Annotated in this window: 34 protein-coding genes and 1 pseudogene (1 of these 35 only partly in view); 14 read left to right on the top strand and 21 right to left on the bottom strand. The window is 58.9% G+C overall.

The genetic code is table 11. The features are described 5' to 3' along the window. The 8 genes from AC3WP4_RS05830 to psrA all read right to left on the bottom strand — a co-directional run. Positions 1 to 758 (bottom strand): aldehyde dehydrogenase family protein (locus AC3WP4_RS05830; RefSeq protein WP_146011917.1); only part of this gene is annotated, 758 nt, incomplete at its 3' end. Positions 759 to 834: 76 nt separating this feature from the next. Then, complete coding sequence (phnX, locus tag AC3WP4_RS05825; protein WP_076030882.1) at positions 835 to 1,662, bottom strand: phosphonoacetaldehyde hydrolase; 828 nt, start codon at positions 1,660 to 1,662, stop codon at positions 835 to 837. Positions 1,663 to 1,701: 39 nt separating this feature from the next. Beyond that, positions 1,702 to 3,045, bottom strand: a complete 1,344-nt coding sequence (locus AC3WP4_RS05820) for an MFS transporter (RefSeq protein ID WP_076031596.1) — start codon at positions 3,043 to 3,045, stop codon at positions 1,702 to 1,704. A gap of 280 nt (positions 3,046 to 3,325) precedes the next feature. Beyond that, positions 3,326 to 4,492 (bottom strand): 2-aminoethylphosphonate--pyruvate transaminase, encoded by a 1,167-nt coding sequence (locus AC3WP4_RS05815; RefSeq protein WP_102614475.1) that lies wholly within the window; start codon positions 4,490 to 4,492, stop codon positions 3,326 to 3,328. A gap of 372 nt (positions 4,493 to 4,864) precedes the next feature. Continuing rightward, complete coding sequence (gene phnX, locus AC3WP4_RS05810) at positions 4,865 to 5,692, bottom strand: phosphonoacetaldehyde hydrolase (RefSeq protein ID WP_102614474.1); 828 nt, start codon at positions 5,690 to 5,692, stop codon at positions 4,865 to 4,867. A gap of 86 nt (positions 5,693 to 5,778) precedes the next feature. Next, a complete protein-coding gene (locus AC3WP4_RS05805) occupies positions 5,779 to 6,651 on the bottom strand; it encodes a LysR substrate-binding domain-containing protein (RefSeq protein WP_102614473.1) in 873 nt (290 codons plus the stop codon). 54 nt (positions 6,652 to 6,705) lie between these two features. Beyond that, a complete protein-coding gene (locus AC3WP4_RS05800; protein ID WP_076030884.1) occupies positions 6,706 to 8,001 on the bottom strand; it encodes an MFS transporter in 1,296 nt (431 codons plus the stop codon). 125 nt (positions 8,002 to 8,126) lie between these two features. Continuing rightward, on the bottom strand, positions 8,127 to 9,218 hold the full coding sequence (gene psrA, locus AC3WP4_RS05795) for an iron-containing alcohol dehydrogenase PsrA (RefSeq protein WP_076030885.1): 1,092 nt from the start codon (positions 9,216 to 9,218) through the stop codon (positions 8,127 to 8,129). 221 nt (positions 9,219 to 9,439) lie between these two features. Here psrA and AC3WP4_RS05790 point away from each other — a divergent pair, with 221 nt between their 5' ends. Beyond that, on the top strand, positions 9,440 to 9,982 hold the full coding sequence (locus AC3WP4_RS05790; RefSeq protein WP_256581158.1) for a DNA/RNA non-specific endonuclease: 543 nt from the start codon (positions 9,440 to 9,442) through the stop codon (positions 9,980 to 9,982). A gap of 71 nt (positions 9,983 to 10,053) precedes the next feature. Here AC3WP4_RS05790 and AC3WP4_RS05785 read toward each other — a convergent pair whose 3' ends face one another. From AC3WP4_RS05785 to AC3WP4_RS05765, 5 genes are all read right to left on the bottom strand, one after another. Further along, on the bottom strand, positions 10,054 to 13,149 hold the full coding sequence (locus AC3WP4_RS05785) for an efflux RND transporter permease subunit (protein ID WP_102614472.1): 3,096 nt from the start codon (positions 13,147 to 13,149) through the stop codon (positions 10,054 to 10,056). Beyond that, positions 13,146 to 14,258: an efflux RND transporter periplasmic adaptor subunit gene (locus AC3WP4_RS05780; protein WP_102614471.1), complete on the bottom strand. Its 1,113-nt coding sequence runs from the start codon at positions 14,256 to 14,258 to the stop codon at positions 13,146 to 13,148. The genes AC3WP4_RS05785 and AC3WP4_RS05780 overlap by 4 nt, the downstream gene beginning before the upstream one ends. A 29-nt stretch (positions 14,259 to 14,287) precedes the next feature. After that, positions 14,288 to 15,805 (bottom strand): efflux transporter outer membrane subunit, encoded by a 1,518-nt coding sequence (locus tag AC3WP4_RS05775; protein ID WP_102614480.1) that lies wholly within the window; start codon positions 15,803 to 15,805, stop codon positions 14,288 to 14,290. Between the two features lie 117 nt (positions 15,806 to 15,922). Then, on the bottom strand, positions 15,923 to 16,138 hold the full coding sequence (locus AC3WP4_RS05770) for a hypothetical protein (RefSeq protein ID WP_076030888.1): 216 nt from the start codon (positions 16,136 to 16,138) through the stop codon (positions 15,923 to 15,925). 120 nt (positions 16,139 to 16,258) lie between these two features. After that, positions 16,259 to 19,156: an AAA family ATPase gene (locus tag AC3WP4_RS05765; RefSeq protein WP_102614470.1), complete on the bottom strand. Its 2,898-nt coding sequence runs from the start codon at positions 19,154 to 19,156 to the stop codon at positions 16,259 to 16,261. 304 nt (positions 19,157 to 19,460) lie between these two features. On the opposite strand from AC3WP4_RS05765, the gene mhpA reads away from it, so the two are divergent. Both mhpA and AC3WP4_RS05755 read left to right on the top strand, forming a co-directional pair. Further along, on the top strand, positions 19,461 to 21,119 hold the full coding sequence (gene mhpA / locus AC3WP4_RS05760; protein ID WP_102614469.1) for a bifunctional 3-(3-hydroxy-phenyl)propionate/3-hydroxycinnamic acid hydroxylase MhpA: 1,659 nt from the start codon (positions 19,461 to 19,463) through the stop codon (positions 21,117 to 21,119). A 2-nt stretch (positions 21,120 to 21,121) separates the two neighbouring features. Further along, positions 21,122 to 21,766, top strand: coding sequence for a TetR/AcrR family transcriptional regulator (locus AC3WP4_RS05755; RefSeq protein ID WP_102614468.1), 645 nt, complete (start codon positions 21,122 to 21,124; stop codon positions 21,764 to 21,766). Here AC3WP4_RS05755 and AC3WP4_RS05750 read toward each other — a convergent pair. After that, positions 21,755 to 23,023, bottom strand: a complete 1,269-nt coding sequence (locus tag AC3WP4_RS05750; RefSeq protein WP_076030892.1) for an NADH:flavin oxidoreductase/NADH oxidase family protein — start codon at positions 23,021 to 23,023, stop codon at positions 21,755 to 21,757. The genes AC3WP4_RS05755 and AC3WP4_RS05750 overlap by 12 nt on opposite strands. Before the next feature lie 229 nt (positions 23,024 to 23,252). On the opposite strand from AC3WP4_RS05750, the gene AC3WP4_RS05745 reads away from it, so the two are divergent. The 6 genes from AC3WP4_RS05745 (at position 23,253) to AC3WP4_RS05720 (ending at position 30,471) form a co-directional block, all read left to right on the top strand. Next, positions 23,253 to 23,867, top strand: a complete 615-nt coding sequence (locus AC3WP4_RS05745) for a TetR/AcrR family transcriptional regulator (RefSeq protein ID WP_076030893.1) — start codon at positions 23,253 to 23,255, stop codon at positions 23,865 to 23,867. Between the two features lie 85 nt (positions 23,868 to 23,952). After that, positions 23,953 to 25,044: a VOC family protein gene (locus AC3WP4_RS05740; protein ID WP_076030894.1), complete on the top strand. Its 1,092-nt coding sequence runs from the start codon at positions 23,953 to 23,955 to the stop codon at positions 25,042 to 25,044. 175 nt (positions 25,045 to 25,219) lie between these two features. Beyond that, on the top strand, positions 25,220 to 26,176 hold the full coding sequence (locus tag AC3WP4_RS05735) for a fumarylacetoacetate hydrolase family protein (RefSeq protein WP_102614467.1): 957 nt from the start codon (positions 25,220 to 25,222) through the stop codon (positions 26,174 to 26,176). Further along, positions 26,176 to 28,077 (top strand): acyl-CoA synthetase, encoded by a 1,902-nt coding sequence (locus AC3WP4_RS05730; protein ID WP_102614466.1) that lies wholly within the window; start codon positions 26,176 to 26,178, stop codon positions 28,075 to 28,077. Before AC3WP4_RS05735 ends, AC3WP4_RS05730 begins: the two co-directional genes overlap by 1 nt. A gap of 157 nt (positions 28,078 to 28,234) precedes the next feature. Next, complete coding sequence (locus tag AC3WP4_RS05725) at positions 28,235 to 29,554, top strand: outer membrane protein transport protein (RefSeq protein WP_102614465.1); 1,320 nt, start codon at positions 28,235 to 28,237, stop codon at positions 29,552 to 29,554. A gap of 320 nt (positions 29,555 to 29,874) precedes the next feature. Further along, a complete protein-coding gene (locus AC3WP4_RS05720; protein WP_102614464.1) occupies positions 29,875 to 30,471 on the top strand; it encodes a DJ-1/PfpI family protein in 597 nt (198 codons plus the stop codon). 171 nt (positions 30,472 to 30,642) lie between these two features. On the opposite strand, the gene AC3WP4_RS05715 is transcribed toward AC3WP4_RS05720, so the two are convergent. The 4 genes from AC3WP4_RS05715 to AC3WP4_RS05700 all read right to left on the bottom strand — a co-directional run bounded on the left by AC3WP4_RS05715 (position 30,643) and on the right by AC3WP4_RS05700 (position 33,367). Beyond that, positions 30,643 to 31,371, bottom strand: a complete 729-nt coding sequence (locus AC3WP4_RS05715) for a class I SAM-dependent methyltransferase (RefSeq protein ID WP_076030899.1) — start codon at positions 31,369 to 31,371, stop codon at positions 30,643 to 30,645. 173 nt (positions 31,372 to 31,544) lie between these two features. Next, positions 31,545 to 31,808 carry an Atu4866 domain-containing protein gene (locus AC3WP4_RS05710; protein ID WP_076030900.1) on the bottom strand — a complete coding sequence of 88 codons (264 nt, stop codon included), beginning with the start codon at positions 31,806 to 31,808 and terminating at the stop codon, positions 31,545 to 31,547. A 122-nt stretch (positions 31,809 to 31,930) separates the two neighbouring features. Then, positions 31,931 to 32,668 (bottom strand): SDR family oxidoreductase, encoded by a 738-nt coding sequence (locus AC3WP4_RS05705; RefSeq protein WP_102614463.1) that lies wholly within the window; start codon positions 32,666 to 32,668, stop codon positions 31,931 to 31,933. Positions 32,669 to 32,797: 129 nt separating this feature from the next. Then, entirely contained in the window at positions 32,798 to 33,367 is a 570-nt protein-coding gene (locus AC3WP4_RS05700; protein ID WP_102614462.1) for an NADPH-dependent FMN reductase, read from the bottom strand. 144 nt (positions 33,368 to 33,511) lie between these two features. On the opposite strand from AC3WP4_RS05700, the gene AC3WP4_RS05695 reads away from it, so the two are divergent. Beyond that, a complete protein-coding gene (locus tag AC3WP4_RS05695; RefSeq protein WP_074877249.1) occupies positions 33,512 to 34,420 on the top strand; it encodes a LysR family transcriptional regulator in 909 nt (302 codons plus the stop codon). Positions 34,421 to 34,509: 89 nt separating this feature from the next. Here the strand turns inward: AC3WP4_RS05695 and AC3WP4_RS05690 are convergent, their stop codons facing one another. Then, a complete protein-coding gene (locus AC3WP4_RS05690) occupies positions 34,510 to 35,379 on the bottom strand; it encodes a helix-turn-helix domain-containing protein (RefSeq protein ID WP_488655972.1) in 870 nt (289 codons plus the stop codon). A gap of 291 nt (positions 35,380 to 35,670) precedes the next feature. Between AC3WP4_RS05690 and AC3WP4_RS05685 the strand changes: the two genes are divergently transcribed. Further along, entirely contained in the window at positions 35,671 to 36,435 is a 765-nt protein-coding gene (locus tag AC3WP4_RS05685) for an SDR family NAD(P)-dependent oxidoreductase (protein ID WP_076030905.1), read from the top strand. Positions 36,436 to 36,529: 94 nt separating this feature from the next. Here the strand turns inward: AC3WP4_RS05685 and AC3WP4_RS05680 are convergent, their stop codons facing one another. Together AC3WP4_RS05680 and AC3WP4_RS05675 are read right to left on the bottom strand one after the other, a co-directional pair. Then, on the bottom strand, positions 36,530 to 37,594 hold the full coding sequence (locus AC3WP4_RS05680) for a methyl-accepting chemotaxis protein (RefSeq protein WP_418329261.1): 1,065 nt from the start codon (positions 37,592 to 37,594) through the stop codon (positions 36,530 to 36,532). A 234-nt stretch (positions 37,595 to 37,828) separates the two neighbouring features. Next, positions 37,829 to 38,095 (bottom strand): annotated as a pseudogene (locus AC3WP4_RS05675) (PAS domain-containing protein); the annotation flags it as partial. A gap of 280 nt (positions 38,096 to 38,375) precedes the next feature. On the opposite strand from AC3WP4_RS05675, the gene AC3WP4_RS05670 reads away from it, so the two are divergent. From AC3WP4_RS05670 to gbdR, 3 genes are all read left to right on the top strand, one after another. Then, positions 38,376 to 39,512, top strand: a complete 1,137-nt coding sequence (locus tag AC3WP4_RS05670; protein ID WP_102614459.1) for a GGDEF domain-containing protein — start codon at positions 38,376 to 38,378, stop codon at positions 39,510 to 39,512. 282 nt (positions 39,513 to 39,794) lie between these two features. Continuing rightward, positions 39,795 to 41,201, top strand: coding sequence for a GABA permease (gabP, locus tag AC3WP4_RS05665; protein ID WP_102614458.1), 1,407 nt, complete (start codon positions 39,795 to 39,797; stop codon positions 41,199 to 41,201). Between the two features lie 97 nt (positions 41,202 to 41,298). Next, a protein-coding gene (gene gbdR, locus AC3WP4_RS05660; protein ID WP_102614457.1) for a choline metabolism transcriptional regulator GbdR crosses the window boundary here: on the top strand, positions 41,299 to 42,253 show its 5' portion. It continues 137 nt past the right edge of the window; 955 of the gene's 1,092 nt are visible here — the first part of the coding sequence; its start codon is at positions 41,299 to 41,301; its stop codon lies off the right edge, out of view.

Raw genomic sequence — 42,253 nt, 5'->3', positions numbered from 1 at the left:
GCGGCGCATTTCATGATGTGCGAGCCGACCGGGGTCGAGCCGGTGAAGGCGATCTTGGCGATGCGTTTGCTGGTGGCCAGCGCTTCGCCGGCCTCTTTACCGAAGCCTTGCACCACGTTCAGCACGCCCGGCGGCAGCAGGTCGCCGATCAGCTCCATCAGCACGGTAATGCCCAGTGGCGTTTGCTCAGCAGGCTTGAGCACCACGCAGTTACCGGCCGCGAGCGCCGGGGCGAGTTTCCAGGCGGCCATCAGGATCGGGAAGTTCCACGGAATGATCTGCCCGACCACGCCCAGCGGTTCATGGAAGTGATAGGCCGCGGTGTGTTCGTTGATTTCGGCCGAGCTGCCTTCCTGCGCACGGATGCAACCGGCGTAGTAGCGGAAGTGGTCCACGGCCAAGGGGATGTCGGCGTTGAGGGTTTCACGCACGGCTTTGCCGTTGTCCCAGGTTTCGGTGACGGCCAGCAGTTCCAGGTTCTGTTCGATGCGGTCGGCGATTTTCAACAGCGCTAAAGAGCGGTCCTGTACCGAGGTTTTACCCCAAGCATCGGCGGCCGCATGGGCAGCGTCCAGGGCCTTTTCGATGTCTTCGGCCGTGGAGCGCGGGAATTCGGCAATCGGTTGGCCATTCACTGGCGAGGTAGTGGTGAAGTACTGACCGTTGACCGGTGCGACAAACTCACCGCCGATGTAGTTACCGTAACGGGACTTGAAGGAAACGATGGCACCGGGAGTGCCTGGGTGGGCGTAGTTCATGGTGAGGTTCTCTTGTTGTTTTTTGGTTGTGACCGCCTGTGAGACGGCCACTGTCAGTTACACAAGCCGTGCGGAATCAGGAACCCTGGGGCGTTTCTCCGCGTGCCAGGCGGGCATTGATGTCTTCAATGACGGCAGGTAGATCGACGATGGTGTCGATCAGGTAGTGCGGACGAGAGCCTTCGAACATTTTGACGATGCGCGCGCGTTCCTCGGCCAATTCCTCCAGGGACAAATCCTTGAATTCTTCATAGGTCAGCCCCAGTGCGTTGCCGGAACAGGTCAGCGCGACCGTCCACATTCCGGCGCTACGACCTTCGAGAATGCCGGGCCAGGTGTCATCGACTTTCACGCAGGCGGCGACATCGCTGATCCCCAAAGCAATCACGTTGGCCAGCGCCTGAGCCGGGTGCGGACGGCCATTGGGCACTTCGTCAGTCGCCACGACGTAGTCGGCGACGTAGCCGTTTTTGCGCGCCAGCTCGACGACTTTTTCCATGACCACCGCTGGGTAACCGGAGCACGAACCGATTTTCAGACCCTTGTCGCGCAAGGCATCAATCGTATCCAGCGCACCAGGAATCAGCGCCGAGTGCAGGGCGATCTTTTCGATTTGCAAGGGCATGAAGCGCTCGTAAAGCGCGGTGACATCGTCATCGGTCGGCAGGCGATCGAAGGCCGCACGGTAGCGTTCGGCGATCTGTGGCTGGTTGCAAAGCGTGCGGATGTGATCCCACTTGCCCATGCCCATCGGTCCACGGGCTTCGGCCAGGGAAACTGCAACGCCAAACTCGGCGAAGGCTTCGACGAAAATTTGCGTAGGGGCAAAGGAACCGAAATCAACGACGGTGCCTGCCCAGTCCAGGACCACGGCTTGCAGTTGGGAAGGTTGTTTGTAGTTCATGATGATCGCTCCAGCGTAGGGTAAGTGGGTACTGCGAGTTCAGGAGTTGGTGCCGACGATGACCGGTTGTACCGGGATCGAGACAGACAGTTGGCTTTCCACAGTTTTCGGCCGGCTGTTCCAAAACGGCAGCAACATCAAGATGGCCAGGAGTGCAGCGCCGGTGAACACCATGAACACGGTGATGGTGTCGAAGTAACCCGGCAGCAGGCCGCCGAGGACCGCACCGACCGAACCACAACCGTTGACGAAACCTGCGGCGGACGCCGCTCCGTCCTTGCTGCCGAAGTCGATGGCCGCCGAGCCACTGATCATCGAGTCCGGCCCGTAGAGCGTCAGGCCCATCATGAACAGCAGGCCGACCACCAGGTACAGACTTCCGCTTTGCATGGCGGGAACGAACAGAGCCAGGCAAACGGTGAGGACCACCAGGCTGAGGACACACGCCGGTATACGACGGGCGCCGAAGTATTTATCTGATGCGATACCGATGAGGATGGGACCGATCAGTCCCGCCAGTTCAAAGGAGGTCGGGACGATGGCGGAGGCGACCTTGCCAATCTCGGGCATGCGTTCGTAGATGATTACCGGGCCCCACAAGAGGATGGCGTAGCGCGCGGGTTTGAGCATGAAATAGGCAAGGCCGAGAACCAGCACGGTTCGATTTTTCATCACGGTGCGCAAGCCAGCCCACATGCTTTCACGCGGAACTACGACATTGCTGACGGGTTCGATCTCGATCTCGACAGGAGGCAGACCTACGTCTTCCGGTTGGTTGCGTTGCAGGAAAAAGAACAACACCGCCACCACCAGCACCACGACGGCGCTGCTGATGAACGCTATGCGCCAGTCGTGGTAGGCGTTGTAGGCCCACCAACCAGCAAACGGAGTAGCCACCATCCCGCCAAAGGCATAAGAGGTGCTCCAGTACCCCAGTACGCGGCCACGCACCCCGGTACTGAAGAAACTGCCAACGTTCTTGCATAGACCTGACCAGCCGGTGGACTGGGCAAGTCCCTGTACCAGCATGCAGGAGACGAAAATCGGCAAGGTGGCGTAGGTACCCATGAGTAGCGCCGCCAGGGCCGAGATGACGAGGCCGCTCAGCACCACGACTCTTGGCCCAAAGCGGTCAGAGAAGTTGCCCCAAAGAAACTGGCCCACGGCATAGGCCGTCAGGTAGAGGGCGTCGAGATTGGCCATCATGGCTTTTTCGAGCATGAAGTTCGGGTCTTCGCCAATACCAAGCTTGGCGACGGAGAACGCTTTGCGGGTGAAATAGAAACCGGCGTATGCCACCCAAGTGATGAGGAAAATCTGCACGCGCCAACGCTGGAGTGATTTCCAGCCGGTTGCGAGAGGACTTGTGGTGTTCTTGTTCATGGTGTTCTGATCCCGTATGTGGTGCCAGACAGCGCAAATTAATTGGTTTTTGTTTTTGTTTTTGTTTTCGGTGCAGAAGGTCTGTCCACGCACACGGCATCGATTCGATGGCGGTGAGGATGGCATCAGGCTTCACGTATTAAATTGCCGCGGTCGCTGACTCCTGCCCGGCGCTGCCGAGCGATACGTCACCGAATCCATGGTTCAAAAAAAGATCCCCGCCCAGCGGCGCTACCCATTGCACCTATGCTCGAATCGGCAGGGATCTTGAAAGGGGTCGTCAGGCTGCCGGTTTTGGCATGTCCACGCCCATCGCCACGAGGCTGTCAGCAATGGCACGCAGCAGTTGGTGAACGATGTATTCGTCGATCTGACCGATGCATCCGATGCGGAAGCTTTCGGCCTGGGTCAGCTTGCCCGGGTAGATGATGAATTGACGGGTCTTGAGCTCATCGTAGAAACGCATGAACTCAAAGTTCGGATGCTCGGGGCAAAAGAACGTGGTGATGATCGGCGACAGCCAGCAGTCTTCCAGCAGGGTCCGGAATCCCAGTTCACGCATGCCGCTCACCAGCACGTCGCGGTTGCGTGTATAGCGCGCCTGACGACCTTGCACTCCGCCTTCGATCGCGTGCTGTTCGAGCGCTTTGTGAAACGCCACCACACTGTGGGTCGGTGGAGTGAAGCGCCACTGACCGGTGCGCTCCATGTAGACCCATTGCTCGTAGAGGTCGAGGGACAGCGAGTTGGCGCGACCCTTGGCGGACTCCAGTACGCTGCGACGGATGATCACGAATCCGAAGCCCGGGATGCCCTCGATGCACTTGTTGGCCGAAGACACCAGCACATCGAAAGGGATTTCTTTGACGGTCACCGGCACAGCGCCGAAGGTGCTCATGGCGTCGATGATCAAGCTCTTGCCGTGGGCCTTCACCACGTCGGCGATCTCGCGCAGCGGGTTGAGGATGCCGGAGCTGGTTTCGCAATGAACCAAAAACACATGGGTCACGTCCGGATTGGCCGTGAGCAGGGCATCAACTTCATCGGGCTGCGGTGGCAGGTAGTCGCCCTTGTCCAGAGAGATGAAGGCGCGGCCGAGATATTCCAGGGTTTTGGTGGCGCGCTGGCCGTAGGCGCCATTCATCAGCACCAGGGCTTTGCCATCTCGCGGGATGGCGGTGGCCAGGGCGGCTTCAACCGAATAACTGCCGCTACCTTGCAGAGGCACGCAGGCGAAGCTGTCGTCCTCTACGCCGGCCATGCTCAGCAATTTCTGGCGAACCTCAGCGGTGACCTGATTGAAGGCACCGTCCCATGATCCCCAGTCGCGAAGCATGGCTTCCTTGGTGGCTTTGGAGGTGGTGAGCGGGCCAGGGGTCAGCAGGTAGGGTTCACCCAGCGCTGGGGTTGCCAGCGGTTGAGTGGTCGGGAATTCGGCTTTGGTCATGATCTTCTCCGGCAGTATTGTTTTTGTGGTGAGGAGTGATGCATGGGTGGATATAAACAATGATTTAGAAATAAGAAAAATCGTTTTATTGTATTTCATAAATAAGCTGAGCTTATTAGTGGCGCCTATCGATTTGGCCGATACAGATCTCGAATCAACCGATTTGAACAATGCTTCCAGAGCGGTAACTCTTCGTATATTTCAGACATCTACGGTTGAGGCGAACGAAGAGGGTGGACGATCATCAACGCCGCCGAACGCGGCGTGGTACAGGGGGTAGCAGTGGGTCCACACACATGACCCATGCGATACGCGCGATTGATTCAGTTGTGGCCATCCATGGACGGCCACTGTCAGTTTCAGCAGGTGGCGTCAGGAACCTTGAGGGGTTTCACCGCGCGCCAGGCGGGCATTGATGTCTTCGATGACGGCCGGCAACTCGACGATGGTGTCGATCAGATAGTGCGGGCGAGAACCTTCGAACATCTTGGTGATGCGGGCACGTTCTGCGGCCAGCTTGTCGGAGGGCAGGGCCTTGAACTGATCGTAGGTCAAGCCCAGTGCGTTGCCGGAACAGGTCAATGCGACGGTCCACATGCCGGCGCTACGACCTTCGAGAATGCCGGGCCAGGTGTCGTCGACCTTCACGCATGCGGCGACATCGCTGATCCCCAAAGCAATCACATTAGCCAATGCCTGCGCCGGGTGCGGACGACCATTGGGCACTTCGTCGGTTGCTACTACGTGGTCGGTGACGTAGCCGTTTTTCCGCGCCAGCTCTACTACTTTCTCCATCACGACTGCGGGATAACCGGAACACGAACCGATTTTCAGGCCCTTGTCGCGCAACGCATCGATGGCGTCCAGAGCCCCGGGAATCAGCGCCGAGTGCAGGGCGATTTTCTCGATCTGCAGCGGCATGAATCGCTCGTAAAGTGCCGTGACATCGTCATCGGTCGGCAGGCGATCGAAGACCGCACGGTAGCGTTCGGCGATCTGTGGCTGGTTGCAAAGCGTGCGGATGTGATCCCACTTGCCCATGCCCATCGGGCCGCGAGCCTCTTCCAGTGAGACAGCAACGCCAAACTCGCCGAACGCCTCGACGAAGATCTGAGTCGGTGCGAAGGAACCGAAATCAACGACGGTGCCTGCCCAGTCCAGGACCACGGCTTGCAGTTGGGAAGGTTGTTTGTAGTGCATGGTGAATCTCCAATTTCGGGTAGGGGAAGGCCGTCCCTCTTGTCACCAGGAGGTAAGCCAATTGATTGTTGAAACGCGTTACGGAATCAGGTGGTCGGTATGGAACTGGAGTCGAACAACTCCGCGATCATCGGCCGGTTTCTGCGAATACCCAGGCAGCACAGGTGGTAGTCGATTGAAAACGGGTGATCGACAAAGGTGATCGGCTTGGTGCCTGGCGTTTCGGCGTACTCGACGGCAGACACGAAACCGATACCGATGCCCTTGGCGATGGCGTGGACGATCGCCTCGCGACTGTTCAATTGCATGACACAGTTCAGATCGACGCCAAGACGCTTGCAGCTTTCTTCCACCAGTTGCCGGGTGCGTGAGCTTTTTTCCCTCAAGACCCACTTTTCGTCGCTGATCTGCTCGACGTACACCTCTTTCTGCCGGGCCCAGGGATGGTCGTCGCGAACCACCGCAATAATCGGATAGCGTCGATAAAGCTGCGTATCAAAGCGCTGGTCGAATTCGGAGAGCGCAAGAATCGCCACATCGATATCGAAGTTGAACAGGCGATCCAGCGTTTCTTTTTCGGGAGAAAACGACGTTTCCAGTTCAATGTCCGGATGCCGCTGCATCAATTCGTAAGTCAGGTTCATCGCAATGGGCGGGGAGACCGCGCCCAAGCGCAGCATCCCGGTTTTGCGTTGCTTGAAACTTTGCAGAAGTTGCACGGCTTCATCCTCTTGGCCGAATAGCCCTTGGGTGATCGCATAGAGCTTGTGCCCCGCCGAACTCATTTCGATAAAACGGCCTCGACGATGAAAGAGTTCCACGGAGAACTTCTTCTCCAGCGCGTTGACCTGTTCACTGACAGTCGGCTGACCAACGCTCAGGTACTCGGCGGCGAGGGTGAAACTGCCAGTCTTCGCCACCGCATGAAAGGAACGTAGCCACTTGTGGTACTGGTACATAGAAGATCCTGTTCCCGAGCCGCCGCTGTTGATACAAGCCTCTGTGCCGGGCCATCAACGTCTGATGAACAGCGCGACCACCGCGCTGCACAGGCATGCAGCCGTAACCACGATGAAGATCAAAGACGTGTTGCCGGTACTGTCGAGCATACTGCCGATCAGCGGTTCCGCCAGGCCGGCGAACAGATAGGACGAGAAGTTCATCACGCCGGTTGCCGTGCCCGCGCGCTTTGCGCCGACCAGGTCCGGGCAGAGTGCCCAGAAACTCGACGCCGGGCCGTAGACGAAGAAACCGCAAAGGAACAACGCTACAAGACCGGTCGCGCTATGAGGTGCAAGGGTCCACATCCACAGGCTCGTACCTGCCCCCAGGAACATGTAGAGCATGATCGCCAGGTAGCGTTTGGAGCCGAACAGCTTGTCCGATATCCAGCCATTACTGAGCGCACCGATGGCCATGCCCACTGGCAGGGCAACCGTGATCCACTTCGGATCGATCATGCTGTCGCCGGTTTTCCAGTTGGCCCCCAGAAAGTGCACCGGTACCCAGACGATCAAGCCATAGCGAGCGGCGTTCTGAAAACCCAGGGACACTGCAGCGATGATCAGACGAAAGTTCTTCAGCACGGCTTTGTAGCGTTGCACGGAGGTTTCGACTTCGCCGTGTGCCACTTCATGATTTTTGTCATCGGCATTGGCGACGCCGGTGTCGGAGAGCGGTTCGAAACCCATGTCCTGCGGACGTTCACGCGCCACCAGGTAGAAAATGATGCCACCCGCCAGCATCAGCAGCACGGGCAACCGGAAGATCCAGCGCCACTCCAGTTGCAGCACCTCGAGCACCACGATGGAGGTCACATAAGAAAGGACCGAGGCGCAACCGGCGGCGAACACGTAAAGGCCATAGACCTTGCCGCGCTCACCGGTGCTCCACCAATTGGAGATCAATCGACTGCCTGGCGCCCAGCCCAATGCCTGGAAGTATCCATTGATGCCCCAGGGCAGGATCAACGCGGAAAAACTACTGGCGAAGCTGGTCACCCAGTTGGCGCCGCAGGACAGTACGGCGCCAAGGGTCATGATGCGTCGGCCGCCGAACTTGTCGGCGAGGTTGCCGTTGATGGCCTGGCCAATGGCATAGGCCCAGAGCATTGCAGCCGATGCCCACCCAAGGTGTTCCTTGGTAAAGCCGAACTCGGCCTGAATGCCTGGAATGGCAAAACCGAAGGTTTGTCGGCCGGTGTAGAAAAACAGATAACAGAACATGGCAGCCAGCAGCATGCGCCACTGAGCGACTCGAAACGACGAGGTGGATGCTGCGATACCTGGCATGGTTTGGGCACGATACATGATCTTTTCCTTATTATTGTTCGGTCCCTCCGAATGTCGTCGGAGGGTGCACTCTTTTGTGGGTGCAGCAGGAAATCGTCGCGGTTCGTTACGCCGCTGGCGGTGCTTGGTTGGGCTGGCAGATGCTAGGCGGCTTGTGAACCGATGAAGTTCTTGCCGCGTGCGCCTTGCATGGCGAAATTGATCATCTCTTCAGCCTCCTTTGCCGTTACGCCGTAGTCGGCAAATTCGGTTTTCACGTCAAGACTGTGCAAGAACTCGCGCAACTGGCTTTGAGCCTTGTGCAAGTCATTGCCGAAAATTCGTTGAAGGGTTCGGTCGCGTGCTTCGTCATGGCCCCAGGCAAGGCCCAGAACCAGCGGGAGGGTGAAGGAGCAGGCGATGCCATGGGGCAACCCGTGATGCAAGGTCATCTCGTAGGAAATGGAGTGAGCCAGTGCAGTTTTGGTATTGGAAAATGCCAGCCCGGCCTTGAGTGCCGCGAGCGCCATCCTGGAGCGCAGATCCTTGTTGGACAAATCACGGCGCAGCAATGGCAAGCAGTGCAGGATGTCCTCAATGGCAGAGATAGCGTAGGTGTCCGAAATCGGATTGGCATTGATGTTCCAGATCGACTCCAGCGCATGCGACAGGGCATCGAGGCCCGTAGAAACGGTGACGCCAGCCGGAACCGTCAGCATCAACTGCGGATCGACAATGGCCACTTTCGGCCAGGTGCATTCCAGGTGCAGGGAGTATTTCTTGTGGCTGGCCGAGTCCCAGATAGTGGCCCATGGGGTGACTTCGCTTCCGGTACCCGCCGTAGTCGGGGCTGCAATCAGTAACTTGCTGCGCGCCGGGACGAAGGGTTTACCGGTTGCCAGCAACGCGAGCAACTCATCGAAGCAACCCGATTCGGTACCCACGATCAATGCCTTGGCGGTATCGATGGCGCTGCCACCGCCTACGGCAACGACCATATGGCAGTCGCCGGCTTCTTGCCAAAAACGCTCATAAGTATCGCGTAACTGAGCCACATCCGGATTGGGCTGGACATCCTCGATGATGTACACCAGCCGGTCGCCCAGCAGGTCCTGAATGCGATCCACTAATCCCAGCCCACGAGCTTCGGGAAAGGTCACAAGAGCGACTTTCTGGTTTTCGGTGATTTCGGCAAGTTCGAGAAGGCTGCTCCAGCCGAAGCGGGTATCAACTGGATTGTGGAAGCGGGCAATCATGGCGGGGCCTTTATTTTTGTTGTTGAAGGTGGCCCATGATCGAGGACCCTCAACAACAGCTCAAATCGATAAATCGCAGGCTTTCATCGGCTGAGCCGATACCAGATGCAGGGGGGCGTTGATTGCAGGTGACGTATTGAGTAGGTGGGTCTTGTTCCGGGGCACACGGAATCGTGACGCTTGTGGCGTTACGATCCGCGCACTAATGGAGTCAGCGCTTAATCAATAATGACAGTACGGCGCTCGCCGCACAGAGCCCCGCAGAGCGCACCAACCAGTTCTACCCGGACCCACGTATCCCCAAGAGTGGACGGGCAGAGTTGAGCGACTACCGTAGCCAGCATCCGGCGGTGGACCGCGGCCATCAATCCCCGGCAGCCGATGCACCGAGCCCCAATGCAATGGCCCAATCCTTTGCGCTGTCGAACATGGTGCCGCAATACCCCACCAACAACCGGAAGATCTGGAGCAAGGTCGAGGCGGATGTCAGGAAATTTGCCAAGCGCGCCGATGGCAATGTTTTTGTCTTTACCGGCCCGCTCTTTGACTCAGGCCACACCACCGTCGGCAACAACAAGGTCTGGGTGCCGACCCGCCTGTTCAAGCTGGTTTACGACGCATCGTCCAAGCGTGCTTGGGCCTATGTTCTGCCCAACACTGAAACCCGTATCGAGAGACCGATGGACTATGACGCTTTCGTGAAGAGTACCGGGCTCAATTTGCTGGGGAATCTACCGGTCACAGGTTCCGTAGGGCGCTCTTGATGGTTTGATGAATTGCACCCCAAAGGCTGGATGCAACCGATGGGGTGTTTCATTCACGGATAAATAGCGGCTCACTCAGATGCGAGCGCGGCGTTCCCCCGGACCTGTTGGGTGTCAGCGGCCGTCTGGCGACCCACCTTGAACCATGCAGCGTACAATGCCGGGACGAAGAAAATCGTCAGCAGTGTTGCCACGGTAAGGCCGCCCATGATCGCGATTGCCATGGGGCCCCAGAACACACTGCGCGTTAACGGGATCATTGCAAGCACGGTGGCCAGCGCCGTCAGCATCACTGGCCGGGCTCGGTGGACGGCGGCATCCAGCACAGCATTCCACGGGTCGCGCCCTTCAGTGATCTCGATTTGCACTTGATCGATCAGGATCACAGCGTTGCGCATGATCATGCCACCCAGTGCGATGATCCCCAGTATCGCAACAAAGCCCAGCGGCGACTGGAATACCAGCAGCGCTGGCACCACTCCGATCAAGCCCAGCGGTGCGGTCAGCACCACCATCCACATGCGGGAGAAGTTCTGCAGTTGCAGCATGAGTAATAGCAGGATGGTGATCAGCATCAGTGGGGCCACCGCGATCAGCGCCTTGTTGGCCTTGTCACTTTCCTCAACGGCTCCACCCGTGTCGATGCGGTAGCCCGACGGCAGCTTCGCTTCGATTTCCTTGAGTAACGGCTGGATCTCCTGAGTCACCGAAACACCTTGTTCGCCATCCTTCACGTCGGCCCGCACCGTGATTGCCATATCGCGGTTGCGGCGCCAAAGCACTGGCTCTTCCAGTTCAGCGCGCACCTGTGCGACTTGCGACAGCGGTACCACCGTGCCCTGGCGCGTGTAGAGGTTGATGTCTTTCAGTGTGTCGAGGCTCAGGCGCTCAGCGGGCACGGCACGGGCGACGATGTCGATCAGGTTCTCGTGCTCACGCAGCTGCGACAAGGTAGCGCCGTTCATCACGGTCTGGGTCGCCAGCGACACGTCGGCCGGCGTGAGGCCAAGCGCGCTCGCCTTGTCCTGATCAAGCTCGACCTTCAGCGTGCGCACCGGGTCGTTCCAGTCGAGCTGGAGGTCGCGCACCTTCGGGTTGGACGCAATCACGTTCTCCACCTCACGGGCGATCTGACGCACCTTCTGGGTATCAGGCCCTACGACGCGGAACTGCACCGGGTAGCCGACAGGTGGCCCCAACTCGAGCCGGGTCACGCGCACCCACGCCTGGGGGAATTGTTGGTCAGCCGAGGCCACCAGCCGCGCACGTACCCGCTCGCGTGCATCCAGGTCCTTGGTCATCACAACGAACTGTGCAAATCCAGGATTGGGCAGCTCGGGGTTGAGCGAGAGATAGAAACGCGGTGCGCCGGCGCCGGTGTAGGCGGTATAGAAACGCACGTCCTCGTCCTTCGCCAGGATCTCCTCCATGTGCTTGACCTGCTCGGTCGTCGCGGCGAACGAGGACCCTTCCTTGACGCGCAGGTCAATGACCAGTTCAGGGCGCGAACTGTTGGGGAAGAATTGCTGCGGCACCAGCTTGATACAGGCCAGAGCAAGCACCAGAGCGGCAACCGTCGCACCGATGACCACCCAGCGACGCTCGATGGCGGCGTCGATCAGGCGGCGCAGGCTGCGGTAGAACTTCGTGTCGTGCGGATCACCGTGCTGGTGCTTGCCCAAGTCGTTGGGCAGCATCTTGACCGCCAGATACGGCGTGAAAATACCGGAACAGATCCACGAGAACAGCACTGCGGCGCCGACGATCCAGAAAATGCCACCCGCGTACTCGCCAGTGGTGGACTTCGAGAGGCCGATCGGCAGGAAGCCCACGACCGTTATGAGTGCGCCGGTCAGGCGCGGCATGGCGGTGGACTGATAGGAGAAGGCGGCCGCCTTCACGCGGTCCATGCCGGTTTCCATTTTCGCCACCATCATCTCGATGGCGATGATGGCGTCATCCACCAAAAGTCCCAAGGCGATAATCAGTGAGCCGAGCGAGATGCGCTCGAGGTTCCAGCCCATCGCCAGCATCACCAGCGCCACGCCGCCCAGCACCAGCGGCACCGTGGCCGCGACCACGAGGCCTGCCCGCCAGCCCAGGCTGGCCAGGCTCACCGCGATCACGATGATCAACGCCTCGGCCAGTGCGCGACCGAAGTCCAGGATTGCATCCCTCACCGTGGTGGGCTGGTCGGCCACGAGTTCAAGTTCCACGCCATGCGGGAGCTCCAACTGGATCTTGGCGACGGCCGTGTCCATCGCCTTGCCAAGGTCCACGATGTTGCCGTCGCTGGACATCGTGATGCCAAGCATCAGCACGGGCTCGCCGTTGTGGCGGACCGTGTAGGTGGGCGGATCCTCGAAACCACGTGTAACGGTCGCAATGTCGCCGAGCTTGATCTGCCGACCGCCCGCGGCGATGGGCACGTTGCGGATAGCCGCTTCGCTGGCGAACTGGCCGCTCACGCGCACCATGACGCGGTCGCCGCGGGTGTCGATCTGGCCTGCGGGCACCATGGCGTTCTGGCTCTTGAGGCTTTCGGCAATGGCCAGTGGTGTGATGCCCAGCGCAGCCAGGCGCTCGTGCGAGAACTCGACGTAGACACGCTCGGCCTGCTTGCCGATGAGATCGATCTTCTTGACCATCGGCACCTTCAGCATCTGGCGCTTGATGTCCTCGGCCGCGTGCGACAGGTCGGCGTGACCGACGCCGTCGCCCTTGATGGCGTACATCAGGCCATATACGTCGCCGTACTCGTCGTTCAGAATCGGGCCGATCACGCCGTCAGGCATCTCGAGGCTCAGGTCGTTGAGTTTCTTGCGCGCCTGATACCAGGCTTCGCGCTGGTCAGCCTTGGAAGTGCCGCCGCGCACGGTGAGCGTCATGCCTGCATAGCCTTGCCGTGCGTAGGTGACCACCTTCTCGAAGTTGTCGATCTGCTCGAATTTCTTCTCCATGCGGTTGAGGACCTGGTCCTGCAACTGCTGGGCAGTGGCGCCCGGCCAGATGACCATGGCGGTCATGGAAGGCACGGAAAAGTTCGGATCCTCGAGCTGGCCGAGCCGGGTGAAGCTGAAGGCGCCAGCCACCGCGACAATGAGGAGCATGAACAGAACGATGGCGCGATGGCGCAGCGCCCAGTCGGTGAGGTTGAAGTTGTTCATCGGGCGGCCTGCTGCGTGGTATTGGCGTCAACGATCGCCGCACCGGGCAGCGCGACCTTCAGTCCGGACGTCATCTTCTGGACGCCGGCGGTGACGACCAATTTGCCAGCCTGCAGCCCGGAGACGAGTACCTCGTCGTTGCGGTAACCCCAAACTGCCACACGCTCCAGATCGACGATGCCTACCGGATCCTTGCCCGTGGGCGTGACCACCCACAGCGCCGGCTGACCGCCGATCTGCGTCAATGCCGTGGCTGGCACTGCCGCCACAGAGACACTTGTCATGACTCGCTCGGCCATCACCGTGGCGGTGGCGCCCAGCGGCAGCGCCTGCAACGGTTTGAGCCGCGCGCGATAGGTGCGCGTCTGCGCTGCAGCCTGTGGTGACAGCTCGCGCAGCGTAACATCGAAGATCTCGTTCGGTGCACTGGCCAGCGAGGCCTTGAAGCGCGCGTCCTTGAAGACGGCCAGTTGATCCTCGGGCACGTCGATGAGGATCTCGGATTCGCCCGGATTCGCGATCGAGACAACCGGTTGCCCCTCCGGTACGACCTGTCCGGCCTCAAAGCGGACAGCCGTGACGACGCCGCTATGCGAGGCGCGCAGCACGGTGTACTTGAGCCGGTTGCGTGCGAGTTCGAGTTTTCGCGCCTCGGCCTCGGCGGTCGCATGCGCGGTTTGGGCATTGGTCTGCGCGCGCTCGGCGTCGGCCGCACTGACCGAGCCGTCAGCCTTCAACGCAGTCAGACGTTGGCGGTCCGAGTCGGCCTGGCGCGTCTGCTCGACGGCAACCGTCCACTGTTGTCGCGACGCTTCTTCGGCGAGGCGGTAGTCGGCATCATCCAGTACAGCCAGTATGTCGCCTTCGCGCACAAACTGGCCTACCTCGACCTTGCGCTGGGCGACCTTCCCGCCCACGCGGAAGGCCTGGTCGACTTCATGCCGTGATTGCACGGTGCCCACGTAGCGACTGATGTCGCGGGCATTGTCGTAGCTGATTTCAATAGTGCGAACCGGTCGTGGCGTTTGCACGGTCGGCTTGTCCGGGCTGCACGCGCAAAGCATGACGGCGACGGCCAGGGCGCCGGCCGCAGTAAGGGAGGTTTTCAAGGCGGTTCCTCTAGTAAAACGGCAGATTCTTAAGAAAAGGGTGGCAGGTCGGCTTTGGTGGCTGCGGTGGGAGTAGCGGGTTGTTCGAACACCTGCCAGCCCCCGCCCAGGGCCTTATAGAGCTGCACGCTATCGATCAGCAGGCGGGTGTTGCTTTCGTTGGAATTCAAGCGTGCCGCCAGGCGCGCGCGCTGCGAATCCAGCAGTGGCAACAGGTCGATCTGCCCGCGGTTGTAGAGCGACTGGGCGCGGTTCTGTGCAGCCTCGGCGGACGCGGCGGCCAATTGCAGCGACCCGGCGCGGCGCCGCTCTTGCGCCAGCGTGACGAGGGCGTTCTCTACATCTTCGAGCGCCCGCACGATGCCGTCTTCGGCGCGCAGCAGCGCCTCTTTTTGAGCACTTTCGGCCGCATCGTTGATTGCTTGCGTGCGCCCGGCGTTAAAGAGCGGCATCGCCAGCAAACCCGCCACGTTAGTGAAGCGTGCAACGCCGAGATCGGCGCCGTTCAGGCTCAAGCCCTGGCGGCCGAAGGAGGCGTCGAGGAACAGCCGCGGAAACCACTCGGCCGCGGCCTGCTTGCGGCGCGCATTGGCTGCATCGAGCTGCGCCATCAACGCCAGCACGTCAGGTCGACGTTGCAGCAGCTCTGCGGGCTGGCCTGGCTTGGCCTCGGGCACCACTGCCACATCGCTGATCGAAGACTGGATGTTCGCGGTATTGAAGGACTGGTCGGCAATCAGCACCGCAATACGATGGCGCGACACAGCCACCTGTGTTTCCAGCGGCGGAATCTGCGCCCGCGCCGACAAGGCGTCGGTCTGCGCGCGTTCGACGTCGAAGGCCGAGGCCAGCCCCGCCTGCTGGCGAGCGACAACCAGACGCAGCGTCTCGTCCTGCATCGCTGAGATGGCGCGCAGTGTCGCGACCTGGCGTTGCGCGCCGAGCAGTGTGAAGTAATTGCTGACGACGTCGCTCATCACCAGCAGGCGTACGCCGCGCATGCTGTGCTCCGCGGCCATCGCATCGGCGTCAGCCGCCGCTGCGCCGGCGCGCAAGCGGCCGCTCAGGTCGAGCTCCCACGAGACGTCCAGCCCCGCACTGGTGGTCTTGGTATCCGGATAACCCTGTTTCGTGGCCGAGCTGTAGCCGCTGCTGCGATCGCTGCCGGAGGCGGATGCGCCGACACTCGGGAACAGCCATGAGCGGCTGACCGTTTCGCCAGCACGCGCGGCGTGCAGGCGCTCGGCGGCAATCTTGACGTCTCGACTCTCGCGCGCGGCTCGGCGCACCAGATCCGTCAGCACCGGGTCGTGGTAAACCTCCCACCATGCCGCCTCGGGTTCCATTTCGGAGGCCGTGCTCGCGGCGAAGTTGCTCGGTAGGTCTACCGACGGCGTCAGCACCTCCGTGGAGCAACCGGTCAGGATCAGGGCGATGGACGCGGCAAGCGCCGCACTCTTTACGACACCGATTACGCGTTCGGCATGTTGCAGGGGCGTCTGCCCGGTGTTGCGGGTCAACAGGTGGAAGTTTGAAAGTCGCGGCATCGGATTGGGCTCGTGCAAATTCGAGGTGGCATCAGCGTAGGGCCCGGTGTGCGCGAAGTCGTCAGCGAAGGGTCGCCGTTCGGTCGCCATATCGAGCACTCGTTCGTGGTGGAGGCGTCACTCGCCGCCGGTATCTGCCGTGTGCTCGCCGGCTGTCACCGCGAGGTCCGAGGCAATCGACTCCAACAGCTCTTCGGCGGAGGAAAATTCGCGCTGTCGTCCGGTGACCAGGTTTTCGAGGCGGCCCACCAGGGCCCCCGGCGCGGCGTCGCTACGCAGCTTCACTACGTACGAGCGGCGGCTCGGGTATTTGGATTCAGGGTTCAGGATCATCGCGGACCAGGGGGCAAGAAAGTTCGACGACAGCGTAAGCGTCCCCCTGGGGCGAGTCGTAAGCGAAAGGTCAGACTTCGGTCGGGACAGTAATCCTTACCGCAGAGAAATCGCGCCGCTTCACGCCGGCTTGGCAGCGTGAATCAGCGAGCGCGCACGTTTCGCCAGCTCGGTTCCGTCAGTTTCCGGCGACTGGTCAACCAGCGTGGCCAATACCTGTTGGTCCTCGGCCGTAGCGTCAGGGTGCTCGCACAGTTCGACCAGCGCTTGCAGCTCCAGCCACGGTGCTTCCTGGGCGCGAGCCTCTTCAACTGCGCGCCGCACCGCAGCGATGCCGGCGTCGGGCTGACCCTGCGCTCGCGAGATCGCTGCCTCCAGCAGCAATAGTTGCGGCAGGTAGACGCGCTCGCCCAGTTCTTCGCCCACCCGAAATGCTTCCTGCAGCTCGACTTGCGCTGCGTTGCAATCACCTGCGAGCAGCAGCGCCTCGGTGGCGTAGCCGAGCACCTCGCTGGCACCGGAGCGCATTCCAAGCCCGATGTGTTCTTCATAGGCCTCGCGGATGCGACGGTAGCCGTCGCGCGGTGCACCGTTGCGCGCGTCGGCCCAGCCGCGCCACCAGCGGCAAGCCGTACGCCCGAGTGCGAGTGAATATTCATCGACCAGCGCCTGCATGTCGTCGGCCAGCGCAGCCAAACGCACGTGGTTTCCCATCCGCACCTCGATCAACACCTCCTGCCAGGCGGCGACCAGCCAGGTCATGGGCTGGCGCAACGCCTGCGCGCGTGCCCGCGCTTGCTGCATGTGGATTCGGGCTTGCTCGATCAGACCAGAACGCACGAGTTCTATAGCCAGCATGCCATGCAGCATGACCTGAGGATCAGCCGCAAAAATCTCGTTCGTCCCGATGTCCAGCGGTTCGGCGATCGCGAGGGCGCGTTCCAGCCAACGGCGAGTCGTTTTTGTGCGTCCCTGGAGGTGATGCACCTCGCCCCGAACGATGCACGCCGCCAGCAGGAGCTCTTGATCATTTGCGTCGCAGGAGAGGGTTTCAGCACGCTCCGCCACCTCGAGCGCCAGCGCATAGTCGCCGCGCAGACCAAGCAGATAGCCGAACCCGTGCAGCAGACGACCGCGCATGGGGTGTTCGGGGACATCCGCCAACAGCCTGTATGCACGTTCGAACACGCTTTTGGCTTCACTGCCGACACCGAACATGTGGAAAGCCGAAACCCCTTGCAGCGTGGCCAGGGTAATTTCGAGCACATTGCGCTCCGTCCCTTCGGGAGCCTGCATCAACAGGACCAAGGCGCGCTCAGTGAGGCCAATGCACAAGTCCGGGCTGAAGTGCAGCAGCGCGGCTTCTGCGGCCTCGGCGTAGTAACGCAGCGCAATCATCGGCTGCCGAGCCCGGTCGAAGTGCATTGCCAGCTCCGAGGCAGCAACCGGCACGCCGGTCGTGCGCTCGCGTTCGAGGGCAGCGCCGACCTGGCGATGGAGTTGGGTGCGCAATGAGCGCGGCGTGCGGTCGTACAGCACCTGGCGGAAGAGCGCGTGTCGGAAAGAGTGGGGTGGCTCTAGCGTCTCCTCAACTTCTGTGGCCCGCGATCGTATGAGCCATACCTGTTCGCGTATCAGCTCTTCACAGGCGTGGACCACCGACGCGAGGTCTCGCTCGAGGGCCAGTGAAACCGTCTCGATGCGGAATTCGACCCCACACACCGCTGCGGCGGAGAGGAGGGTGCGTTGCTCGGGACCCAGCCTGGCGATGTAGTGATCGATGATGGTTGCGAGGTTTTCGGGAACCGCTAGATCCGCAAGCCGAGCCTCGATGGTGGCTTTGTCGTCCTTTGGGTCCATCACTTCACTGGTGATTGACGAAACGAACAATGGCACACCGTCGGTCCGCTCGTGCAGGGCGCGCACGAAGGTTTCATCGCGTGCCAGCGAGGTCGAACGCAACGCAATATAGGCAGCGACCTCGGTTTCCGAGAACGGGTCGAGCACCACTTCCTCGCACAGACGTTGCAGGCGCAGTTCGTGGCGCAAGGAGCTGAGGGGATGATCGAGCGCAACCACCTCGGCGAGGCGGAAGCTCGACAGCCACATCAGCCGCGTACGGCCACGTCGCCGTGCCACATAGTTGATGAGCTGGACCGTCGCCCGATCGCTCCAGTGCAGGTCTTCGGTCACCAGCATCAGCGGGCGCTGCTCCGTGTAGCGGTCCAGCAATTCACCCATTTCCCGGAGCATGCGGTCCGGGCCGACACCGGCAAGCTCGCGCCTCAATGCGTCTTTCTCCTGCGTGGTACTCAGCCACGGGAGTTGCAGCAGCCAGGTCGGTGCCACGGCGCGCATCAGCGCCGGCAGGGTGGGGTCGGTGCGGCACAGATCGGCTAACGCCTCTAGCACCGGCAGATACGGCTCGCCGACGCCGTAGTGCTCCACGCAATGGCCGCGTGCGCAGGCGATGTCGCCAAGGCCAGTGAGGAAATGTTCGATCAACGTGGTCTTGCCGATCCCCGGCTCTCCGGCGAGCCAAACCACGGCGCGCTGGCCGCCATTCGCCCGCTCCCAGGCTCTTTGCAGCCTCGCGACCTCGTCAGTGCGACCGATGAATGACGGTGACGAAGGTGTGCCGGTGGCTGTAACTGTCGCGGATGCAGGCGGTATCGAAAGTGCGGAGGAGGGCGGGGCGATGAAGCGATAGCCGCGCCGTGACACCGTCTCGATGAAACGAGGATGCCTGGGATCGTCGCCCAGTACCTTGCGCAGATCGCTAATGGCCGTCTTCAGGACCGAATCGCTGACGAACCGATGCCCCCACACGGCATCAAGCAAGGCGTCCTTGGTCACCAGCGATCCTGGCTGGCGTGCCAGCGCGCATAACAACGTGAAGGGCGTCGGCGCCAATGCCACCGCTTGCCCATTGCGCGACAAACAGGCGTTGGACTCATCGAGCTCGAACTCGACGAAGCAGAGCAAGACTGGGTTGGGATGGGGCTGCGGACGTGCCACGGTTGATTCCTAAAGACTAGACAGAGTGTGCGCCGCGATCTTCACGAGGCTTCAGCTATGCCTCCAATGACAACGCTGATCAGCGCTGAAGCCAAGCGTCGCCGGTCGGAAACTGGCACACGCGCAAACCCGGTTCACGCCGCGCACTTCGGCTCGCCCCTTGGCTCCATCGCGGGTTGAGCATGATTCCAGAAAATAATGGCAAAAACATCAATATTGAAATATTTCTCAATATTGAATACCTTCACCTTGCCTGACGATGAGACCTCGCGTCTCACGACTTCAATCACAACAAGGGCTCGAGATGAACAACAACAAGAAAGTTTGCGAATTGCCTCCCGCCGCCGTCGACGTGCTGGTGATCGGTTATGGTCCGGTAGGTGCGACGATCGCGGCGCTGCTGGGTCGCTATGGGGTCACGACCCTGGTACTGGACAAGGTCCATGACGTCGTACTGATGCCGCGTGCCATTGCTCTGGACAACGAGGCGCTCCGCATCCTGCAACAAGCCGGTTTGTCGGAAGATGCTTTCGAGAAGATCGTTATCCCTGAAGTGAGGATGCACTCCCCGGTACTCGGGCAGTTCGGTCGAGCCAATACCGAGGGATGCATCGACGGCCATCCGAAACTCGTGACGTTCTATCAACCCGACCTTGAACACGCGGTGCGCAGCCAGGTCTCCCGCCTGAAGTCAGTGACCAGTCTAGGTGGCATCGAGCTTGAAAGCCTGGTCGAAGAGTCGGATGGCGTCGTCGCCTCCGTACGGGATGAGAATGGGCAGTCGCATTCCGTTCGCGCCCAGTATCTGATCGGAGCGGATGGTGCTAGCTCCAGGGTCAGAGCGCTGATTGGCCAGGAGTTCGAAGGGCGGAGCTATGCGGAGGATTGGCTGATTGTCGATGTCAAGAACCGGCATAAGTCAGCGATTGATCACATCGAGTTTCTCTGTAATCCGCGCCGTCCGACGCCGCACATGCCGGCACCCGGCGGCAGGGAGCGTTGGGAGTTCATGCTGCAACCCGGCGAGTCCCGGGAAGAGCTGGAAAGCCCGGAAAGCATAGCCCGGCTGATCGCGCCTTGGATCAACCCGCAGGAGCTGGAAATCGAGCGCAAGGCGGTGTATCGATTCCACGCGCGGTGCTGCAACAGATTCAGTAAGGGACGCGTCTTTCTCGCCGGCGACGCGGCGCACATCACCCCCCCTTTTGTCGGGCAGGGCCTCGTAGCGGGACTTCGAGATGGCGCCAACCTTGCCTGGAAACTGGTTTGGGTCCTTCGCGGCCATGCCGCGCCTGCAATACTCGATACCTATGACGTAGAGCGCCGCCCCCATGCCCAGGCGATGATCAATCTAGCGAAACTCATGGGCCGCCTGGTGATGCCCAAAAACAAGATTGCAGCTTTCTTTATCCACGGCTTGATGCGCACGCTGGCGTTGACACCCGCTACCAGGAGGTACTTCGAACAGTTGGACATCAAGCCTAAGAACACCTTCAAGCACGGCCTGTTCGTGCAGCATCGTCGGGGCGACAAGCTGGTACGTGGCAGCCTGTTCCCCCAAGCCTGGGTGCGCACTATGCAAAAGCAGATCAAACTGAGCGACGATGCTCTTGGAGACAACCTGACCCTGGTTGGATTGGGTGTTGACCCGTTGTCACTGCTAACCACTGAGCAGATCGTTTCCTGGGAAAAAATGGGAGGCCATTTCTTAGAGGTCAGAACGCGCGGCCAACGCTCCGGCGGCAGCTGTGACTTCATCGAAGACATGAACCATGACATCCTGCCGTTGGCCCCTAAAGGAGCGCTGGTCGCGGTTCGTCCTGACCGTATCATCATGCACCACGCCCCTGGTGCAGAGGCAGACAGTCTCCTTCGTGACTGCCGGAGCCTGCTGGTTGGCAAACACGCCACTCCTGATAGCGTTTCCGTTACCATCAACGAGCCCACTAGATTACGAGCTTGATAATGCATTCCCCCATTCTTCCTTTAGAAGCTGCGCCAGAACCTCTCACGAGAGGCCACAAGAAGCGTGAGCGCACCCGTCGCGGCCTGGTGGACGCGGCATTGCGTCTTGTCGCACGTAAGGAGGTGGGGGAGATCGCGCTGTTCGAGGTCGCCGCGGAAGCAGAGGTATCCAACGGTACCATCTACAACTATTTTCGAACTCGCGACGAAGTACTGGAGGCGGTGGGCATCGCCATGGCCACCGAGTTCTCCGATGCCATTTCCGCCCTGAGCACGGACGTGCACTGCGGCGCACAGCGACTTTCGATTGGCGTGCGCATGTTTGTATGCCGGGCCGCCGACGATCACGAATGGGCCAATGCACTGCTGCGCATCATCCATTTCGATCAGGCCATGCGCTCGCGTTTGGCTGCCCATGTACTTGGTGACCTGCGTGAAGGTCTGCGCGAGGGCACTCTCGCTTACGAGGACGAAGGCATTGCCCTGGACATGGTTGTATCGTGCACAACCGGAGCAATGCGCTCGGTTGTCGAGGGGCGTGCAGTGGCAGAGCACGATCGGCGGGTCGCCGAAATGATTCTCCGGGCTCTGGGCGTAACACCTGCCAGAGCCAAGAGAATTGCCGGCAAGCCGCTACCTGCCTGATCTGATGTCAGCATTGATCGGCCAGGCTTGATCAATCCATCGCCGATAGCTCTTTGCCTGGCGACGAGACTTCAGCTGATTGCCGATCAATGCCATGAGGGGCGATGTCCCAGGTTGTGTCCGTTTGCCTTGGCTCAGCAAGCCAAGCTGCTTCTTGATCACCGACGCCACTGCGAGCGATGCCAGCGCCTTGTTCTTCCAGTGAACGACGATGGGCTCCACTTTGATGTCCCGACCTGCCATCCACTGTCTCGGCAGGGCTGGCTCGATTGCCAGCGCAGTGGCAAGTCCGACCATCGACACTGAGCCGCTCACCACTCGCTCCGCGACCTCCTTTCTACGCACGCCGCCAGTGACCATCAGCGGCATGCGCGCTATTTCTCCTATTCTCTCCGCGAACTCGAGAAAGTAGGCTTCTCGAGCCAAGCGGCTGCCATCGCGGGTCTGCCCCTGCATCGCCGGGCTTTCGTAGCTACCACCCGATAACTCGACCAAGTCGACCGCCTTGGCGTTGAGCATTTCCACCACGCGAGCCGCATCCTCGGCATTGAAACCGCCTCGCTGAAAATCCGCGGAATTGAGCTTCACCGCGACGCAAAAGATCGGTGCTACTCGCTGACGTATCGCGTCGATGGTTTGCAGCAGAATTTGCGCACGATTTTCCAGGCTACCGCCCCAGCGGTCATTACGCTGGTTGGTCAAGGGAGACAGGAATTGGCTAAACAGATAGCCATGCGCTGCATGAATTTCCACGCCAGTAAATCCGGCGCGTTCTGCCAGCACCGCCGCTTGGGTATAGCGCTCAATCAGCTCTTCGATCTCCTGCTCATTCAAGGCCCTGGGCGGCACAAAAGCTTTTGACAGTCCGGGGATATCGACCGCAACTGCGGAGGGGCCCCTTGCCGGTTGCCCCATGGAAGCCAATAGCTGTCGTCCGGGATGATTGATTTGCATCCAGGCCTGGGCCCCACGACTGCGGCAGGCATCTGCCCATAGCCGGAAATTCACCAGGTTCCGATCGTCCTCAAGCACGACGCCAGCCGGTCCGGTCAAGGCGTGGCGATCAACCATGACGTTGCCAGTGATGATCAGACCGGCCCCACCTTCCGCCCAACGCTGATAGAGCTTGACCAGCGCTTCCCCAGGAGCGTGATCATCATTGGCAAGGTTCTCCTCCATGGCAGCCTTGGCAATTCGGTTTGGAATCACCGTGCCGTTAGGCAATCGAAGCGGTTTGAAGAGCTTTGAGCCGGTCATGTTCTGTCCTTCAGCTAATAAAAATTCGGCCAATACAAATGAACATGCGTGTTCAATTATGTCAATGCGCAGGACTTTTATTGGCCAGACGGCATCGATCACGGCATCTAGATTATTAGATTGCAGGCCCGTTTTCGGACAGAAAAACCTAAATTCTTAAAAATAGGGTTGACGCAAAATGAACACGAGTGTTCAATCTGTCCATAAAGGTAATCCTGGAGAGAGAACCGTGGAATCCCTGAATCCAACACAACGCCGTATTCATCAAGCTGCCTTTCGCCTGTTCGCCGAGAGAGGCACCTCGCAAGTGAACATCCTTGACCTCGCGCAAGAGGCAGGCGTGGCGCGCGGAACGGTTTATAGCAACATCGACAGCATGGAAAACCTGTTTGAGGCGGTCGCCAGCCATCTCGCGAGGGAGATGCATGAGCGCGTCAACAAGAGCTTCAATTCCCTCTCGGATCCAGCTCATCGCCTTGCCAATGGCATTCGATTCTTCATTCGCCGAGCACACGAAGACTCCCAGTGGGGGGCGTTCATCCATAAATTCGCCATGAGCAATTCGGCGTTGCGCGAAATGTTCAGCAGCCAGGCGACCAAGGATCTTCTGAGCGGGCTTGCCACCGGGCGCTACAGGTTTCAGCAGGAACAATTGCTCTCGATACTGACGCTGATATCGAGTTGTGTGCTTGGCGCGATTTTCCTGGTGCTGGAAGGTCACAAAACGTGGCGAGAGTCGGGCTCTGATACCGCCGAGCTGGTATTGCGCGCATTGGGCGTGCCGCCAGAAGAGGCGCGTGCGTTGGCGACCCAAGAGTTGCCGGCACTTCCATCTCTCGACTGAGCTCGTAATTGATCTGACTGAATAAACCCCTGAGTTTTCAGGGGTTCGGGACAGCTTTGCTCTAAAAACCCGGAAAACAAGAACAATGAACAACAAAAACGAATTGCACCGGTTGGCGACATCACACCCTGCGCGGCATCCGCAGCCGACGGTAAAGGCCCAGGATCTGACTCACCTGATCTTCCAGCGACCGGACTTGAATGAGGCTGCGCGTTTCCTGACTGACTTCGGCCTGACGGTAAGTCGGCAGGAGGCCGATACGCTCTATCTGCGGGCCACCAAAGCCACTGCCTATTGTTACCGTGTCCAACGTGCCGAACATGCACGTTTTATCGGGTTCGGACTTGCAGTGCAGTCCCTGGAAGATCTGAAAAAGCTCACTCGAATCCCGGGTGCGTCATCGGTCGAGAAATCGGAACATCCGGGTAAAGGGTATTACGTCAGGCTGACGGATCCGTCCGGCTTCATTGTGGAAGCCGTTTGCGACCAGACGCCAGGCAAGACGCTGGCACATAGAGCTCCTCTGCACTGGAACCTGGTGCACGAGCAACCGCGGATCAACGCTACGCAACGCCCGCCGATTGCTCCCCCCGAAGTACTCAAACTGGGTCACATCGTCCTTGAAGTGGCCGACTACCAAGCGACCTGTGCCTGGTATACGCAGCATTTCGGGTTTATTCCCAGCGATGTGCAGGTTCTCCCCGACGGCACGCCTATCGTCACTTTCATGCGCCTTGATCTCGGTGATATTCCCGCGGATCACCATACGCTCGCGATTGCGCAAGGGTTCATGGCCACCTACAGCCATAGCGCCTATGAAGTCGTCGATGCAGACGCCGTGGGTATGGGGCAGCGCGTCCTGCGCGAGCGCGGTTGGGCGCACTCATGGGGGATCGGCCGGCACATTCTGGGCAGTCAGATCTTCGATTACTGGCAAGACCCTTGGGGCGATAAGCACGAGCATTACTGCGACGGGGATATTTTCACGGCCACTCGGCCTACGGGCATTCATCCGGTGAGTCCCGAGGCAATGGCGCAGTGGGGGCAGCGCATGCCCAAGAGTTTTACCAAACCCAAGTTGACCCTGGCCAATGTGCTGCTGCTGATCCGCAACCTGCGACGCAGCCCGGACCTGACCATTCGCAAGCTGATAACACTCATGCGGATGTTTGGGTAGAGCTGCCGCCATGTCTGACAACTCAACCCGGTTTGGCCGGGGGGATGTGCTTAAAGCCGGCGCTTTGATTGCCGGCGGTGCGTGGGTCTACACCGTTGTCAGCCCGCCTTCAGAACGACACCACAGTTCTCGCGCCACCGAACGCGAGACAAACGCCGCTCCAGGAGTACCTTCAATGTCTGCTGTACACGTAGTCCGCTTTGAATATCAGAACGGTATCCACTGGGGCGTGCTTCGCCAGGGCCGTATCACGATTGTCCCTGGCGCTTTTGAAACCACCGGTGACTTCATTGGCCACAACAGTATCGATGACCTCGCTCAAATGAAGGGCTCTGAGCTGGAGGAGGGCGAAGTAAAACTGCTGTCGCCGGTGACCCGTAACCAGCAATTCGTCTGCCAGGGCGCCAATTACCGTCAGCACATGATCGAGTCGGGCATGGACCCGGATGCGAAGAAATTCAACATGATCTTCACCAAGGCGACAAGTTGCCTGGTAGGGGCTGACAGTGACCTGATCAAGCCGCGCCACGTGCGCTTCCTTGACTACGAAATTGAACTGGGGCTGGTGATGAAACGCGCGATCACTGGTTCCGTTTCTGTCACCGACGCCAATCTGCATGAGTTCATTGCGGGCGTCGTCATCGTCAATGACTACTCGGCGCGTGACATTCAGATTCCCCAGATGCAGTTTTACAAGGGCAAGAGCTACCGCACTTTCGGTCCGGTCGGCCCGTACCTCTGCCTTCTGGATGCCTCGAACATTCGTTATCTGAAAGACCTGCAGCTGCGCCTGACGGTCAACGACCAGGTACGACAGAACGACAGCACGGCCAACCTGGTTTACGGCCCCGCTGAAACCCTGACCGAACTCTCCGCCTTGCAAGATCTCGCCGTTGGAGACCTGATCGCCACCGGTACTCCTGCGGGCTGTGCGCTAACGATCCCTTCACCTGCGAAACAGCGCATTGCGGCCCTGATGCCGGAAGCCACCAAGTGGAAGCTTTTCCTCAAGGCACAAGAAGGCCGGACGCAGTATCTCAAGGCAGGTGACGTGGTCGAGGCGCGCATTCGCAGCGCCGATGGCGTGATCGACCTCGGTGTGCAACGCAACCGAGTCGTGGAGGAAGCCTGATGGTGGTGCAGAACCTGAACGATATCGAAAGTCTCGAACGAGTCCCCTTGGCGGAGCGTGGCCTGGCTTGCAGCACTTATGAAGCGCTACGTCAGGCGGCGGAGCGCACCCCCCAGGCACCGGCGCTGAGCTTCTTCGCCGATGCCGCCAATTTCAAACGTACCTGCAAGTGGAGCTACTCCCAGCTCTTCGCGGATATCACCCGCGCGGCCAATGCTTTCCATGACCTGGGTATAAAACCGGGTGAGGTGCTGGCCTTCATCCTGCCCAATCTGCCGGAAACCCATTTCACGATATGGGGCGGGGAGGCGGCGGGGATCGTCATGGCGATCAATCCTCTGCTCGAGGCCAAGCAAATGGCTGGCTTGCTGAATGCCGCGAAGGCATCGGTAGTGGTGACACTCGCGCCGACACCAGGCAGCGATCTGTGGCCCAAACTGGTTTCGCAGCTGGATCAGTTACCCACGGTCAGGTCTGTCGTTTGGGTCAGCATGGAACCCTATGTCGCCGAACCTGTGCGTGAGGCTCTGAAAGTCTCGGCACTGAAGGAGCGAGACTTACACAGCGGTATCGCGATTCATGATATGCAATCGCTGATGAACACTCAGCCGCACACACACCTGAAGAGCGGTCGGCAAATCCGCCAGGAGGAGTGCTCCTCCTACATCTGTACGGGCGGCACCACCGGGCTGCCCAAGATCGCGGTGCGTACTCATGGCTCGGAAGTCTTCAACGCATGGGCCGTGGCTGCTCACTTACAGCCACGCAGTGGTGGCGAGGTTATCTTTTGTGGCCTGCCGCTGTTTCATGTCAATGGCCAGCTGGTGACTGGACTGATGCCTTGGACTCAAGGCGACCATGTGATCCTCGGGACGCCTCAAGGGTATCGTGGCGAGGGGGTGATCCCACGATTCTGGGAGATGGTCGAGCACTTCGGTATCAACCTCTTTTCCGGCGTGCCTACTGTTTATGCTGCACTTCTGCAAAATGAATGGCAGGGCCGCGATCTATCCAGTCTTCGCTTTGCCATGTGTGGCGCCGCTCCCATGCCGGCTGAACTTTTCCGAGAGTTCGAGCGCCGGACCGGGGTGAAAATCCTTGAAGGTTACGGCCTCACTGAGGGGGCCTGCGTCTCATCAATCAATCCGCCCCATGGCGAGCGCCACATCGGCTCCATCGGGATACGGATCGCCTACCAGAATATGCGCGCGGTCTTGCTCAACGATTCGGGAGAGTACCTGCGCGACGCCAACGTGGATGAGATCGGCCTCATCACGATCAGTGGACCGAACCTTTTCGAGGGCTATCTGGATGAGCGTCATAACCAGGGCCTCTGGATCGATATCGATGGTCAGCACTGGCTGAATACAGGTGACTTGGGGCGCCAGGATGCGCAGGGGTATTTCTGGCTGACCGGACGCAAGAAGGAGTTGATCATCCGTGGCGGTCACAACATCGATCCCAAGCAAATCGAGGAGGTGCTTCAGGCGCATCCTGCTGTCGCCTTGGCCGCTGCAATCGGCAGCCCTGATGCTTACTCGGGCGAGGTACCGGTCGCCTACGTTCAACTGTGCCCCGGGCAAGTTTGCAACGCCGAAGAACTTGAGGCATTCGCTCATCTCAACATCAGCGAGCGGGCGGCCGTTCCCAAGCGTATTGAAATCCTCGAAGCGTTGCCACTGACTGCCGTGGGCAAGATATTCAAGCCTGCCTTGCAGCAGCGGGAAATTGCCAGAGTAGTCCGGCAGGAAGTGGAGCGCATGTGTCTGCAGGAAGTTGAGGTAGAGGTGGTACAGGATGGGCGACGCGGGCTAGTCGCATGCATCCGGGCGGGAAACAATCAGGAGTCCCTGGCCCTTCTTCTAGGGCGCTATAGCTTTCAAGTGGAGTGGCTTGAATGAGTGTGAGTTCGCCTTCGTAAGTTAAACAAACATGTCCTGGTACTCATCTGTCAGGACCTTTTTCACAACTTCGATCAACTCCAACCGGCACTGACATGTGCACGGCAAGGCCAAGCCTTGCCTGCGTGCAACCAACAAAAAGAATAAGAGGTGGACAATGAAAGTGAATAACCGTGCGATCCCGTGTTTCTCTGTTCAGCAAGCGTTTGCTTGCTGGATCAAGTTAACCGGCGCCGTGGCCATACTCAGCGCTTCAACAACTGCGGGCGCCAATGGCATTGCCCTGAACGAACAAAGTGCAAGCAGTGCGGGAACTGCTTATGCGGGAAGGTCGTCATCCGCGCTGGACGCCAGCACCATCTTTGGCAACCCTGCGGGCTTAACCAAATTGAAGCGTAGTGAGATTTCCGGCGGGGCCGCGGTCGTCTCGGTGAGCGACGACATCAGTGATGCGCAAAGCAATGTCCCGGGCACCAATAAAGGGGACTCGGTACCTTTGGGAGTCGTGCCCTTCGCTTATATGTCGACGCCACTTGATGATCGCTTTTCGATTGGTCTGGGCCTCTATGCACCAAGTGGTTTGATCAATGATTACGAGAGTAGTTTTCAGGGCCGTTACCATGGTTCCTATAGCACGACCAAGGAAATAACCCTGCAGCCCACCATTGCCTATCGGATCAATGATTACGTGTCCATTGGTGGTGGACCGACCATAAACCGTTTCAATGCAAAGCTTAAGAATTACCTGGCCACCGGTGCCCTGAACAATGGAGAGGACACGCTGGTCACCATCAAAGGCGATGACACTGCACTTGGCTACAACGTAGGCATCCTGGTCGACTTTACCGAGGCAACCCGTTGGGGGATTAACTATCACTCGAAGGTGGACTATGAGCTCGAAGGGCATACTGAGGTTTCTGGCTCCCCGAGCGTTATCCCGCTGGACGGAACGTATGACAACAAGATAGACCTCACGATGCCTGAGTCCGTGGACACGTCTATCACCCATCATTTCAATAGTCGCTGGACGGGCTACTTGGGGACCACCTGGAAACGTTGGAGCCGAATCCAGAAGGTCGAGGCCGTCAACAGCGGTCTTTCGCCCATGGGCCAGGCGGCTGGCTTGGGACATGTGATAGAAGAAATGAACTGGCGCGACACTTGGAGCACCGCCGTTGGCGCCTCCTATCAATTGAACCAACAATGGCTGCTGCGCGCTGGCTACGCCTATGATCCTTCGCCTATCAGAAATGCTGATCGTAGCGTGCGTATTCCTGTTGGCAATCGCCAAGCCGTGACCTTGGGCGGTGCTTACTCGCCGAATTCCGATCTGACGATAGACTTTGCTTATGGTTATCTCTGGGATTCCAACGTCTCCGTAAAGCAATCGAACAATTCCGGTGTGCAACCGCAATACAGCGCTAATTACGACAACAGTGCGAATGGAGTTTCAGTGCAGGCAACCTATCGGTACTAATCAACGCGACTCCATTTTTAATAAAGTCAATTTTTGCAAGCCTTCCTGAAAGTTTATCTTTAATCGTTCATCAACTATCCCAACGGGGAGTGATGCAGTTCTGCCTGTCAATCAGCACCCACTGCCGCGAATACTTTCGCGGTAGTGGGTGGGTTTTCATTTTACTACCTCTAATCCATCGTGTTTGCCGCGTGAACCTTCTGAATCAGATTCTCGTGGGGCTGTGGCAGGTCGTCATGTATCCATGACAACTATTTGAGCGAATTGATTATCGAATTTACGATGATGCCAACAATGTCTCCAAGAGTACGAGGCTTCTGATGCACATCGCCATCCTGACTTTCGACGGTTTCAACGAACTCGACTCGCTGATTGCGCTCGGCATCCTCAACCGGGTCCAGCGGCCCGGCTGGCGGGTATCTATCGCCAGCCCCTCGGACAACGTGCTGTCGATGAACGGCCTGCAGATTAAGGCGCAGACATCGCTTGAGGACGCCTGCAGCGCGGACGCTGTTCTGGTGGGGAGTGGGAGAAAGACCCGGGACGTCATCGCTGACGCCACGCTGATGTCTCGCCTGAAACTCGACCCGACGCGTCAGCTGCTGGGTGCTCAGTGCTCGGGCACGCTGATCCTTGCCAAGCTGGGTCTGCTGAACGACGTTCCGGCCTGCACGGACTTGACCACCAAGCCGTGGATCGAGGAGGCCGGCGTGGCAGTGCTCAATCAGCCGTTCGTGGCCAAGGGCAATGTCGCGACGGCCGGCGGGTGCCTGTCATCGCAGTATCTGGCCGCCTGGTTCATCGCCCGCCTGGAAGGCGTCGAAGCTGCACGCAGTGCGATTGATTATGTGGCACCGGTGGTAGAGAAGGAGGCCTATGTGACGCGCGCAATGGCGAACATTTCGCCGTTTCTTTAAGGTTCACTATGACCGCTATTGGCCGATTGTCGGGCGCTAGGATCGAGTCTCGTTTCCCGCTCCAGGATTCACAAAAACCGCCACTCAATGAGTGGCGTTTTTTGTGCGTGACATTTACGTTCAGCCTTGAACAGAGGGGCTTCGGCCTACCGAAAGTCTGCAGTTAGAAACTCAACGGCTGGCCGACACGATCAGCATCATGGGTCGCTCGACTTCATCGGAAAGTGCAGGGCGATCCGCAAGATCGGCTTCGGTCGGACCCCATTCGTTTACGTGATCGAGGGTGAATCCGGTGTGGATCAGCAGGTTCAGTAACGTGCCCAGTGTTCGATGCTGTTTGACGACGCCATCGCTGAGCCAATTCGTCAACCGGGGACCTTCCACCTGATAACTGTCTACCGGCCATGACTTGCGTCCTTGTGCATCGATGATCCAGTCCGGTCGGCGTGACGCCATATAGATGGGATGCTCGATGGAAAACACCAGCCTTCCACCGGGTATCAATGCGTCATGTACGGTGCGCAATAGCCCTGCCAAGTCACTGATGTAATGAAACGCGAGTGAGCTGTAGGCCAGGGTGAAACCGGATCTGGCAAATTCAAGCCGCTCCAGGTCGGCCCGCTGATAACTTACCCGTGAGTCGTGTGTGCTGGCGACAGCGCGCTCCAGCATCTTCTCCGAGACATCCAGCCCCAGCACGCGCTCGGCACCCTGTTCAGTGGCCCATCGACAAAACCAGCCATAACCGCAACCCAGGTCCACGACCTTCTGGCCGGACATTGGCGGCAGTAACGCTCTCAACGCCGGCCACTCGGGGGCACCGGCGAGCCCTTGGCGCGAGCGGGGCAGTTGGCTGTAGCCGTCGAAGAACTCGGGGTTGTCGTAGATATTCTGGGTCACTGATGGTCTCGCTGGGTATGTGCACTTCGGCATGCTACTGAGGCGTTGATGTTCCGCTTCGGATTGGCAGGACGACCCATAGCTGACAGGGGCGACAAGTATAAATCGGCCAAAACCAGCCCGGTCCGGATTACGGTTGCCGCCATTCCAGTGCTGGTTGCCAGCTCTAAATATCAGGTTTTTTCCTCTTCCACATAGAGAACCATACCGGCGTGATAGAGAACCCCATCACGGAACTCACCGTCGGCGGTGAACCCTGTGTCGTCTACATACTCGATGTGGTTGCCTTCGAGCCAGTAACGACCTTGGTAGGCACTTTTGTTATCGCCACGGGCCTCGTCATAGCGGCCACCGGCAAGCAGTTCATGACGTATGCGGCCATCCACAGTAACCCACATACCGACATACTTGTTTTGATCGCTTGAGGAATTAGTCATATCGCGGCTCCTTGATTGGCTTAATACGCTGATCGCCTCGCATGGCGTTCGGTATGGCATCTAGTCGAATTGGAAAGCCGGGGCGCCAGGCAGGACGGCCAGCGCCGCAATTGCGCACTCCGTCAGAATGGGCTCGCCGTGGGCCGAACGATCAGCTCGCTTACATCCACGTCCGCAGGTTGTTCCACGGCATAGGCAATCGCTCGTGCGATGGCGTCGGCCGAGATCGCGATCTTGCGAAACTCTTTCATCTCGGCGCGACCGCCCTCATCAGAGATGCTCTCGGCCAGCTCGGACTCAGTAACACCAGGAGCGATGACGGTAACCCGAATATCGCCTCCAACCTCTTGACGAAGGCCTTCGGAGATGGCCCGGACAGCGTACTTGGTGGCGCAGTAAACGGCCGCAGTCGGACTCACGGCATAGGCACCAATAGAGGCAATATTGATGATCTGTCCAGCCCGTTGGCGCTGCATCAGCGGCAACGTGGCAGCGATACCGTGCAGAACTCCGCGAATGTTCACGTCAATCATACGGTCCCACTCATCCACCTTGAGTGCCTCAAGTTTGGAAAGAGGCATCACGCCAGCGTTATTCACCAACACATCAACACGACCGAACCGGGTAACGGCGAAGTCGATGAAGTCTTGGACATCCTTTCGGTCCGTGACGTCCAGAGCACGGAATTCAGCGCTGCCGGAGGAGGCGTTGATATCGCCAGCAATCCTTTCAAGTCGGTCAGTACGACGGGCGCCGAGCACTACTTTCGCGCCTTGGCTAGCCAGCAGTCGCGCGGTAGCCTCACCGATACCGCTGCTTGCGCCGGTGATTGCGATGACTTTGTCTTTGATGTTCAACATGATTGGTTTCCTCTTCTGTTTGCCCAGGAAGCGGGTCTGGAAACAAGGTTAAGGACGGGCAACAACTTTCCGTTAGTCGAATACTCCGTAACCTTTGCCTATTTCTGCGGCACGCCTTTGCACTGAGCCTTAGCTCACCCGTTCATAGGGCATCTGTTGTCGCGCAGCCTTCAGGGCTCTCGCCCACCAGTTCAGCTGTACCAGCATTCGAGCCATTGGAAGCCTGGCTTGATCAGGCTGACGTATAACCCCGGCCTCATCGATTAGCGCCCAAGGATTAGGGAAGGACACGAAATTGCAGATGGGTACCGCGTGTTGCTCGGCCAGTGCCTGGCGAAGCTGATCAATCGCGTAACGTCCACCCGACGCCCCGCCGTAGCCGACGAATGCCACCGGTTTTGCGTGCCAGCCAATCGAAACCTGGTCAATGAATGCTTTCAGCTCGCAGCGATAAACATTGGTCAGTTCCGATGTAATGATCAGGAATGCATCAGCCTCGGCCAAATGGCGAAGACTTTCCTGTCGCTGCATCACGGCCTTATTGTCTGGCTTGGCTATGAGGTTGGCAGGTTCCATATACCAAGGCGCGAACTCAGCACGTTGCGCTAAAACATCAGAAACCCATTTCAGCAGTGCAGTGTTCAGTCCTTCTTCATCCTGAGCACCGTGAATCAGGACCAGTTTTATCTCGCTATTCATCTCACCCTCCAAACTTGGTATCCAAGTGGTGGCATGTCGTTTGCTGAATTTCACGTCCGCCTTTCAGGCTCTGGATTAGAGTATGAGTGGCAACGCGGCAGATATAGCCGGTCCTGGGGCATACAACTTGTGACTTGAATTCATATGAGACGGTTGGACATAAACTGCTTCGCCGAAATGAACGTGTTCGTCAGGGTCGTTGAAGATGGCGGCTACACGGCTGCCGCCAAGAACTGTGCGATGACCCCATCAGCGGTCAGCAAGCTCGTCTCAAGGCTGGAAAACCGCTTGGGAACGCGTTTGCTCAATCGCTCAACAAGGCGGCAGTTGCTCACGCCTGAAGGGGCCGCGTTCTATGAGCGCAGCCTGACTATCCTGGCGGCGGTCGATGAGGCTGAGCAGGAGGCAGCAGCCAGCTCCGCACCTCAGGGAACAGTGCGGGTCAATTGCAATGTCGATATCGGGCGTCTGTTTCTGCTGCCTCTATTGAAGACGTTCTTGCAGCACCACCCTGGAGTATCGGTGGAGGTTTTCCTCAGCGACGAAGTCGTCGACCTGATCAGCGCACGGGCTGACGTGGCCATCCGCAGCGGACCGCTCAAAAGCTCCAATCTCGTGGCCAGGCGTTTGGGCGAGACGAGAGGTCTTATCGTGGCATCGCCGGCCTACCTTGCAGCACGCGGCATACCCAAAACTCCAGCCGAGCTTGTAGACCACAACTGTCTGGGGTTCACCTTCAGCCCACCGATGATGGAGTGGAGCTTCGTCAGCGCAGACGGCCAGCTAACACCGGTGTCCGTTACCGGCAACGCACGGACCAGTGACGGTAATGGAGTACGAGAACTTGCAATCCTCGGGCTCGGCCTCGCGCGCGTAGGGTTTTGCCAGGTCGAGCACGATCTGGCGGACGGGCGCCTTGTCCCGGTTTTAGAGGACTTCATGCCCATCGCGAAGACTGAAGTGCATGCGGTTTACGTAGGGCAGGGAGGAAAGTTGCCCACACGTGTCAGAGCCTTCATGGACTTTCTGGCGACAAACCTCAAGATCCACTAATCGCGCAGGGGCTGAGCAGGCGGGGCGGCTTACATGCGCAGGCGGGATACTCGATTCGAGCGAGCGCCTCGCAGAAACGGTAGGGCATGTCACGCTTGGCGGTAGGCGCTGGGCGTGACCCCCACCTCCCGACGAAAAACCTGGGAGAAATGGCCGGGGCTGGAATAACCGACTTCCAATCCGACATCAATAATGCTGCGATTGGTCTCAAGCAGTAGATGCCGGGCGCGACTCATGCGCAGGCGGATGAAGTACTGCGATGGTGACAGCCCCGTGGCACGTTTAAACATCCTGCTGAAGTGATACTCGCTCAAATCGGCGATATGAGCCAAATGGGCAAGGCGGAAGTCATCGGCCAGGCGCTCGTTCATGGCATCGATGACGCGGCGCAGTTTGTAGGCTTGTAGTGCGTTGCTGCGTCGGGTAGTGCTCTGCGGATCGAGATAACGGCGTAACAGATGAACGGTCAGCGCCTGAGCCAGGCTGTGTACGAACAACAGGCTGGGCGTACGCTCCTCGGTTAGCTCGAAGCGCAACTGATCAAGCATGAAATTTACCCGCTCATCCTGGGCACCGGAGATCTCGAGGAAGGTCACCGGATCGGTGTGCTCGCCCAGAAGATCACGGACAGCCCGATCGATCAGTGGAAGGCCGAGATACAGATGCATCACTTCGAAGGTGTCGCACCCCATAGTCTGCCAACGCATCTCGTAAGGCTCGCTTGTGTTGGTGAGAAAGAAGTCGCCAGCCTGCACATTGACGGCTTTCCATTCCCCACCGAGGGAGCGTTCCTCGACCCTGGCCGTTCCTGCCAGGACCAATACCAGCAGCGGCTCGACCACCGCGGGCACCAGTATCGGCTCGACGGTGCTGTGATGGCTGAACAACTGCACCATCACATCCTGCATCTGCGGGAGCCGCGGATATACCTGCGGTGTTCCCGGCAGATGATGCGGCATCGATTCGGCCGTGATGCGCTGAGCATCCTTCGGTTTCAGGACTTCATTTTCGGGCTGGTGCACAGGAGGCTCCATCGAAACACCCTCAGATGGGGGGCTGGCGTCGATAGAATACCGTAGCCTCCGCTTCCATCAGAGGCTTTAACGTTGGCGCAAAACTCCGACAGCTTCGGCAAGCTTGCGAAAGCCCAACCCTGCCCATTGCGAGACAGTGAAGCCGTCGATAACGACAGCGCCTCACAGGCGCTGAGCCGCCGAATATCTCGTCGGCTTGCAAGGCAGGAGAGCACCATGACTGAGATCAATCACAGCATTCCCAACGAAGTCGAAGGCAAGGTTGCGCTGGTCACCGGCGCCGCCAGTGGCATCGGCAAGGCTATCGCACTGTTGCTGCACGCGCGTGGCGCCAAGGTCATTGCTGAAGACCGCAATCCCTGCGTCGAAGAACTCGCCCGCCCCGGGTTAGTGCCGCTGGTAGCCGACATCACCGAAGACGGCGTCGCCGAGCGCGCAGTCGGTATGGCCGTCGAGAAGTTCGGCCGGCTGGACATTCTGGTCAACAACGCCGGGATCATCATCAATAAGTTAGTCATCGACATGACCCGCGCAGACTGGGAGCGCATCCAGGCGGTCAACGCAACCGCGGCCTTCCTGCATTGCCGCGAAGCGGTCAAGGCGATGATGCCCAACAAATCGGGAGCTATCGTCAACATCGCCTCTTACGCATCCTATTTCGCATTCCCAACCATTGCCGCTTACACCGCTTCCAAAGGCGCATTGGCCCAGTTGACCCGCACGCTGGCGCTCGAGGTGATTGAGCATGGCATTCGAGTCAATGCCATCGGTGTCGGCGACGTGGTGACCAATATCCTCAACGACGTGGTTGACGACGGCCCTGGCTTCTTGGCCCGGCACGGTGAAGCCGCCCCCATCGGTCGTGCTGCACAGCCAGAGGAAATCGCCGAAGTTGTGGCATTTCTCGCCTCGGACCGCGCAAGCTTCATCGTCGGCTCCGTGGTCATGGCCGACGGCGGCATGACCGTCACCGCCGGTTGATCAACTGACCCGGCATTTAGCCTTTTGAGCGCCATCCCAGGCGCCTGGAATGTAAAGCCCGCAGGAGCGGGCTTTTTTTACGAAAGTTGATGGGTTATCGGTTAAACCGCTCGACCAATGAATACTGGGTTTTCGCGGTCTGGGTTAACTCCTTGCTCAGCTCTGCCGAATGCCTGGCTTGTTCAGATGTTTGGTCCGCCAGATTGGCAATGGTCGTGATATTGCGGCTGATCTCCTCGGCGACGGCGGTCTGCTCTTCAGTCGCAGCGGCAATCTGAGTAGTCATGTCCGTGATGTTCGCGACGGCCTCACTGATGCCGACTAATGCCTTGTCTGCCTCGAGCACCCACGTCACGCCTTCTTCGGCCTGTCGATGTCCGCTTTCCATGGTTTTAACCGCGTTGCTGGATGAGACCTGCAACTTGGAAATCAGGTTATGGATTTGGATCGTGGACTGAGTCGTGCGCTGGGCCAGCTGACGCACTTCATCAGCGACTACCGCGAAGCCTCGACCCATGTCGCCCGCGCGGGCCGCTTCGATGGCTGCGTTGAGCGCGAGCAGGTTAGTCTGATCGGCAATGCCTTTGATGACATCCACCACCGCCCCGATCTCATGGCTGTCCTTGGCTAACTGCGCCACCGTCAGCCCTGTCTCGCCCACCACGACGGAGAGGCGCTGAATGGCTTCTCGAGTGTCTCGGGCCACTTCGCGTCCACGTCCGGTCAGCACATTGGCTTCTTGAGTGGCGTCAGCAGTACGCTGGACGTGGCTGGCGACCTCCTGCGTGGTGGCCGCCATTTGATTGACTGCGGCCGACACCTGCTCGGTCTCGACCCGTTGACGGTCCAGTCCACGAGAGCTATCGGCGGCGAGGCCATCGGATCTCCCCGCCAGACTGGTCAGTTGTTCTGCCGTGTCTTGTAGCCGCGTGAGGCAGGTCTTGAGCCTGGACGCCTGACTGACAAATGCCGTTTCAAGGCGTGCCTGAGCACCGCGTTCATCGCTGTACATTTTGGCCAGTAATGAGTCGGAGGTAGAGGCCTCAGCCATTTCCAGCAGATGCAGCGCCCCTCGGTTTTGCCTGCGGGACACAAGCAACCCGATCGGAATCGATACCCCGACGGCCAAAATGAAAGCCTCAGGTGCGCCGAGGAACATGCCACCCAGCGTCCCCACCAACCCGATCGTAGCAACAGGCAACCAGGCGAGCAGGGCGGGTTGCCATTGATCGCTAGCAGGGATGGCTGATTTTCCAAGGCTGATGCGTTTATAGAGGGCTTCGGCGCGACGGATTTGCTCGGCCGTCGGCTTGACCCTGACTGATTCATAGCCAACGACCTCACGACCTTCGAAAATCGGCGTGACGTAGGCGTTGACCCAGTAGTGGTCGCCGTTCCTGGAGCGATTCTTGACGATGCCCATCCACGGCTTGCCTTGCTTCAGCGCGCCCCACATATGGGCAAAGATGGCGGAGGGTACATCAGGGTGACGAACGATGTTTTGAGGCGCGCCGATCAGGTCGGACTTGTTGAAACCACTGATATCAACGAAGGCGTCATTGCAGTATGTGATGACGCCCCGTGCATCCGTTGTCGAGATGAGTTTTTGTTGAGGTCCAAGGGCAACCTCGCGCTGCGTAACCGGTTGGTTGTTTCTCATTTGTATTGCTCCTATGCCCTATGCTAGAGGCATCGGCAGCAAGGAGTGAAAGATTAAGAAGTAATTCCACAAGGACAGGTTATGCGTCGGAAAAGAAGGTGTTGAGCCAATTTGGCGGTTAAGTCTGGAATGCCGGAAGACAAGTTCCCAGCTGCTATCAGGCTACGTTCATCGCGAGTGCGCTGCCGTGCTCGCGACCACGAGCGTAATTGGGTTGTTCGCGTTGGTGGCAGGGTGCCACAATAGTTTCTTTTGGCTGAGTCATGATCAGGTGGATCACATGGATGGCCCAGGCTCTGGGAATGACCAAGAGTTTTTCATCGCCGAACAGGTGCGAACTGACCGATTGCATCAACTGTTTCGCCAATCATTTTCTGCGGTTTTTGGTAGTTGCCTCGCTGCCATCATGCTGTGCTGGCTGTGTTGGGATCGTTTTGAACACAGCGTTATTTTTTGGTGGCTGGCCATACTGAGCGGGTCGACGCTATTACGCATCTCGATGTTTGTTGCCTATTTTCGCAGCGACGAAAGTGAACGTACGCCTCAACGCTGGGAAGGCAAGTACTGGAGCACGCTCGTGCTGTCCGCCAGTATCTGGGGAGGCGGCGCATTCGTTGTCATGCCAGCAGACGATCTTTTGTCGCAGGCGCTGGTCATGCTTTTTACCGTCGGAATGTCTGTCAGCGCGGTCTCCTGCTACTCGGCCTACCGCTACATGACACTAGTGTCCATTGGGTTGGTTCTGTTGCCGTGCACCGCCTGGTTGCTGTTTCAACCGTCCACGATTCAAGTCGGCATGGCACTTTCGGTGCTGGTGTTCGCATCATTTGTTGCCCGTGCGACACGAAAAATGTCCGAAGCACTGGAAACCGCCTTTCGACTAACCCGAGAAATGGAACAGGCGAACAGCATTTCCACCCGAGCAGCACAAACCGATGAGTTGACCGGCCTGAAGAGTCGACGAGCTTTTTTCGAGCATGCCCAGCAGTTGTACAACGAATGTGAAACCAACCGGTCAGGGTTGTGCGCCGTGATGTTGGACATGGATCACTTCAAACATATCAACGACACCTACGGCCATCAGGTTGGGGATCAGGTTTTGCGCCAAATGGGTGTGGTCATCAGTTCATCCTTTCGTGCCACGGATATCCACGGCCGGCTAGGTGGGGAAGAATTCGCCATTCTGCTCCCGGACACCTCCATTGAGGTCGCCGTCAAGATTGCAGAAGAGCTCATCCAGACTGTTGCTGGATTGATGATCGAGCCTGTTCACTGCATAACGGCCAGCCTCGGCGTAGCGTCGACGGATGCCGGTATTCACGATCTGCACAGCTTGATGAACAATGCCGATAAAGCACTGTATCGAGCCAAGGCGCTGGGACGTAATCAGGTCGCTGTTGCCCAGCCATCGCGATGACCTTCGCGCAGGATGATCTGCCCGCTTGCATCACCGCGGATGCGCGCTTGGGCATGTCGAAATCAGACTCGCAAGTGGCGCACTCAGGCTATTTTCGCTGGAGGCAAGACGCGTAAGGTGGCGCGTCACTTCATGGCCGTGTGCAGCCGTGATGCCTGATCTAGAAACTCAGGAGCGTTTGAGGTGCGCCGCGTTGGTGAAGCGGCAACAGGAAGCAATGATGATCGCCTGACCCTCAGTCAGTACGCCCTAACGTCGATCACCAGAGAACAAAAAATAACGATGAATAACCCGAACTCCACAGTTTCGAACGGTCAGTTGGCGCAGGGTTTCAAACCGCGTCACGTCACAATGCTTTCTATCGCGGGGATTATCGGCGCAGGTTTGTTTGTTGGTTCCGGACATGCCATTGCGGCCTCTGGTCCGGCGGTATTGCTGGCTTATCTGTTTTCCGGCCTTTTGGTCGTTCTGGTCATGCGCATGCTGGGCGAAATGGCGGTTGCCAACCCGGACACCGGGTCGTTTTCCACCTACGCCGACCAGGCAATCGGGCGTTGGGCAGGCTTCACCATCGGCTGGCTCTATTGGTGGTTCTGGGTGTTGGTGATACCCATCGAGGCGCTCGCGGCCGGGCATGTATTGAACCAATGGTTCCCGCAGGTCGATACCTGGTTGTTTGCCTTGCTGTCGATCATCCTGTTGGTCGTGACCAATCTGTTCAGCGTGTCCAAATACGGCGAGTTCGAATTCTGGTTTGCGATGGCCAAGGTCGTGGCGATCATCGGCTTTATCGGTCTTGGTTTTGCGGTGTTGATGGGTTGGATTCCCGAGCGCGAAGCCAGCGGGTTGAGCCGAATCATGGAGGAGCATGGCGGGTTTGCGCCCAATGGCTTGTCAGCGGTCGTAGGCGCGTTCATCACCATCATGTTCAGCTTCATCGGTACAGAAGCGGTGACCATTGCCGCCGCCGAATCCAGCAATCCTGCGCAGAACATTGCCAAAGCCACACGTTCGGTGATCTGGCGCATTGGGGTGTTCTACCTGCTGTCCATTTTCGTGGTCATTTCCGTGGTGCCCTGGAACGATCCGTTGCTGGCGTCGGTGGGCTCGTACCAGCGAGCGCTGGAACTGATGAACATTCCCCACGCCAAGTTACTGGTGGATGTGGTGGTCTTGATTGCCGTGGCCAGCTGCATGAACTCCTCGATCTATATTTCCTCGCGCATGCTGTTCTCGCTGGGCAAACGCGGTGATGCACCGAAGCCGCTGAAGGTGACGTCATCGGCGGGCGTGCCGAGAGCTGCGGTGATCGCCAGCACCATACTGGGTGCCGGCGTAACTTTGTTCAGCTATTTCATGCCTGCCGGACTGTTCCAGTTCCTGCTCGCCAGTTCCGGCGCCATTGCCTTGCTGGTGTATCTGGTTATCGCCGTGTCGCAATTGCGCATGCGCAAGATTCTGCGTCGGCAGAATGTCACGCTGACCTTCAAGATGTGGCTGTTTCCCTGGCTCACCTGGTTGGTCATCGTGTTCATCTGCGCCGCGTTGGCGGTGATGATGGTGACGCCCGAGCACCGTATGGAGGTTTCTTCGACCATCGGTCTTGCGTTAGCCATTTCCTTTATCGGCCTCGTGACCACGCGTCACCATGGGCAGCCGCAGAGGGCGGTGTCGGCGGAAAGTGCATAGCAGCGTTCTCCAGCGTAATCAGGTGCTCGAGCAGTGGCGAGGCGGCAAAAGCCGCCTGCGCCACGGGCCATTACCGTCACTGCGAGAATAATCTTCGATGGCATACGACACCTCCAAGGCCGCTCCTCCCCAAACTGTCGGTTTCTTGCTGCTGGACCAATTCACGTTGATCTCCCTGGCGTCAGCAGTAGAGCCTCTACGCATGGCCAATCAGTTGACCGGTCAAGAGCTCTATCGTTGGCATACTCTGAGTTCGGGGGGAGAGCAGGTCTGGGCAAGCGACGGCATGCCGATCACTCCGGACACCTCGATCATTAACGCACCGATGCTTGATACCGTGATCGTCTGCGGTGGCATTGGCATTCAAGGCGCTGTAACCCGGGAGCACGTAACCTGGTTGCGAACCCTGGCGCGACGTTCGAAGCGGATCGGAGGCGTGTGCACTGGCAGTTGGGCCTTGGCCAAGGCGGGCCTGCTCGATGGCTTCGATTGCAGTGTGCACTGGGAATTTCTGGCCGCCATGCAGGAAGCTTTTCCGCTAGTGAACCTCAGCTCCAGTTTATTCACCCTCGACCGAGATCGCTTCACCAGCTCCGGTGGAACCGCGCCAATGGACATGATGTTGCACCTGATCAGTCGTGATCATGGTCATGAGCTATCGGCGGCCATCTCCGAAATGTTCGTCTACGAGCGAATCCGCAACGAGCAGGATCACCAGCGCGTGCCCCTCAAGCACATGCTCGGTACCCATCAACCAAAGCTGCAGGAAGTGGTCGCCTTGATGGAGGCCAATCTGGAAGAGCCGATTGATCTGGACGAACTGGCGAATTACGTCGGCTTGTCCCGTCGACAGCTTGAGCGGTTGTTTCAGAAATACCTGCATTCCTCACCTTCGCGGTATTACCTCAAACTGCGCCTGATTCGCGCACGTCAGTTGCTCAAGCAAACGCCGATCTCCATCGTAGAGTTGTCGGTGGTCTGTGGCTTCGTGTCCACACCCCATTTTTCCAAGTGCTATCGCGAGTGTTTCGGCATTCCACCCAGCGACGAGC

The sequence above is a fragment of the Pseudomonas sp. FW305-20 genome (assembly GCF_058788075.1).
The sequence above is the reverse complement of the archived record's forward strand: the minus strand, read 5'-3'. Positions and strand labels throughout refer to the sequence as shown.

Coding starts and splice junctions, on each gene's coding strand:
- AC3WP4_RS05815 (WP_102614475.1), bottom strand. CDS start 4,492: ATGACCAAAGCCGAATTCCCGACCACTCAACCGCTGGCAACCCCAGCG.
- AC3WP4_RS05750 (WP_076030892.1), bottom strand. CDS start 23,023: ATGACCGGCTCAAAGCTCTTCAAACCGCTTCGATTGCCTAACGGCACG.
- mhpA (WP_102614469.1), top strand. CDS start 19,461: ATGAACAACAACAAGAAAGTTTGCGAATTGCCTCCCGCCGCCGTCGAC.
- phnX (WP_102614474.1), bottom strand. CDS start 5,692: ATGCACTACAAACAACCTTCCCAACTGCAAGCCGTGGTCCTGGACTGG.
- AC3WP4_RS05720 (WP_102614464.1), top strand. CDS start 29,875: ATGCACATCGCCATCCTGACTTTCGACGGTTTCAACGAACTCGACTCG.
- AC3WP4_RS05680 (WP_418329261.1), bottom strand. CDS start 37,594: ATGTTCCTCGGCGCACCTGAGGCTTTCATTTTGGCCGTCGGGGTATCG.
- AC3WP4_RS05755 (WP_102614468.1), top strand. CDS start 21,122: ATGCATTCCCCCATTCTTCCTTTAGAAGCTGCGCCAGAACCTCTCACG.
- AC3WP4_RS05800 (WP_076030884.1), bottom strand. CDS start 8,001: ATGTATCGTGCCCAAACCATGCCAGGTATCGCAGCATCCACCTCGTCG.
- AC3WP4_RS05805 (WP_102614473.1), bottom strand. CDS start 6,651: ATGTACCAGTACCACAAGTGGCTACGTTCCTTTCATGCGGTGGCGAAG.
- AC3WP4_RS05700 (WP_102614462.1), bottom strand. CDS start 33,367: ATGAATAGCGAGATAAAACTGGTCCTGATTCACGGTGCTCAGGATGAA.
- AC3WP4_RS05710 (WP_076030900.1), bottom strand. CDS start 31,808: ATGACTAATTCCTCAAGCGATCAAAACAAGTATGTCGGTATGTGGGTT.
- AC3WP4_RS05725 (WP_102614465.1), top strand. CDS start 28,235: ATGAAAGTGAATAACCGTGCGATCCCGTGTTTCTCTGTTCAGCAAGCG.
- AC3WP4_RS05770 (WP_076030888.1), bottom strand. CDS start 16,138: ATGATCCTGAACCCTGAATCCAAATACCCGAGCCGCCGCTCGTACGTA.
- AC3WP4_RS05740 (WP_076030894.1), top strand. CDS start 23,953: ATGAACAACAAAAACGAATTGCACCGGTTGGCGACATCACACCCTGCG.
- AC3WP4_RS05695 (WP_074877249.1), top strand. CDS start 33,512: ATGAGACGGTTGGACATAAACTGCTTCGCCGAAATGAACGTGTTCGTC.
- AC3WP4_RS05690 (WP_488655972.1), bottom strand. CDS start 35,379: ATGCCGCATCATCTGCCGGGAACACCGCAGGTATATCCGCGGCTCCCG.
- psrA (WP_076030885.1), bottom strand. CDS start 9,218: ATGATTGCCCGCTTCCACAATCCAGTTGATACCCGCTTCGGCTGGAGC.
- AC3WP4_RS05705 (WP_102614463.1), bottom strand. CDS start 32,668: ATGTTGAACATCAAAGACAAAGTCATCGCAATCACCGGCGCAAGCAGC.
- AC3WP4_RS05820 (WP_076031596.1), bottom strand. CDS start 3,045: ATGAACAAGAACACCACAAGTCCTCTCGCAACCGGCTGGAAATCACTC.
- AC3WP4_RS05670 (WP_102614459.1), top strand. CDS start 38,376: ATGGATGGCCCAGGCTCTGGGAATGACCAAGAGTTTTTCATCGCCGAA.
- gabP (WP_102614458.1), top strand. CDS start 39,795: ATGAATAACCCGAACTCCACAGTTTCGAACGGTCAGTTGGCGCAGGGT.
- AC3WP4_RS05735 (WP_102614467.1), top strand. CDS start 25,220: ATGTCTGCTGTACACGTAGTCCGCTTTGAATATCAGAACGGTATCCAC.
- AC3WP4_RS05785 (WP_102614472.1), bottom strand. CDS start 13,149: ATGAACAACTTCAACCTCACCGACTGGGCGCTGCGCCATCGCGCCATC.
- AC3WP4_RS05685 (WP_076030905.1), top strand. CDS start 35,671: ATGACTGAGATCAATCACAGCATTCCCAACGAAGTCGAAGGCAAGGTT.
- AC3WP4_RS05775 (WP_102614480.1), bottom strand. CDS start 15,805: ATGCCGCGACTTTCAAACTTCCACCTGTTGACCCGCAACACCGGGCAG.
- AC3WP4_RS05730 (WP_102614466.1), top strand. CDS start 26,176: ATGGTGGTGCAGAACCTGAACGATATCGAAAGTCTCGAACGAGTCCCC.
- phnX (WP_076030882.1), bottom strand. CDS start 1,662: ATGAACTACAAACAACCTTCCCAACTGCAAGCCGTGGTCCTGGACTGG.